This window comes from Limnoraphis robusta BA-68 BA1 (assembly GCF_034932365.1).
Classification (GTDB): Bacteria; Cyanobacteriota; Cyanobacteriia; order Cyanobacteriales; family Microcoleaceae; genus Capilliphycus; species Capilliphycus robustus.
Window position 1 is genome coordinate 115,343 of the sequence record NZ_JAYGHR010000005.1, and the last position, 47,985, is coordinate 163,327.

Consider the following 47,985-nt stretch of genomic DNA (forward strand, 5'->3'; position numbering starts at 1 on the left):
GGATGAGAAATACTGGTTTTAAACAAGGTTTTGGCTAAGGGGAAAAACTGCACAACATCTTGTAAAAAAGGTTTGAGAACCCCATCGCCTAATTGTTCCATTTCTTGAAATACTGCGGCTAATAGATTGTTAATGGTATCGGGGTTAATCGTTTGATGAACGCCCACACTCATCGAACGTTGAAACAGCCAAGTTACAGACAAACTCGGTTGATAAGGTTGCAACAAAGTTAACGCATTTTGATCGAGACATTCGGTTTTTAAAGCCTCTTCAATTCCCACTGTTAATCGTTTTAAATGACGCACCATTGAACCAAAGCCGCCAAAACTTAAAGGAGATTGACTCGCACTACTATCTCCAACCGGAAGTATTCTATCCCAAGGTGTTTTTAACGGACTATTTTTATAACAGGGGAAAAAGCCAAATAAAGCCCGTTTAAATGTGAGTTGATGGAGTTCGATGTGTTGATATTCGGGTAACAAGCGTAAATATTCTTCAAAAAAGAATTCTAAACTAAATCGTTCAGGATGAGCATCTATGTAGGTAAATAAATACGTTGTGCGTCCATCTTTGGCGGGAAAAGCTTCCCAAAAATATTGACATTGATTTTCTAAAGCCGTGAACGAGGCGAAAATATCCCCCGTTTCATTGTTAGAATATCCGGTTGCACAAGTTCCCACAACTAAACACACCGCATCGGGTTTTTCCCCTTGTCTTGCTTGTCGAACAATTGGCGAAAAATGCCCCATTGCATCTAATAATAATCGGGTGTTAATATTGAGTTTTGATTCATCTTGTTTAGCAGTAATTTTAACCCCATTCGGATGAACCGTTGCGGCTTCATAAACCGTATTTTCAAACAGTTTACCGCCTGCTTCTAGAAAACGAATTTTGAGGGTTTCCAGTAAATAAACGGGGTCAACTCCAATATTCAGAACATCTTTTACCCAAATATCTGGACTATTCGGAAAACTCAAACGAGCGGGATTATATTCGGTAGAAATAGCTTGATTTAATTCATCAGGTGAAAGTAGATTTAACTCTAAAAAAACATCTAATTCTTGACGAGAAATATTCCATTCTTGTTCTCGTCCTTTTAAGATTCCCCGTTCAATTAACGCCACTCGCCAACCCCGACTCGCCAACGAAGCGCCGATTAAAATGCCCAATGTTCCGCCACAAATTGCCAGATCATAATCGATAGTTCCGAGGGGTTCAGAATTGCGTTTAACCGTTTGGGGAATGGGAAGTTGATTGTTTTTCAGCGAGTTCCACAGATTGTCTGCATTTCGCAGTCCGTTGAGGGGATTTCCCGGAATTTGAGTGAGAATTTCTTCAGTTAGAGACATAGAAGTTGGAATAATACACTATTACTAGGATAGAAGATTTTGCAGTGATGGCGATCGCGAGTCACAAAAAAGTAGAATAGACAATACCTATCCTACTGAGAAGCAATTTATATTTATTAAAGCTGCTTGTCAGTTCAACCTCTCTGTCTAGGGAACTAGCGGGGGAAAATCGACTGTTCTGTTTCAGGATCAAACAAGTGAATTTGGTCAATCGTGATCGCGATCCAAATCTTCTCTCCCAGACTCACTTTCACCTCCCCCGGAACTCGCAATTGTAGGGGAGAAAAAGCAGTCTCTTCTCGGGAATCTAGACGAACCGATAACAGCGTTTCATGTCCTAAAATCTCAATTCGTTCGATCTGAACAGGTAGATTTTTCGGGGCAGCGCAACTGATTTTCAAATGTTCAGGTCGCACTCCCAAAATTAACGATTGACCCTCAAAAGCTTTAAGATTAAATCCCCAACGCTCCGGTAAAGTCAGACGAAACAAAGGATGCACAATCAACAACGGGGCTGAAAACTGAACCGTTAAAAAATTCATCGGCGGAGAACCAATAAATTCGGCAACAAATCGATTCGCCGGACGATGATATAACTCTAGAGGTTTTGCCACCTGTTGAATTTGTCCTCGGTTCATCACCGCAATTCGAGAACCCATCGTCATCGCTTCCGTTTGATCGTGAGTCACATAAATCGTCGTCGTCCCTAATTGACGCTGCAACTCGACAATTTGAGCGCGAGTTTCCGTCCGCAGTTTAGCATCCAAATTAGACAACGGTTCATCCATCAAAAAAACCTGGGGATTACGCGCCATCGCCCGTCCTAAAGCCACCCGTTGCTTTTGACCGCCCGAAAGTTGTTTCGGGTATCGCTCCAAAAGGGATTCAATCTGCAATAATCGAGCCACCGCCAACACTCGAGCCGCGATCGCCTTTTCACGCGCCGAAAGATAACGTAAACGGGGTTTAAGCGATCGCGTCATCGCCACTAATAAATCCTCACCCAGCGATCGCAAAATCACCGGAAAATCCTGGGTTAAATTAACAGGTTGTTTGTCTTCAACGAACTCGCCGCTCATCCGTCGCAGTCCAAAGGCTAAATTATCATAAACCTTCAAATGAGGATAAAGCGCGTAATTTTGGAAAACCATCGCAATATCTCGAGCTTTTGGCGGCAAATCATTCACCAAAGTTTCTTTGATCCAAATATTGCCACCCGTGAGAGATTCTAACCCCGCAATCAACCGTAATAACGTGCTTTTTCCACAACCAGACGGCCCCACCAACACCATAAACTCACCATCATGCACCGTCAAGTTAATCCGCCGCAAAACCGTCTGAGGAGACATTAAAACCTCACGGGGTTGAGGTTCTCGCTCGTCAACGTCGCTCCTGTGTTGCACCGAGACAGAAGGAGAAAACGTTTTATAAATATTTTCTAAGACAACCTGCGCCATCCGTTAAACACCCACAGCCTTTACAGTTTACAGTGACCAGTAATCAGTGACCAATTTTTTACAGTGATCAGTTATGCAGTAATCAGCGCGTTCCTTGCGACGGGCGCGGTTTCCGGCAGCAAAGTTCGGGTATAGAGCACAACGGACGTTCCCGTAGGCGCTTCGCCGTGCCGTTAGGCTAGGGTCACTGTAAACTGTAAACTGTAAAAGCTGGTCACTGCTCACTGTTCACTGTAAACTGTAAAAGCTGTTCACTGGTTACTGTTCACTGTAAAAACACTCCAGAACGAACCCCAATAATTTTTTCTCCCGAATTCAATTCAAATAAGCAATCGCCCATTGCATCTTGATCTTGAAGCCTGAGTTCATTGATCGCAAAACGCAAAACACGATTTTCATTGGTCAACAAATAAGCCTGTTGATTGGGATTTACTGATACCATCCCAGCTAACGCATCCCTTTGACCCTTAAACTGGAACATCTGAGTCCCAATAGAACCGCGAGTCGTTGGACGAACCCGTTCCATCGAGATCCGTTTAGCAAACCCCAGTTGAGAAACCAATAATAAACTCCCCTTCGCAGAAACAGTGACACAACTGACCAACTGTTCTTGTTTGCGTAAACGAGTAGCCTGGGAGCCTTGAGCGGTACGTCCCATCGTCGGTAACTGTTCATCATTAATCGGTAAACTCATTAATCGTCCTCCCGATGTCGCCAACACCACCCGTTCCCCTGGTCGAGTCAAATTGACATAACCCAGTTCATCTTGATCCTTCAACTTGATAATTGTAATACCCCGATTGGTGAAATCCAGGAACTCCGACAGAGATAATCGCTTAATTTTCCCCTGTTGTGTTAGCAAAATTAAATCCGTTTTGTCAGGATGTTCAGCCCAGATAAAAGGTGCCAAAATTAATTCTTGAAGACTGCGAAATCCATCTTTAGTCGCCGAGGTTGGGAGTAACGTAATTAATGGCGTTCCCCGTGAACGATTAGAAGTCGTGGGAATTTCACCAACATTGAGCGGATAAGCCTTCCCGGTGCGAGTCAGAATGGCTAAATTTTGACCTGTTGTGGTCAAATAGCTGCTGACAATAAAATCATCATTTTCCTCAACGGTGACATCAGACGTATCCGTTTTACTGCGGCTTTTAGAGTCTACGGTTTTCGCAGGTACACGTCGTACATAACCGCGATGGGTAAATTCCAGAACAGTTTCTTCCTCGGCCGGAGCAAGGGGTTGTAAAATTTCCGTAGAAGGACGAGTTTTAGATTTAGACGGTTGAGTACGAGTGCTGCTCTGGGGTTGTTCTTGTTGATCTTCAGCATCTTGAACAATAATGCGAGTTCGTCGGGGATCGTTGTATTTCCGCTTGAGCGATCGCAATTCTTTTTTCAACGATTTCAGGAGTTCAGGACGTTCATCGAGTAACCGTCGCAATTGTCGAATTTGTTCGCTGAGTTCATCAAACTCATCCTGTAACTTTTGTCGTTCCAAACCCGTTAAGCGTCGCATCGGCATCGCTAAAATCGCATCCGCTTGGGCTTCACTCATCTGTAAATCACGTTCGAGGTTGATTTTTGCGGTTCCACCATCGGGAGCATTTCGCAAAATATCAACCACTGCGTCTAAATTTCCCAAGGCATTCAGCAAACCCTCAACAATGTGACAACGGCGAACAGAGGCATCTAACTCGTGAGTATACTGACGAATCAGCGTGTGTTCGCGAAAATTGAGGAATTCTTGTAAAATTTCTTTGAGGCTCAACTGGCGGGGTTGTCCGTCTACCAACGCCAGAAAAATCGCCCCAAATTTTGACATCAATTCTGTTTGTTGGTAGAGGTGGTGTAAGACCACTTGGGGAGAGGCTTCCCGCTTCAGTTCAATCACGACTCGAATGCCATCGCGATCGCTCTCATCTCGGATATCAGAAATCCCTTCCAAGCGTCCGGCATTCACCAAGCTTGCCATTTTTTCAATCCAACTGGCTTTATTCACCTGAAAGGGTAATTCAGTCACCACAATCGCTGTTTTAGTGCGACGTCGTTGAGCGGTAGGCACCTGTTCAATTTTTGCCACCCCCCGGATCACAATACTGCCCCGTCCCTGGCTGTAGGCTTCTACAATGCCCTCTGTGCTAACAATTTCGCCGCCCGTCGGAAAGTCAGGAGCCGGAATAATCGACCTCAATTCTTGATCCGGAAGATCAGGATGATCAATTAAAGCCACCAAACCATCAACCACTTCACCCAAATTGTGGGGCGGAATATTCGTTGCCATTCCCACCGCAATTCCGGAACTGCCGTTGAGGAGTAAGAAAGGCAACTGAGCGGGTAAAACCGTCGGTTCTTGTTGAGAGTTGTCAAAATTACTAATAAAATCAACTGTCGCTTCCCCGACTTGGGTTAGTAAGCCTTCATTTCCAATGGGTGCGAGGCGAGTTTCCGTGTAACGCATCGCCGCAGGGGGATCATTATCCACAGATCCAAAATTGCCATGTCCAGCCAGTAGAGGATAACGACTGGAAAACTCTTGCACCAATCGGACTAAGGCATCGTACACCGATTGATCGCCGTGAGGATGGTATTTACCCAAAACATCTCCCACGACTCTGGCACATTTACGATAGGGGCGATCCGGTGTCAAACCCAACTCGTGCATGGCGTACAAAATTCGGCGGTGAACAGGTTTCAATCCATCGCGGACATCCGGCAACGCTCGCCCCACGATCACACTCATGGCGTATTCGAGATACGACTGTTGCATCTCAGTATGGAGGGGAGTGGGGATTACTTGCCCGGAGAGTAGGTTTAATTGTCTAGCCATGAGGAAGATCAAGTTGAGAGTTTAGCGTTGGTAGAGACTTGCTATAGAGCGCGTCTAGACACAAATTGAATTCAAAGAAGGGATTGAAGACTGAATGCTTACAGCACTCTGTTTCCCTATTATGGAGTCTGGACATCGAGATCTGAAAATTTCAGCTCACCAATCAAGTTAGCTTAGGGGTTCAGACTGATGATCAATTGGAGGTTAGAGAAGTTGAAAACGCCGATCACATTTTGAGATCAGATACCGTTGCTGAAAATCTAGACAGTCACTAGAAGTATTTTTCGTTAGACTGTTCAGGGTTAATCCTGTCAGTGATCTGAGTCCGGTTGTGCGATCTGACTAGCCCCCATTCGGGGTTAAGAACTGAGCGTTGAGACTGGATCAAGTTGGCTTGATTGTAGAAAACGACTGGGGACAATTCGTTTTGTCAGATCAAGTCGTTTACTCTAAGATCAAGCAAGACCTAAAGTGCTGTCAACTATCATGTCAAAAATTTGGAAGGGGTTCGCCCTGTCCTGTAGATCTAAAATAATCGCCTGATCACTCAACTAAGGCGGCTTAAAGGTCACAGTCAACCCAGATAAGAGCGCAATTCTCAATTGATTTTGAGGTTAAACTGTTCTTCTTTGTTCCAAAAGGACATAATATGATGGCACATCATTCATTTATCGGAGAGTTTGTCCACCGGGAGACTCAGATGAAGACCGTTCTGATTGTAGAAGACGATCCGGTTAATGCCCGTGTTTTTTCTAAAATCCTGACTAAACGGGGCGGGCTGGCTGTTAAGCATACAGAAAACGTTGACGAGGTAATAAAAATAGCTAAATCTGGAGAGGCTGACTTGATCTTGATGGATGTGTCTCTGGCCCGCAGTGTTTATGAAGGCAAGGCGGTGGATGGGATTAAAATTACTCAATTGCTCAAAGATGATCCGCAAACCGCCAAGCTGCCGATCATTCTGGTCACGGCTCATGCGATGGCCGGCGATCGCGAAGATTTCCTGGCTCAAAGCGGTGCTGATGATTATATCTCTAAGCCTGTGATTGATCACCAGAAATTCGTCGATAAAATTAAGTCACTCTTAATTGCCGATGAAGATTGAGTCATAAACAATTCACCTGCGGCCTGGTGTCTCCAGGGTTTTGCTCTCGAGCAATGCTGATATCTCTGTGAACAGCCATCAGGCTGTTTCACAAGAGGTTGAATTGGCTGACTCGCCGTTTGCTGGAATTTTCCGATGCCGATCGCCTTGCTATTGGGGAGACACAGATGTAGGTGAATCTTTGAGTTGGGCTATCGTTTCTTGCATCTGAGGAGTACCAAGAAACTTCTGAGTATCATTGAGTAAGCGATCACCCCAAAGATTTTCCTTGAGAAATTCTAGATCCGCATAGCGAGCATCTAGTTGCAGAGCGGTTTGTCCCATTGCTAAACCTTCCTGCTGTTTTCCTTGAGTATACATTGCCACTGCCATCGCCAGCAGGGGTTCTGCTGCTTTTTCATCGATGGAAATTGCTTGCTGCCATTTCTCAATTGCCCCTTTGATGTCTCCCATCTCGTAGCGGACTAGGCCAACATTATTAATTGCTGGCCAAAGATTTTTTTCCTGAGCAAATGCTTTTTCATACTGGGCGATCGCTTCTGGGTAGCGACCTAAGCGATAATAAGCATTGCCTAAATCAAATAAAGCTCCCGGAACATCAGAACGAACTTTTAAACCCGCTTCAATTTGATCAACTGCTTTTTGATAGTCCCCTTGACGAAAATAGGCTTCTCCCAAAACAAATCTAACGGGAGCATTTTCAGGATCGAGAGTTTGCGCTTGCTGGAGGGCTGCTATTCCTTCGTCAATGCGCTCGACTTGAATATAGAGGCTACCGAGCAATGCCCAAGTCTGATAGCTCTTGGGAGCAAGCTGGGTGGCTAATTCGGCTCTGGGGAGAGCCAATTGATACTGCTGAAATCGAGTCAGTTGGGCTGCTTCTTCAATTAAGCCTAAGCCTGTTTGTTCGAGTTGTTCAGGGTTGAGTTGTAGGGTGTACGGGATCAGAGCTTGACTGTTGGCTGGACTGGCGACACTCCACAAACTGAGACTCATCAGTACGGAAATTAGGGAAGTCCGATTTGGCACGGCTTTGAAACAGATTTTGAATGTTTTCTTCTTATTCTTATACCATCTTAGAGAAATCCGCAAAATTTTGATGCTGTTTTGACTCATTTATAGACATAAGGATTCGTCAGTTCTAGGATGACGTCAAATTGGAAATTTTCCACTAGATCTTTTAAAGCTTTGGCTAGGCTAGAATGCTCACTGGGGATTTTCTCAATCAACGATTGAAGTTGGCGATCGCTACATTGAGCCGCCGCGTAATAAAGTTCCTTGATCCAAGCTCCTGGCATCACGGCTAAACTTTGAGTACATAGGTTTTCTTGACCCTGATATTTTTTCGAGGTCAATTCTGGAGCTGTATTTTCTCTTTTGCGATCAACTTTTACATTAATATCAAAACTCAAAATAGAGCCATTACCGACTCCCGAGTGAGCTATTAATTCTCCCCCCATTACTCTAATGAATTCGTGACAAATAGACCAATTTAAGTCGATAACATCATTGAAGTTAGCATTTAAAGTTGATTGGAATGGGTTGAACAATAAACGAGAAATAAACTCATTCTTAATCTCTGAACCCGTATTTTCAACTTCAAAATGCAGGGTAATATTTTCTGAATTTTCATCCAAGACTAGAGTGGGAATTGCTCGTAATGTAATGATTCCTGTTTCGGTTAGTTTGATGGCATTACTAACAAGATGAAGCAAAATATGACGCAATTTAACGTCATCTGCATAAATATATTGCGGTAAGTTGGAACTCCACTCCAAAATTAATTGTAAATTCTTCGCTTGAGCTTTAACTTCCAAGATCTCTTTAATAAAGCCGAGTAACCGATGTAAATCAAATTGACGCTCATTCAACGTCATTAAACTAGCTTCTAGTCTAGATATGGCGAGAATATCATTAATCAGAGTCAGCAGTTGTTCTCCACTCCGATGAACAATCTTAATATTTTTTCGATGTTCTTCTTGTAGACTGGAATCGGCGGCTAAAAGTTGAGTAAAACCTAAAATGGAATTGAGTGGAGTTCTGAGTTCATGGCTCATAAAAGAGAAAAAATTACTTTTAGCTTGATTCGCCATTTCAGCAATTTTTTTGGCTTTTTCAAGTTCAGCCGTTCGCTCTATTACTTTTTGTTCTAAACAGCTATTTAACTGATGCAAAGCTTTATTTTGTTCAGCTAGTTTTTGCTGTTGATAATAGCTTCTCAGGGCTTCTCTAACAGTTAAAATCAAATCATTTTCTTCCCAAGGCTTACTAATATATCGGTAAAGATTTGCATAGTTAACCGCTTTTCCCACATCTTCTACGCTGGCTTTGCCGGTGAGAAGAATTTGTAGGGTTTGAGGAGATCTTTGATAAACTTGAATTAATAAATCAACTCCCTTCATATCCGGCATAATTTGATCCGATATAATTAAGGGAATATCTACTTTTTCTTCTTGTAATTCTGCAATAATTTCTAAGGCGATTTCAGCCGTTTCAGCAGCTTCGACTGCGTAACTTTTTCCAAATTTTCGCTTGAGTGTTTCTGCTAAACTTCTCAGTAAAAAAAGTTCATCATCTACACAAAGAATGGTCGGTGTTTGCATCTATTTGCTTCAATTTAGATTCGCAAAAGTTGATTGATTTTGAGAAGTAAATGTAAAAAAGCTCATTATTCTTTTTCCGGTATATTCCTAGTTCAAACAATTTGGCAACCCTGTTCAAACTAGGAACTCAACAGAGATTTCAATTCAGCTATTTTCTAGCTTTATTTTCGTCAAATCGGTGTTTCAGTCCGAAAACTCCCAAGGTCAACAAGCCCAATATTGAAGAGGGTTCAGGAATAGAACTAGCGGGAGTTGAATTGATATCAAATCCAACGATTTGAAAATCTAATCGAGAACGGGCTTGAGCTTGATTAGGATTGAGTTGATTCCAACTGATCCGAGCCGTTCCTGCTAAACTTGAAATCAAGGTATCACTTGTCCAAGCAAATCCATTCAAATCTGTTCCATTCTCAGGTGCCAAACTTTCGCTAAAAATCCCCTGAACATCGATTCCATTCACCTGATTAACGGCAAGTTTAATCTCAGTTCCCGCTTCAACAAAACCTGCTTCTGTCTTCGCAACCGTTAACAGAGAAAAGCCTTCAAAGACAGTCTGAGAATTGGGTAATACCGAATAGGAAACTGGGTTAAGATTTTCCACCCCAAACGATGCAGTTATCCCATCCCAATTCAGAAACCAATTGACCTCAACCCCATTTTCCCAGTCCCAATAGATTTGACCTGTATTATCAGCTTGCGCTCCATTTGGCCCAATCGCAAATTCATAGTCTGCTCCTCCAAATACTCCCGCTCGTCCTTCTACTTTCCATCCCAGCGAAGTCCAGTCCGATGGAACAGAGGTTACAGGTTCAAGCTGTAGAGCGCTAGCGCTTTGAGTCAACCCGACATTCGCCAGAGTTAAACCCAAAGTTGCGGAGAGCGCAATGAATTTATTTTCAGTGATCATAGCACTTGTTTGAAGTTAACGCCTCAAACTTAAGTTTAGCTAACTGAGACTCAGAAATTCGCGTCTCCTTCGTTAATTTTTGCACAATCTCAGAGGGTTTGAATATTTCACCTCCAAGAAATCAAATTTAATTGTTAGCCGAGGAGACTGGGTAGAGTTAGAGGAACGAAGGGAATTTTAGAGAGAGATGTTACAGGTTTTTAATAGCAATATCCGACAGTCAAGTATAAGTTCTTTTCCAGTCTAATCTACTTTTGTTTGATCACAACAACGGTCATATCATCAAAAACTTGTTGCTGACCAATATATTGCTGAACATCTGTCACAATGGCTTGTCGAATGTGTTCAGCAGAGTTTTGATGGTTTTTGAAAATCACTTCACATAACCGTTCTAAACCATATTGATCACTCTCAATATTTTCTGCTTCGGTAATTCCATCCGTATATAAAACAATCACATCTCCCGGATTTAAAGAAATTGTTTGTTGAGCAATAAATTCAGAAACATCTGCATCTAACCCAATGGGAAAACCTAAATCAACGGTATCAATTCGTTCAACTTCACCATTAACTCTCACTACAATAACTTCTTCATGTTGACCACTTAATTGAATCGAACGATTGGTATAATCAAGCAGTGCTAACGTCATATTTTTACTGGAACTCATACGCTGAATATTGCCATACAAAGTGCGATTGAGAATATCTAAAAATTTCACCGGATCAGTTTCCGAACTTTCCTGTAAGGTTCGCACGGCTGTTTGTGCCATGATCATCAATAAACCGCTTTCTAATCCATGTCCGGTTACATCTCCGATGCCAATTTTTACCTGATTATTGTATTGTAAAACGTCATAATAATCTCCGCCTATTACATCAGCAGGTTGAATAAAACTGGCAATTTCTAAGTCTTTGATTGAGGCTAATTCTAAAGACTTTGGTAAAACCATTTTTTGTAATTTTTGAATCACTTCTATTTCCGCCGATAAACGCAAATTTTCGGCTCTTAAACGACACATATTAATCTGATTGGCAATCCGCGCCAGAAGTTCATCTTTAGAAAAAGGTTTTGTCAGATAATCATTCGCCCCGACATTCAAACCGATAACAATATCTTGAACTTGGGTTTTTGCCGTGAGTAAAATAATCGGTACTTCAGTGGTCGGAAAACGTTCTCTAATTTTTTGAGTGACTTGATAACCTGTCATTTTAGGCATCATCACATCCAATAAAATAATATCAGGTTTATATCCTTCCTGAATCAAAGCTAAAGCTTCTTCACCATGACTCGCTTGAGTAATAGCATAATGATGTAGGGAAAGTATATTCACCAAAACTTGTAAATTAATCGGTTCATCATCTACAATTAAAACCGATATATTGGAATTTTTATTGTCAATATTAATTGATTTTGTTAATTCAATCTCAGGCTTCAAGGATTGATTTACTTTGTTTTCAGGTTCTAGCTTCATGCTAGATTTAGGTAATATTTCTGACTTGACTCCTGTCGAAATCGGTAACGTAAAAGAAAATATTGAACCTTCATTGACACGGGAAGAAACACTAATTTTCCCTCCATGTAATTCTACCAATTGCTTGGTAATCGCTAAACCTAATCCTGTCCCCCCATATTCCCGATCTGTTGTCCCTTCCGCTTGTTCAAACGACTCAAAAATCCGTTCAAACTTATCTTCTGAAATCCCAATCCCCGTATCCGAAACAATCACTTTTACAAACTTATTATCTCCTTCTAAATCAACCGCTTCAGCTAAGACTTCTACTTGACCCGCAGGTGTAAATTTTATCGCATTTCCAACTAAATTATGTAAAATCTGTTCGAGACGATTTTCATCCGCTTGTACAAGAGGAAGATCCGCAGAAACTGAATTCATCAATTGTAAATTCTTCTTCCCGACAATCGGTTTACTCAGAGTAATAACCAAGTCTGTAATTGCGCGTAAATCAACCGCTTTCAGTTGTAAATCTAGATTTTGGTGGCGAAGTTTAGAAAAATCTAACAGATCATTGACTAAACTCGACAAACGACGACCACTAGAAACAATCATCGTTAAATTAAAGTTTGTCTGTTGTGAAAGTTCACCCGTTGCACCCTCAATTAAAGACTCAGCAATCCCAATAATTCCATTCAGAGGTGTTCGCAATTCGTGAGAAGTATTTGCTAAAAATTCATCTTTGAGTTGATCAAGACGTTGGAGATTATTATTGGCTTGTTCGAGAGCTTCTTCCCGTTCTATTAACGTAATTGTTGCCAATTCAACCGCTTTTTTCAAACGAGTTGGCGCACTCACTAAAACAAACACTAACCCCCCCGCTAATATTGCGGTAACACTTCCACCGAACCCTAGCCAACCGGATAACGGAGAATCAGTTATCCATCCCTTCTTAGGAACGGCTGCTAACTCCCAAGAACCATTCGGTAAAGTAATAGAAGATAGAACGGGATTTTGTTGGAAAATTGCCCGATCTCCGAAAAAAACTTCTCCTTGTTCACCGAGTCCATCTTTCCCGCGAATCGCATATTTTATAGATGATTTTTTTTCTAAGAGTCCCGCTTCTTTAAAGAGCGTATCTTGATCAAGAATAATCCCTGTTAATCCCCAATAAGAGCCACTTTCTGGCGCTTGATTGGCTGGGGTGAGAAAAATCGGAGTTCGCGCAATAAACGCAACACCCCCTTCTACCAAACAAGACTGTTGATTATTCTCAGAATTGTTAGTAGGAATGCGGCGAGCATCTGGGGGACAAATATCAGAAATTTGGGTCATTCCGACGAGGTTGACGGGTCCTGCAACAATCGTTTGACGATTTTCGATAGCACGTTCAATGGCTTCTCGTTCTTCGGGGATAGACATCGGACTAAAGCCAACAGCAGCTTCATTTCCTTGGAGGGGATAAATGTGGCTAACGGTATTGTCTTTGTATAGTACAACACTGCGAATCCCTAGCTGTTCGGCAATAATCACTTGAGTTAAGCGTTCAAAGGTTTTTTGGTCAAGGTTGGGGTTAACGGTAGAAACATAGGCGACTAATCCCCGAGTCAGAAATAATCGCTGATTCAGGGCTTTTTCAAGGTTGGCTCTGACGGTACTAAGTTGCGCTAGGACTTTGGCTCGATTTTGTTGCTCAAACCGTTCTCGTTCAGTATGTTCTACCCATCCGACTGTCGCCAAAATAGCAATTCCGGTGAGGAAAGCAGCGAGGGTTGCTTTGGTATGATCGCGATGGAGGGGATGCTTGAACATAGGAAAGTGCTAATCAATCAGATGCCGTTGAAAACTGAAATCGATACAATCCACTTATGTTTAATTATCGTCAAACCGACCCGATCTGGAATATTTTTGATACACAATTGAGCAGAAGATTCATTCAATAGGTCACTCCCCTGCTAACCATCACTCCGCCTCTAAGGGTACTGCGACCGTAATCTTTGATTCGGTCGTAGAGGAATTAGAGGACGGGGTGTTTTGGGTTTCGCAGATATACTTCTTCACAGTTTCAAGATTTGCGCCACCAGTAGAAGATACAAAATAACCAATCTTCCAGAACACTTTCTTGTAAAAGTAACAGTCACAATGTTGTGAGAATTCTTTTCTAATTGCTCGACTGGTAATAGTTTTTAGGTTGTTAGCAAACGAACTGATCTTTACTTTGGGGTTGATATCAATAAGCAGATGGATGTGGTCAGGCTCTCCGTTAAATTCTCTGAGTTCACAATCCCACTTCTGGCATAAGTCTCGGCTGATTTCCTCAAGTCTTCTGAGAATTTCACTGTTGATGACTTTTTTCCGGTACTTGGTGACTAAAACTAAATGAATCGAGAGGTCATAAACTGTTCCTCCGCTTAACTTGCGTATTGGCATGACTGTATGCTATCATCTCAAACAGTCCTATCCTAGCAGGCTTCTTTGTTACAGGTCAATGCAGACAGCTTATCGGTTCAAGATACAGCCGCATAGAGAGCAAAAAGCAATGCTGTTAGATTGGCAGCACAAAATCGGCTCTCTATATAATCTGTGTCTGAGAGATCGAATTGATAGTTACTACCAGACAAAAATACTGGGTAATTACTGTGATTTAAAAACCCAAGCCTCAGCTTGTCCATTAACTTGTTCAGTTAATAAGTCAGCATCGTTAGGAAATCCCTGGAAAACTGAAAATCAGAGTTGTAGACGTTCAAACAAAAAGTTCAATCCTAGACGGACAGCTTACGAAATGTACTCTTCTCTGGCTACTGAGTGGAGACAGACAAAGCCCTGGTATTCTACTGTCAGTTCTGATGTTCTCCAACAGTCTTTGAGGCATTTAGACAAGGCTTTTATAGGCTTTTTTAAACACGGTAGAGGTTTTCCCCAGTTCAAACGTCACTATGATGTCGGGATAGAATTTAAACCAAAAACAGTCAGAATAACGGGTAACAGAATCACCTTTCCTGTTTTAGGACAAATGAAGTTTTTTCTGTCCCGTGAAATTCCCGAAACTTGGGAAGTAAGAACTGTCACTCTCAAAAAAGAGGTTGACGGTTGGTACGCCTCAATTCTTTTAAGAGATGAGACTGTACCTGATTTTCCGGTAAAGACTGAACAAGAAATCAAGACCTGTATTGGTGTTGATGTTGGAATCAAGAAACTGGCATCTCTAAGTAACGGTGAACTAATCGCTAACCCTCGTTTTGATAAGCAGTCCGAACGAAGATTGAGAATTAGGCAGAGACGTTTAAACCGTAAGAAAAAAGGCTCTAATAATAGAAAAAAGGCTGCTAACCGAGTAGCTAGAGTTCACCAGAGGAGCCGTAGACAAAGACAGGATTATCAGTGGAAAGTAGCCAAACAGATTGCTGAGTCTGCTGATTTGATTGTGTTTGAGGACTTAAATGTTAAGGGAATGAAAGCTAGATGCAAACCTAAGTGGAATGAGGAAAAACAACGATATCTCCGAAACAATCAATCAGCTAAATCTCAACTGAATCAAGGGATATCAGACGCTTCCTGGTATTCTCTTCAACTCAAAACCAAGTATCAAGCGAGATCCTTAGGCAACTGGATAACTGAGATTAACCCCAGAAAGACTTCTCAAGAATGTTCTCAATGCGGTTATGTCAGCCCCAAAAATCGTGATGGTGAAAAGTTTGTGTGTGAATCATGCGGTCATCACGAAGATGCAGATATTGATGCGGCAATTGTAATCGGAAATCGTGGAATTAAACTTTTAAAACTTGGTTCAACCAAGCTACTGGTGGTCAGCCAGAAAGTCACGCCCAAGTCTGAATCAACAGGCTCTCGCAAGGGGAATAAATCACTACTGTTGGGTGGTGAGTCTGGGAATCCGCGCACAAGTCAAATCGGTACAGTTATCGTTGTTTGATTTGTTGGAATGGAACAGTGGGTAACTACTGTCAGAATCTAAGACCGTAATTTAAAATTCGGTCTTAGAGGTTCAATCTTGAGAATATTGCTATTTTTCATCTAAAATGCACAAAAACAAGTATTTGTCAATCTATAAAATTAACAAATTGATTGACAGACTCAGATTCACAACCGGGAAAAGTAAGCTTCTTGCAGACCAGTGTTAATATCGATTTATCACTTGTATCCTTGAATCAACGGTGACACTATCGACTGATCCAATGACTTTGGCAACAACGCTTGCAAATCGGTGGCGTTCCCAACTCCAGAACGACTACCCAAACCACAGTAGCAGCACAAGCGAAAGTATTATACAGTGGTTGCTAGGGTCAAATTTGGCGGCGTTGGAAAGCTTTACACCCACTGAACAATCAGCCTTTGAACAAGGGGTAAACTTTCGCTATCGTGTCTTGCAACAACGCTATCTAGACGTTTCCCCTGAACAAGCCTATCGCAACTTGATGAAGCGATTGGGGAGTTTAGTCATTTTACGTCAGAAAATTCAGGCTTGGGTGGCGACCAGTCGAGATCGTCAGCGAAATGTGGTCGATGTCTTACAAGAAGTGATCCAAGAAATGCTGAATAGCGATCGCTACCTACAGCAGCAACTTCAATGGATCGCGGAATGTACAACGGATTCTCGCTTGCGAAATGCTCTGTTACTCGCGAGTTTGGAAGAATACTGTCTGCGACCGATTCGCAATCAACCTCTATTAGTTTATCGCTTTGTTAACTATTTGCGTCGTTCTCAACGGGGGGGATTAACCCAAGTTCCGACAGGTGAGTGGGTGCGACAAGTCTCAGAGGAGATGATTTCTGATGAAACCGAAGAAAGAATTAGTTTGCTTGATGAACAAGCTGTTGCTCAATACGAAGATAGCCAACAACTCGAAGAACAGCAAATTCAACGTTTAACGGTACAAGCCGAGTTTGAAACCTACCTCAGAGAAAAAGTAGATCCGATTGCCGCTCAATGGTTACAATTGTATTTGAAAGGAGAGTCTCAAGAAGCGATCGCCCAGGCGTTGAATCTGCCAATTAAGCAAGTCTATCGTTTACGAGAGAAAGTCAGCTATCATGCTGTTCGGAATTTTGCCTTAAAACACGCACCTGAGTTAGTTAACGGTTGGTTAGGAACGTCTTTGTCAGAAAACCGTCTAGGCTTAACCCCCAGTCAATGGGAAGAGTATTGGCATAGTCTGACTCCGATACAACGTCAACTGATAGAAGATTTGATAGCAGGTCAAACCATTGAAGCGATCGGCAAACGTCTCAACTTAAAAACGACTCAAGTTCTCAGTGAATGGACAAAGCTTTACTTGAATGCTCAAGCGATTCGCAATCGATAAATGCTGCGGTCAATGATAACAATGAATGTCTTTTGAACAGGAGATGAAGTTGAAAAATTCAGTTCTTCAAAGTGTTTCTATTAAAGCAATTGAGCCTAGAGTTAAAAGCCTGGGGAAGAAAGATCAAACTTGAGGAGTTGACAGATCCGATCAAATATCCTACTCTAAGCGTAGAACTTGAGTTGAGACTGTAGAACGGTAGAGTTTTGTTGATATAAATACTCAAAGTCAAGCCACATCTATTATCCAAGAAATCTGGAGGAAAAAAGCAAATCGATGAGTCGATCAATGTTAGCCTCTGTAAAGAATTGGAAATAAATATTGCGAAACCCCAAAATGATTTGACTGATTGCTGCTGATCTACTTAAAGAGCATATAAAATCTAAGTATACTGAACCATAACAAGATTCTTTGATAAGTACAAGTAAGGGTTTTTCGTCTACTTCTAAATTCTTAATAAGTTCAAATTTGAATTAATGGTCATCCTATAGCATATGTATTTACCTAGTAAAAGAGTATTGAGTTCGGCGATTACAGCACTGCGGTTTGAAGACCAGATGGAAACGATTCTCCACTGGGCAAGTCGCCATGAGAGTCGTATGGTGTGCGTGGCGAACGTTCACATGGTCATGGAAGCCTATTGGCAGCCTAAATTTGCTCAAATTCTACACAACGCCGATCTCGTCACACCCGATGGAATGCCCTTAGTGTGGATGTTAAAGAAAATGGGCGTTCCTCAAGATAGGGTGGCGGGAATGGATATTTTATTAAGATTATGTCAGTCAGCCCCTTCATACTATGTTAGCGTTTTTTTCTTGGGATCGGAAACTCAAATTTTACAGAATATTGAAAATAGACTGATTCAAGACTTTCCTAAGTTGCAAGTCGCTGGGTTACGTTCTTTACCCTTTAGACCCCTCAACCCGGCTGAAGATGAAGCTGTTATTCAAGAGATTAATGATAGTGGTGCTGGAATTGTCTTTGTGTCTCTCGGATGTCCTAAACAAGAGCGGTTCATGGCTCAACATCGGGGAAAAATTAAAGCCGTAATGATTGGAGTGGGAGCCGTTTTTCTGATCTATGCCGGACTGCTGACTCGCGCACCCATCTGGGTTCGAGAAGCCGGCTTAGAATGGTTCTACCGTTTGGTACAAGAACCGACTCGGCTTTGGGAGCGTTATACTCAGACTATCCCTCCTTTCGTTTGGTTAGCCGTCAAACAATTGCTGACAGAATCTCAACAGGATCAACTCTATTCCCGACTTCCCCTGTATCGACCCGTCGGCGAAATGTTATTAGAAGCAGGCCTACTTTCTAACGAACAAGTTTCTACTATCTTACAGGCTCAGGCAGAAGACCCGAAACGGCGCTTTGGAGAAATTCAAGCTCAACAAGGGTGGTTGAAACCGGAAACCGTAGACTTTTTTGCTGAAGAAATTCCTCGTTTAGCAATAGAAAAGCAAAAAAAACCCATCGGTTATTACTTAAAATCTGCCGCTCTCCTCAATGATGATCAAATTGACATCATCCTTAGAGAACAGCAGAATAATCGTTTACGATTTGGAGAAATAGCCGTTCAAGCCGGATGGATAAAACCAGCCACGATTAATCTCTTACTTGAATATATGGAGCCTCGATACCTCCCACAAGAGGATTATCATTATCACCTCACAGCCGAACCCGAGACTCCCCAAAAATCCCCTATTCACGGTGGCTAAAAGTAGCTCAAAATCTAGAGAGAGTTAGAGAAACCTGATTAAGTTGGGTTATCCTCTAACCCTCTTTTCACTTTGATTTTGAACGGTTATAAGTTACTTTGAATTAGCTCCCGATACAAACTCTTGGGTTGAACACCTTGTAGGTTTTTGACCAGTTCTTTGTGCTTAAATAACTGAATCGTCGGCGTTCCATTCACTCCCGCATTTTGAGCAATTTCAGGATCTTGCTCAATATCAATCTCAACAAAGTGCATCTTACCCTCAAACTCATCAACCACCTTATCTAATATCGGCTTCAGACGGTGACAAGGCCCGCAGTTGGGAGAAACATATTTCACCATAATCAGGCGATCGCTCTGGTGGTACAACTTCCGCAGCGCATAACCCCCCAGATGACGAGTGGCTTGGGGGTCAAAGCTTTCCTCAGTATCGGCTACACTTTCTGAAGGGGTTTTTTCTTTGGCGGGTTCTGGGGTTTCGGCTTGCTTAAATTCCTGCACTAAGCCATTTGCAGATAACCACCGTTCTGCTAACATTGCCCCCATACAACCACTTCCGGCGGCAGTAATTGCTTGACGGAACTCATGATCTTGAACATCTCCCACCGCATAAACCCCTTCTACAGAGGTTTCTACACTGCCATGTTGGGTGACAATATAACCCGTCTCGTCGAGTTCAATTTGTCCTTTGACAATTTGAGTATTAGGAGTGTGGCCGATCGCATAGAATAACCCACCCGCCGGGAGTTCGGTTTGTTCACCTGTTTGTCTATTAACTACCCGAACTCCTTCCATTTTGCCATTCCCGAACACATCGACGGCTTCTGTATTCCAGTGAACGGTGATTTTCGGATGTTCTAATACCCGTTGCTGCATAGCTTTACTGGCTCGGAGTTCATCTCGACGCACCAACAAATGAACGTGAGAGCCGTATTTCGTCAAATAAACCGCTTCTTCTGCTGCCGTGTCGCCGCCCCCAATCACTGCGAGTTCAACCCCTTTGAAAATCGGACTCGCTCCATCACAAATCGCACAAGCCGATATTCCGTGACTCCAGAATTTCTGTTCACTGGGTAAATTTAACCGTTTGGCGGTGGCTCCTGTTGCCAATATAATCGTATGGGTTTTGACTTCTCGTTCGTCTGAACGCACGGTAAACGGACGTTGACTCAGATCAACTTCGATCACGTCTTCGGTGTACAACTCGGCTCCCCAACGTTCCGCTTGAGCCTTCATTCTATCCATGAGTTGTGGCCCGGTGATCCCTTCTGGAAAGCCCGGAAAGTTCTCAACTTCGGTGGTGGTCATGAGTTGGCCGCCGGGAATTCCACCCATTTGATAACCTTCAAACAGCACAGGCTTGAGGTTGGCTCGTCCGGCATAGATGGCGGCTGTATAACCCGCAGGCCCCGAACCAATAATCACAACGTTTTCGACTGCTGGATTCGTCATTGCCCCTTATTTAAACTCATAACGACTTCGTTTAAGACTATTATAGCGAGTCTTTGGTAAGATTTCAAACGCTAAGACGTTGAGCCTCTGCCTAAGCGAAAGACAGTTCTAACGATTAGTCTACAATTAATATATCCCATCGCTTCAGTCGCTTTAAAATTGTTTTGGCACTCAGAAGTAAACGAACCGAATCAAAAAGTAACGAGAGCAAAACTTTATTCCTCGAAAAAATATTGACCGCCATGAAACAATCTGATAGTATTAATAGAATCAGCGACAGTCTCAATCTCAAAAGCCACTACACTCGAAAAAATTGCTAATCCCGTCAAAAGAATATCAGTTTTTGTTGTAAACTTTTACCGGAAACCACCAACCGACACAATGCAAAGAGTTTTAGAACCGGAAGTCATGGATACTTGGGAGGAAGCTGTTGAGTATGATTCAATGGACTTCACCGCAGTTAATACCGCCTTTGCGGAACAGAGTTTGACATTAGGGCCACAAAAAGCCCAAGTTCTCGATGCTGGAACCGGAACCGCTCGCATTCCCATTTTAATCGCTCAACACCGCCCTGACTGGGAGATTATCGCGATCGATTTGTCGGAAAATATGTTAAAAATTGGTCAGCAAAATGTAGATCTTGCGAAGGTACAAACTCAAATCCAATTAGAACGAGTAGATGCCAAAAAATTACCCTATTCAGACGCTCAGTTTGATTTAGTGATTTCCAATAGTATTATTCATCATTTAAGCAATCCCATTCCCTTTTTACAAGAATTAAAACGAGTCCTAAAACCCCAAGGTGGAATTTTTTTGCGGGATTTATTGCGACCCGTTGACGAAGCGACAAGAGATGAATTAGTCGAACAATATGCCGGAGATTGTAACGCTCATCAAAAACAACTGTTTCGAGACTCACTCAACGCCGCTTTTACCTTAGAAGAAATCAATCAAATGATAACAGAAGTCGGTTTAGAAGGAGTAAAAATCTATCAATCCAGCGATCGCCATTGGACAGTCGAACGAGCAAGTCTTTACAGTTTACAGTGACCCTAGCCTGACGGCACGGCGAAGCGCCTACGGGTTCGCTAGTTGCTGTTTCCTTCGACATCATCCTGGAGCGGAGTCTAACTCAGAGTAGGATCAGGGTAACATCCGATTAATTTTCATAACCAAATTTTAACAGCTAAACCGATGAGCATTCGCGGTATTGACGTTTCTGACTATCAACCCAACGTAGACTGGAAAGCCGTTGTCGATGCGGGGATTACCTTTGCATTCATTAAAGCAACAGAAGGTGAAAGCTTTGTCGCTGAACTGTTTAACACCTACTGGAAACAAAGCAAAGCCAACGGCCTGTTACGAGGAGCATACCACTTCTTTCGACCCAGTGCGAGTCCCCAAGGACAAGCTTATAACTTCCTGGCGACTGTCAAGCCAGAAGCCGGAGATTTACCCCCCGTTTTAGATATCGAAACCACTGATGGTTTAGACTCGCAAACGCTGTGCGATCGCGCTCAAGAGTGGATAGAGATCATCGAACGAGAAAGCGGATTTCGTCCCATTATTTACACCTATCCGGGATTTTGGCAAAGTTTAAATACTAAACGTTTTTCCGAGTATCCGTTGTGGATTGCTCATTATACCACAGCCGAACAACCGTTAATTCCAGGCGGTTGGAAAACCTGGCTATTTTGGCAATTTACAGATAAAGGCGAAGTCACAGGTGTCAATGGTGGAGTCGATGTTAACCTATTTGAAGTTTCCACAACAGGGGCGACTGGATCAAAAGTAGAAGATTTGCAAAGCCGATTAAAAAATCGTGGATTTGATCCAGGGTCAATTGACGGGATTTTTGGAAATGGTACCAAAACAGCAGTATCAAAGTTTCAGAAATCTATGGGATTAAGCGAAGATGGAATTGCTGATTTAAAAACCTGGACTGCGTTACTCGGTAAATTTGAATCTTCAGTGCTTCCGACACCTGAACCGACACCTGAACCGACACCGCAACCGAAGCAGGATTTAATCGCGATCTGCAAAGCCTATAAAGGAGAACCCCGTCAAAACGAAGCGTTAAAATGGTTGCAACAGCAGATTCTAAAGACAATGCTACTGGAATTTACTCGACGTTGGCGGAATCAATCTCAACTTCCGAGTCGTTCAGTTGATCTGATTGATGTTTGTAAATATTATCGGGAATTATCCACTCAAGACGTATCTCTGCGGTGGTTACAAAGACAAATTCCGATAGCAACTTGGGAGGAATTTGAACAAAAATGGAATCAACCTCAAGTTCCAGTCAGTCAGCCCGATATTCGCTTAGTTGACGTGTGTCAATATTATCAAGGATCTCCCACCCAGAAAGAAGCCCTCGAATGGCTACAAACTCAAATTCCTTCAGAGACACTCTCTGAATTTGCTCAACGTTGGCGAAAACCCAATTCTAAATCCAAAAATGATTAGGCTGTAATGGTAGCGAAATCTGTTCAAGCTTTGTCACCTATAGCACTACGCATTATGGTTAGGACATTAGTAAAAACTGAAAGCCTGCTTTCGTCTACTTCTGACTTCTGACTTCTGACTTCTGACTTCTGACTTGCGCGTAGCGCTATAGTAGGGGTGCAAGGCTTGCACCCAAAAAAACACTTGCACCCAAAAAACACCGCTTCAACCGGGTGCATTTCATCTGATGAAAAACTGATTCCAACTGCAAACTAGACTTTTTTCAAGATATTCGATCAACTTCAAATAGCAGGTGTTTACAGAAGTTGCCAACCAGAGCCAGTCAGTCTAGGGCGAATAATGGGTTATGATAACCGTCAATAGGGTTTTAACTCTATTAAACATCAAGTCACAAGGTGATCAGATGCGATCTGCGAACTCTAGAACAACTTCAGACCGATCCGAAGCGCAGAATACAGGGCATTTCAACCGTCGTGAGTAGCCGAACCCCATTACGCTTATGGAAACAACTTCCTTTGACATTACTCTGCTGATGGTGATCACAATCATTAGTGGAATAAGCGCTCAAGTTTTAGCAGACTACCTCAAAGTACCTGCGATCGTCTTCCTATTGCTATTTGGGATTATCGTCGGTAATGATGGTTTAGGGTTAGTCCATCCCAACCTACTGGGTGAAGGATTAGAGGTGATCGTATCACTCTCGGTTGCTCTGATTCTGTTTGAGGGCGGTTTAAGCCTAGAACTTAGGGATCTAGGACAAGTTTCTGGAAGCATCCGTAATTTAGTCACCTTTGGCACCCTAATCACCCTCACAGGCGGCGGAATGGCTGCCCACTGGTTAGGTGAATTTCCTTGGCCGATCGCCTTTCTTTACGCTTCATTGGTGGTTGTCACCGGGCCTACCGTAGTCGGGCCGTTACTCAAACAGGTTTCTGTTGATCGTCGAGTCGCCGCCTTACTCGAAGGAGAAGGGGTTTTAATCGATCCAGTCGGTGCCATTCTCGCCGTTTTAGTCCTCAACGTTGTCTTAAGCGGGAACGCCAACCCCCTAGAACTTTTTCAAGAACTGATGATTCGCCTGGGAATTGGGGCGGCGCTTGGGGTGGCTGGAGGTGGGTTGCTGGGTTGGAGTTTAAAAAAAAGCCAATCTCTCTCTGAAGAACTGAAAAACCTGATTGTTTTAGCCGCCCTTTGGGGTTTATACGATTTAGCGGAAGTCGTTTACAGCGAATCTGGACTGATGACGGCGGTTGTGTCGGGGATGATGGTGAGAACGGTCGGTGTACCCGAAATGCGACAACTGCGGCGATTTAAAGGTCAGTTAACTATGCTGTCTGTCTCCGTATTATTTATTTTACTGGCGGCTGATCTATCGTTAGAAAGTATTGTCGCTTTGGGTTGGGGAAGTGTTCTGACCGTTTTGGCTTTAATGTGGATCGTTCGCCCGATTAATGTTTGGCTTTGTACTCTCAATAGCAATCTCAACTGGCGACAAAAAGCATTTGTCTCTTGGGTTGGCCCTAGAGGAATTGTCTCGGCTTCTGTTTCCTCTCTGTTTGCCATTTTATTAACCCAACGGGGAATGAACGGCGGAGACTCTATTAAAGCTTTAGTCTTTTTAACGATTATTATGACGGTTGTGATTCAAGGGTTAACAGCTCGTTCGATGGCAAAGTTATTAAGGATTACCTCTAGTTCTGCAACCGGAGCTGTTATTGTTGGTTCTAACCCGATTAGTCGCTTAATTGGACGCTTATTTCAGGAGCGGGGCGAATCTGTGGTGATTATCGATACTAATTCTGAAGCTTGTGAACAGGCTAAACAAGAAGGTTTGCGAGTTTATCAAAGTAGTGCCTTAGATCCCAATGTGTTAGAAGAGGCTGGTCTCGAATCTATTGGTACTTTTTTAGCAATGACCAGTAACGGAGAAGTTAATCTGGTCTTATCGGAACGCGCCGCAGAAGAATTTAAACCGCCTCGTGTTTTGGCACTCTTTCCTCGTGATCCGCAATCAAAAGCCTCAGCTAATAAAGAAAAAGTACAACAAGCTTTTATCCCCGATTTCTCCTTAAAAAAGTGGAATAAGTTCATGGAAAGTCAAGAGGTGAAGTTGGGAGAAACGACTCTCAAACAACCCGGATTAGAGTTTCAACGATCGCATTTACAAGCCTTAATTCGTTCTAATGAATTGCTTCCTCTGTTAGTAGAACGACAAGGAAATTTACAAGTTTTACCGGCTTCGGAAACATGGCAAATTGATGATCGGATTATTTATTTACTCCATGATCCTAAGCCCAAGCTTCTCAGACGCCTATCCGGTTCACAACAATCAACTTTAACCTTAGAAACACATCCCGTTGTTGAAGAAGTTCCTATCCCTACTCCTGCACTGAAAGAAAAAGAAAGCGAAGCTTTAGAAGAAGTCCCTGTCGATTAACACTGATGTTCTCATAAAATAGAACAGGCGATTTTCCCCCGCTAGTTCCCTAGACAGAGAGGTTTGACAGATTAGTACCTTCAATCTGTGTCTTAGGACTTAAATCTGACAAAAAAGGCCTTGTTGAGCTTGCACTTTCTTTACAGTTTAGTTACATTTATTCACAGAGAACAACAAGTTTCCTGAAAGGAGATTGCCACATGGAAAACCAAAATCGCTTACCCCAAGAGCAAAATCACAACGAGTGGAACTGGGGCTTTACAGCCGGATCTGAAACCTGGAATGGTCGTCTTGCCATGATCGGCTTTATCTCGGCCGTGATCATCGAACTCGCTTCTGGACAAGGTGTATTACACTTCTGGGGTTTGATGTAAGCCTAATGTAATGGAAGATTTGTACACAATGGCAGTCTCCATTACACTAGCTCTTTATTAAAATGTAGGAAGATTATAACATGACTTGGGAGTTTTCGATGACTCTCAAGCTTTTTATTAGCAAAAAAAAGTAAGGGCAAAGCTGAAACAACGTCCTGACTTTGCCCATTCACGCCAAAGACCGCCTTAACGAATGTACTCTTTTAAGATGCTGTTGCGGTTGGGATGGCGCAACTTCCGCAGAGCTTTTGCTTCGATTTGACGAATCCGTTCACGAGTGACATTGAAGATTTGACCAATTTCTTCAAGCGTCTTCATCCGACCATCATCTAAGCCATAGCGTAACCGTAAAACGTCACGTTCACGGGGACTCAGAGTATCTAAAACACTTTCGAGGTCTTCCCGCAGCAGGTTTTTGGACACCTGATCTTCGGGGGTTTCTCCATCAGACTCAATAAAATCACCCAAGCGAGAATCTTCTTCTTTACCAATCGGTGTTTCCAAAGAGATGGGGAGTTGGGCTGATTTCGCAATAAACCGCAACTTCTCAATGGTCATTTCCATCCGAGTGGCAATTTCTTCCTCTGTGGGTTTACGACCCATTTCTTGGGAGAGTAATTTAGTCGTCTTTTTGATCCGAGAAATGGTTTCATACAGGTGAACCGGAAGCCTTATTGTCCGAGATTGATCAGCGATCGCTCGGGTGATGGCTTGACGAATCCACCAAGTCGCGTAGGTACTGAATTTGTAACCTTTTTCGTGATCAAACTTTTCAGCCGCCCGAATCAATCCCAGACTTCCTTCTTGAATTAAGTCTTGGAATGATAAGCCTCGATTCATATACTTTTTAGCGATCGAAACCACTAAACGGAGGTTAGACTGCACCATCTTATCTTTCGCCCGTCTTCCGTGGAAAAGACGGCGACGGAATTCAGGTAAGGCCATGTCAACGGCACTTGCCCATTCCCGGTCTTCGGGTTCTCGATGGTGATGTTCGATTAGCTTTTCCCGTATTCGCTCTAACTCAAGTAAGTCGGCGATTTTACGCGCTAATTCAATTTCTTCATCAGCTCGTAATAATCGAATTCGACCTATTTCTTGGAGATAGAGTCTAATCGAATCCTCAGTGTAGTGTTTTTTCTTCGCCTGAGTCCGACGCCGTGACTTAGCAACTCCTTCTGACTTGCTTTCGTCTTCTTCATCAGACTGAGATTCTAGATAATCTTCGTCTTGACTATCATCATCTTCAAGCAGAAAGTCTAATTCATGTTCCGGTCGGGCTCGGGTTGAACTTTGAAGCAATTCGATCGGTTCCATCTCCGGCTGAATGGGGGTTGCGAGTCCGGTGTTCGTCTGGATCATGCCGCGTTCCTCATGCTCCTCAATGCAAGAATCAATCACTATAAACAATTAGTAGTTTGTCTATTTCTAGACAGTTTAGCCAATTCTAACCGCAATCACAGTTTGATTGGGGTTTAGCCGACTTCTTGAGTAAACTCGACTTCACTCAAATTATCGACATTGGATTTAAACAACACCGATTGGTGTTTTCACCATTGCAGTTAGACCTTTCTGATTGTAGCCTCTCTCATACAAAATGCACGGCCTCGCTACAACTTCTAGGTGGGTACTGGGATTAAAAGTTGAAATTCCTCAGATTTTGCAATTGGGGTCTGGCTGCTACAAACCCTCGACATTTTTCTGCTAACCGCAGAATTACAGGGGTTTGGGAAGGAATTCCTCAACACCAACTAGCTTTGATCTCTAGTCATTAGAAGACAGCTTTTCAGAAGTTGACCCTTGCTGGAAAAACCTGTTGCCTCAATCAGCAGGTTAGTGGATATAACGATTTGGGGAAGTTTAATGATCTTCGCCTGTAGACTTTTTAGTCTCTAACATCATCTTAACCCAATTGAGACAACTGACTGAGTTGCTCCAGCCCATTAGCTTGCAAAAGCAAACCGGATGTTCACAACTTACAAGAGAAACTGTCTGAACTTAGTTCCTTTTTTGTACGTTAACTCAAATCTGAAAAATTGGTGCCTACTCTAATGTTAAATCAAGTTAAGCTTTTGACGCCATCTTTTTGTGAAATCTTGATCAACTTGTTCTATTGTTTTAAACTTCAACTGCTGAATATTTAAGATAAAGATCACAGTTAATATACATATCTTTACATTGATTGGATTAATCATTAAGTTCTTGTGAAGAGAGTCACACCCCATTGAGACCTACTAGCGTTGATTTCTCAGGCGAGGGTTTACCCAATCATTTAACCCTTCTCCCAACAGCGATAATCCCACCACCATAAACGTTAAGGCTAATCCCGGAAAAAAAGCAGTCCACCAAATCCCCGTCGGTAAAGCTTCCAGCGCTAAACGTAAATCATGTCCCCATTCTGGAGTCTCTTCCGGTAATCCTAATCCCAAAAATCCCAAACTTCCTAACGTTAAAATGGCATCAGCCGCATTCAGGGTAAACAAAACAGGCACACTCTGAATCACATTCATAAACAGATAACGGGATAACACTGTCCAGGTATCCGCCCCCAGGGCTTGCGCGGCTTCAATAAATAATTCTGTTTTAACACTTGTGGTATGATTACGAACCACCCGATAATATTGGGGAACATAAGCGATACTCAAGGCGATCGCTGCATTCAAAATTCCTCGCCCAACTACAAACGCTAGGGTAATCGACAGCAACAGTCCGGGTAAGGTATAGACTGCATCCATGACAAACAGCAACCCTCGGTCTAGTTTTCCCCCCAAATAACCACTGACGAGTCCCAACGGTACCCCAATGATCAAACTTAACCCGGTGGCTAATAGCAACACCTTCCAAGCCGCCTGGACACCAAAAAGGGTTCGGGAAAAAACATCATAGCCCTGACGATTGGTGCCAAACCAATGTTCTAACCCTGGGGCTTGGTGAATGGGGTTCGAGAGAAACTCTGTTGGACTTTGAATCCATCCCCAAGCCAAAAAGACTGGAGACAATACCGTTATCAGAATAAAAACCAGTGTTATCCCCAAACCCACCAACATCATCCGAGTTGAGAGATTGGGTTGTTTCCAGAGACTTAGAACTTCTAAGAAGCGAGATTTAGCAGCCGTCATTGACAATTGTACAGATGAGTTCGGGTTAATTGTCTCATAAACCCGAATCGAAGGACGAAGAAGTGAGCATTGAATAATCTAATCATCCCGTAGGAGCGATCATTTTCCATCCGGCTTTAACAAAAGTATAGAGTTCAGAACATTTCAGGAATAACTGTTGATCAGGCTGTAGTTTGATTCTGCTCAATACAAAAGCTCTGGTTTTTCAGGTTAAATGAACAGACCTCAACCTTTCTCTGTCTCTGCTGTCTCAACTCAAGCTTTCTGGAGATTCTTAATTTTTTCTCCCTTGCTATTAACCGGATGTCAACTCACTTTTTCCATTCCAGAACTTGAAGAAATTTCTCCCTTTGAAAGTAGCAATCAAGCTTCTTTTGTGATGAACACAATGACAGCCGGACAACAGGCTTATTATAATGCCAACGGTCATTTTGCTAGTTCCATTGAAAATCTTTCGGTTGATGTTAATCTTGAAACCAGAGAATATCGCTATAATGTCACGACAGTCGGAGACTTGGCTCAAACGGTTGTGATGACGGCCGCCGCTAAAGCAGAGGGACTGCCCAGTTATACGGGCGTGTTGACACACTCCCCCGTTTGAAAACGGGGGATTTTAGGGTCAAACAACAGTTGCAGGGAAACCCTGTCTTACACCGTCTAACCTAAGAGTCGATGCCCCGACTCTTTTAATATTTAGAGAGGCGTTTTCGTCACGTCCATTAACATTTGAACAGGACGGACAACGCCATTCTCTAACATTTAATTCCAACTTTTCTAGGACATGACCACAGTGGAAACAAGTCTTACTTGATGGATACCATTGATCGATAAATACAATTAATATACCTTTCTTAGTGGCAACCCATTCTAGTATTTCAATAAATTCACCAAAGGCTAGATCTCCTATTTTTCTACCCCAAAGCCTCTGCATTCCCTTGAGGTTTAAAGTCTCAAAACAGAGAACATCAAACTGTTCGGTGAGACGATGAGCAAGTTTCCAGAACCAGTCCCGGCGACGGTTAACAACCTTCTCGTGCTGTCTAACCAAACATTTCCTCGCTTTCTCCCAGTTGTTAGAACCTTTTCGCTTTTTGGATAAGCTTCGAGAAGCTTTCTTAACATCGTTAAGAGCTTGTTTTAGGAACTGCGGAGACTGTATTGAAAACCCTTCTGAACAGGTTAAAAACACCTTTAGCCCGAAATCAAATCCCGCGATTTTACCCGTCTCTGATTTAACTTCTGGTTTGTTGTTATTATCAACAACAACCACTAAAAACATCTCACCAAGAGGTGTTCTCTTGATCGTTACCGTTTTCACGCCTTCAATCGGTTGGGAATTCCAGAATTGATAGACTTTACTCCCAACCTTGATTCTGTTACCACCGAGGAATTTATATCCTGCTTGTTTCAAAGTGAATGATTTGTACTTTTTCACTTTCTTGAAATTAGGTGGTCGGACTCCTTTCTTGTTGTGTTTAAAGAACAATTGGTAGGCTTTCTCAATGCGTTGACAAATATCTTGCACCGCTTGAGAACCTACCAATTGCCAGAACTTGTTTCGCTTTCTTAATTTGGCAATATGTTTTTGAAGCTTGGCACAGTTTAGGTATCTGCCCCACATCCGGTAGTACCGTTTATGCAGGGCAACGCAGTGATTATAGATAACTCCTGCGGCGTTTATAGTGAGCTTGAGATATCTATTTCGCTTGTGTTGATAGAACTTAAACTTGAGCGTCTTCATGGTTTATGATTATCAAACAGAATTCAGGAGTCAGGAGCCAGAATTCCGAATTGAATTCTGTGCGAGTGGCAGATGAATAACTGGATTTAAGACCCCCGATAAATAGAAGATTTAGCGGTCTACAATCAGTGGCGGGTCCCAATCCCCCACTGATTGATTCTGACGGATGTATTCTGACGGATGTATTCTTCTTCAAAATATCATTGCTAATCTTTTTCACTGCCAAATAAATTGGGCTGCGCTCGCAGAGCAATCCCCCGATTAAAATGCGCTTGCTCTACGCTTCGCCACCGTAACAGTCGGACAAACAGAAGGGGGAGTGATGGCTTTCGCAAATGTTTGTCAAACAGATGAACCTTCTACCCAACCTCCCCCACTTTCAAGCACACCCATTCCCGGTGAAGGGTTAAAATGTCCTCCCGGTTCTAGTCCGGCACGCTCACGCTAAAACAAAATCAACTTCGTCTGCTCCCCCTGTCTCACCTTGGCCGGATGCTATTTTTTCGCCATTGACTTCTACCGCAAAAGGAGTATTATCTAAACCGGACATATTATAGTCGGTTTTATCACCTGTATATCCAACGCTGGCAATCATTTTCCGGCCAGCATCAGTATATTCAAAAGCCATCATTTGGTTTTTATCTTGCTTATTGTCCCGCGCCCAAATGACCATGTATTGTCCACCTTGGTAGTCAAATACTTTGGGTGAACGAGTGGGTACATAACGTCCGGGATCACCAAAGCTAGTATCTAAAAATGATTGTACAGAATCATCTTGGACAACAGCATAACTCACTTGGCCAGGTGGAGTTTCTGCTTCGTTAACATCTCCTTGACTTTCGTCTGGGGCTTCTTCTTTGTTGCGGTTTTTGAAGTAATCAACTGCCATTTTTGTTCCAATTGCACCAACGGTAGCAATACCTGCACCAGCAAGAATGTTGCGAAGTCTATTCATAGTCTTTTTTGACGATATACAATGGTTTTGTTGGCATCTATCACAACCAACGAAAGAATTGTATCAAACTTTGCAGAAAAAATCGCGATTTTTGACAAAAAGTATTTCGACTGGACAGATTTTTTCCTCTGATCGAATCGATTATAATTTTGGACTACCGGAGATTACATCTATCAACTTTTTTTATATGGCCCAATATCTATAAAGCTTAATCGCGGTATTTGACTGCTGTCCCACTTGCTGCTACCATCAGCATACTTCCACCGCCACTGGAGTTAATGGTTTCATAATCTAAATCTATCCCAATAATTGCATTCGCACCCAGGGTAAGGGCTGCTTGTTCCATTTCTTTTATAGCGGTTTCTTTAGCTTCGCGCAAGGATTTTTCATAGGCGGCTGACCTTCCCCCAACAACATCCCGAATACTGGCAAAAAAGTCTCTAAAAACATTTGCACCTAAAATCGCTTCTCCACTGACAATCCCACAATATTGAATAATCTGTTTGTTTTCAAGTGTGCCTGTTGTTGTTAAAATCATCTCTAATTTTTAACACCCATCAAATGTTCTCTCCTGATTGTATAATTAGGAAATGAGATTGTCAATCGATCAGCATTAGAGGTCAAAAAAGTTAACTTTACTCCTCAACTTAAACTAAGCCTAGCTCCTTTTTAATTTCTGTTAAGGGCTTTTCCCAATTTTCCTCAAACCGATAACTGAGCAAAAATTTTGCTTTTTTTCCTAACAATCGACCAACCCGAAGATTGGTAAAAATCTCTGGAATTTGTTGAGGAGCGAATAAAGGATAAAGGATGATAGCCATCGCCAATGAAACCTTTAAAGTCAGGCTATAGTTTTGTTCAGCCGCAAAGGCTAAAACTCCGATTTCTCCAGCGTAACTGGTATCAAACCCTAACAACACATGAAAAATATCGTGAGTGATTGAATATCGCAGAGAAAAAACATTTTTTTCGGCAATTTTACTCACTTCTGGGCTGATTTCAAAGGGTTTAAGATGATTCCGTTTCATGTGTTCAGCATATTGATAACCCAAAGTTTGGGGTGGAAGCTGACTTAATTTTTCTAAATCGATAGGCGGGTGATAACCGATAACCGACTGCATTTTTGATTCATGTTTCGGATTGAGTTTAACGCCAAAAGCTTCTGCTTTTAGAATGGCAACATCTCCTAAATAGTCAGTCGTTTTGGCGATTTTAATAGCTTGAAAGAACTGTTTGATATTAATCTCCATTTCAGTTTCCTCCGGGTTTAGACAATTCAAGTCCAATCTTTCTCTACTTATTTCGCTGTTCAGTTTGATTAACTGTTTGATCTAACCAGTTTAAAAGCCGTTTAGAGAGTTTGTATTGACCGTTGAAAATTTCGTCAGAGATCACAATCAGGCTTAATAAAATTGAGAATGAGATAAATTCCATCGTTTTGCATCTAAATTAACCTTCTATGATTAACTATGATGTTTGTATAGAGGTTTGACCAGGGAACATAGGAAAGTTAAGCTGGAAGTTACAGAATTTTATTGAAAAAAGAATGTTATAGCGCTACGCGCTAGGGAACAGGGAACAGGGAACAGGGAACAGCAGACTATGAAAGGGTTTCAGAATTTAGAAATGTCCTAACCAATTTGCGTAGCGCTATATATCATATTAAAAGAGACACAAGAGCGATCGCGTCAATTAATCAGTACAATCAATTCAGCGATCGCTCTTGTCACAATGATATCCCTCTTCTGTCAGTCTCCTATAAGTAAAATTAGAAAATAAACCACACGGGTAGCTAGAAGGGGGATAAGGTAATGGATGTAGAATTACAGATTATCAAACATTTGGCTAGAGATGCACAAGCAACAGTTTCAGTGATTGATGAATATTGCCAAGGTTATAAAGATTTATTCCCTGAAGTTAGAAGTTACGAATGTTTTAAATACTTACATCTAGGAATCATCTCACCAATTCCGAGAAAATCTTTACCCGAAATTGCTAAAATAGTAGGAATTAGTTCCCCGCAGTCACTTCATCACTTTTTAGCTAATTCGCCTTGGTCAGTGAAGGAACTAAAAGAAAGAAGATTAGCGCAAACTCTGAAAGCATTGAAAAGCCAGAAGATTATAGTAATAATTGATGAGACAGGAGACCGGAAAAAGGGTAAGAAAACCGACTATGTTGCCAGACAATACTTGGGGAGTGTGGGCAAAGTAGATCGGGGAATAGTATCAGTTAATGCTTATGGTGTTTATAAAAATATAACTTTTCCTTTGGTTTTTAGAGTGTTTAAACCCCAAAGAACACTGAAAGAAGGAAACATCTATAAAACCAAGATTGAAATTGCATCGGAAATCATAACAGAGTTAGTTGATTTTGGATTTCAGATTGAATTAGTTTTAGCGGATAGCCTCTATGGTGAAAGCAGTTTATTTATCAGTAAATTAGATGAATTTGAATTACCTTGGGTGTTGGCAATAAGAAGTAATCATGGAGTCTGGATGCTTGACCATGAGAAAGTTAGAGCCAATAAGTGGTGTAAATTTGAGAGGGTTTTTAGCAATCAAAAATCAGACACAAGATATATTAGAGAAATCATATTTGGTAAAAAGAGTACGAGAACCTATTGGGAAATCACCACAGATCCAGAAACAATACCAGAGACATTAACTTCCTTTGTGATGACAAACTTAACAGAAAAGAGGAGCCAGATTAAAAAGACATTAGGTAATCTATATGGGTTAAGAACATGGGTAGAATATGGATTTCGACAATGCAAACAAGAACTAGGTTGGACTGATTATCGATTAACGGATTTTCAAAACATAGAAAAGTGGTGGGAAATTATTTTCTGTGTGTATTTAATGATTAGTTTAAACTCGGAAGTTTTCCGCTCTTTAAATCAATGCAGTCAAAGAGAATCTGAGAGCCAAAAAACTACTATTGATTGATCGACTCACCAACGATGGAATCAGAAAGAGGGATGGAAAAATATTTTAAATAATTTACGTTTAATTATTCAACCTACGATTATATTATGGTTAATTGCTGCGTGGCTAGATGTTTTTCCTGACCGTTATTTATTGCTGGGTTTTCATAAATTAATTCAGAATATTAATCAATCTCAATCTTACTTTCCCAATGGGTAACTCTACTTTTTATTACTTGTTGATTTCGGAGACTGACAGAAGAGGGATATGTGGAATTTGTCGATTCATGGTTAGAGATACCCATGCAATCAAAACACATATATTTTGTTCACTTCAAGCTTTCGTGAAATTGGAGTTTATGCGCTCTGAAAACATAATTAGCAATTGGTATGAAGTACAGAGAAATCTGTTTACTTCTGTTATCCGTGAGCATATTTTTGCTAACATTGGCAAGAATATCATTGTCTAGACTACATGAATGATGTTTTTTGTCAATGCGTAAGTCCTATACTCATGTTTTAATTAGTGCTTTTGCCTAGTTTTTACATATTGCATCATCACCGAATTTAAAGTAAAAAAAGTTATTTTTTCTCGTTCTTGTGTCTCCAATAAAAATCGCATACACAGGGACTTTATTGCATTAATTAAGTCGGAATGGGATAATTGTGTTTTGTTTAATATTTCTGCTAGAGTGAGTGCCTCTGTTTCTTGGGAAAGCTGAGTAATTACCGTAATTTCTTCCTCTGTTAATCTTCCCAAAAGTTGCTCTAAACGCAATTGTAATGATTTATCTAAAAGGGGCATATCATATTGCAAAAAATCAGTGACTTTACCGCTAAATAATTCTCGAATCAGGGCGGCGGTTATATTTAACCAGAGAGGGTTGCCTTGATAGATATTAATTAGAGTTTCCCAGGTTTCTGCTTCTAATAATTGATATGAGCTTAAAATCTCTTTCGCGCCTAGACCTAAACCCCCTAAAACTAAAGAATGAATAGGGGAATTTGATTTTTCTAATTCGGCAATTTCCCTAGGTTTTTCCGAACTAATTAACAGGAAACAACTATTATGATTAACTTCGGTGATTTGTTTAAAAAATAACTGATAATCTTCATAGCCTGATTTATATTCTCCAGCAAGTTGACCGCTGCTAAAAAGTGCCTGCACGTCATCGAGAATAATTAGACATCGGTATTTTCGCAGATAATCGAGAGTTTGGGAAATTTTGGTTTCGATATTTTGGGGTATTTCTGATGATTCGGAGAAAATTTTTAGGATTTGGGAAAGATATTGTTCTAAGGTTGGGGAAAAGCGCAGACTCCGATAGATAATGTAATCAAATTGGGTTTTGATTGGGTCAATTAGGCAAAGGGCAAGGGTGGTTTTGCCAATACCACTGATTCCTAGAAGTGCAATTAAGCGTGTACGATCTTGTGTTATCCAGTTTTCGAGGGTGGAGAGTTGGGGAGTGCGATCGTAAAAGCTGAATATTTCGGGTGCGTCGCCTAAGTCTATGTGGAGTTGTTTGGGAGTTTGTTCGGGGTTTTGCGTTTCTGTTGGACTTCTCGCCCTTTCTTGACAAACATTGACGTGATTAACTGTTACATTATCGTTTCCGATAGTTTGCGAATAATTATAAAACTTTGCTCTTTCTAGTATTGCTCTAACATTAACTTTACTAACTTCTTCGCCGAAGACATCTGATAATATCTTCCATAATTCAGAAGCAGCAACCCTAACATAACCTTCACTACAATCACGATCCTGCGCTACTTTTGTTGCATATTTTCGACCTTGGATCGCTTCTTTTAAAATAGCTTCTTGCAGGTCATCTAAATGCTTCCCTGTTTTGGAAAAAACTTTTTCATCAGCAAATCTTAAGACTTCCTTAAGCTCCATAGATCGCGTTTGGGGTAATTTTTTGTCATTATAACTTATTTTTTATAACATTTTAGATAACAAAACATAACATTTTCTAACGCAATGAAGGAGGCGATGGGGAAATGGGGGCGTTGTATGATTTTTGGTGTTGAGGTTGGTTGCACTGAGAGCGATCGGGCTACATCCGGGCTTGTCGATATTTCTGGCATTTGCGGGTGTCTGAGGGTAATTCCCACCAGCCCTAACGACAAATACTTATATTTTGACAGATTCAGTAGAAAGAGGAGCAAAATGTCATGTCGGAGAATATGGATCATAAAATAACTAGCTTGAAAGAGCAGATTAACTACGAACTAGCAAAAGGTTCTTCCTCGTCAACCAGCACTAGGGATGCTCTGATCGCTCAAATAGCTGCTTATCTTGCTAATGCTGATTTAACATCAAGCCAGAAAAGCACTTTACAAGGTTTGTATGCACAATTAGACGCTTTGAAAAACTCATAAGTGTGTCTTAAATCAACAGCATCTGTCTAGGTTTAAATTTGAAAAAAGTTAGTAGAAAAAACAGGAATTAGCATGGCACCTTACATTGATACGAAAGCTGCTGATGATAATCTTGATAGGATTGAAAATTGGATAATGATCCGCTTTGATGAAGATTCTTGGGGAGACTCAATTAGCGCAAAAAGAATATCAGAAGATACAGTTCATATCCTAACTTTAACCGTAAGCCCAGACAATGAAAATCAAGGTCGTGGTACAGCACTTGTTCAGAAGGTTTTTGACGAATTACCTAGTGATGTCAAGCAAGTTGTTGTAAAAACAAATGACAATCCTGGGTGGTGGTCACATATTAAGCCTAGAATTCGCGGTCGTGCAAACCTTGTCTTATAGTTCCATTTAACAATGGAAGGATTGATTGAGAAAATTTGCGATCGCCAACATTTATAGGAAAGGTTAAAGGTTAGGCGATCGCTCTCTCGAATCTAAGTAAAAACCGTCAAAAAGCGACTTAAATACATAGTTTATTGATTTTTATATTATTTGATAAGAGTTAAACAAAGGAGAAAATACTATGTCTGATAATGAATTTGAAAATGACTATAAAATAGCAGAAGCTCGTTATAAGCAAATGGCAATCCAAGCTAGTGACTTGCGATACGAAGCATTAGATAACTTGAACAAGGAAAATTATCTAGCAGCTATATATAATTGTAAAGATTATTTAAAACTAATAGAATCACTCCCAAGAATAGCAGTTAACTTATATTGTGGTGTCTCTTGTGAAATGTACAGTGGAGATTTAGTAATTTACACGGCTTCTGTTTTCAAAATACTCCATTTAGCTTATTTTTGTTGTGATGAAAAGAGAGTATTAGAATCTTTAATTTGTTTTCAAAAACTCAATCAAATCATTAATAAATATAGATTAGTAGAGCCAAAAAAAGCTAAAAACTGGTTAGAATACAAAGCACTGCTAGAAGCGATAAGAAGGATGTACTTTGAACTACAGAGTGATATAAAAAAGTATACAATAGACTTGGTAAAGTGTAATTTTTTAGATGCTAGTCTGGAAATAAATGAAGATATTGTATTAGCAAAATTTCCAAATATTGACAGTGAAAACTTTAGCTATTTGAAAAATTACTATCCGTTATTATTCCAAAAAAAACTTGATGAAAATCCAGAGGATGGTAAGGGGTGTGTTGCCATAGTTGCTGCGATTTTGTTTCCCCCACTGGGCGTATTTTTAAAGGTTGGGTTTGGCTTTCATTTTTGGGCAAACCTGGCGCTCTTGTTATTTTTGCGTTCATTGAACGTAGCTTCTAATCCGATCGCTACTGTTGGTGCGTGTATTCTCCTCATTATTCATGCTATTTGGGTGATTGTCAAGCACGATTAAAGTTAAGCAGTAGGGAAATGCGATCGCCTTTATCTTCCCCAAAAATGCGATCGCGCTTAATTTTCTGAAGTGCGATCGCCTTTCTTTTCCCTTCTAAAAATACTCCCTCAAATTCTCAAATTCTCCAACACTAAAACCGTTAACTCCGGTAAAGAAGGCAACCGCGCATCATTTGTCAAAAAAAATGAAGCACCCTCACAAATAGCTGTAGCCATTTGAATAGCATCGGGCGATCGCTTCTTAAGCTCTTTTTTATACATAAAACATTTATCGATAAGGATGCGTAATAATGACATTAATTCTGATCGTGATTGTGATTGCTACTATTGCTTACTTTGTCTTAGTCAATAAAAAGGAAAATGAAACTCCTAGTCTTCCTAGTATTAGTGAAAATAAATACCCGACTATTGATGAAAGTCAACTAAATGACGATCTAAGTTCAGCAGTAGGAATAGATTATCGAAACCTAAGAAATTTTCTCGCAGTTAAGGATTTTAAATCCGCTAATAAAGAAACTGAATCTATTTTCAAGGAGTTTTTCTTTATAGATATTGGAAGGGTTAGTGTTGACCCTGAGAGACCAAAAAGTATTCCTTGTACAGATATATGCACTATAGATAGACTCTGGGTAAAATATAGTAAAGGATATTTTGGTATTAGCGTTCAAGATGACATTTGGTCTGATATTTTCTTGAGTATGTACCTTAAGGAAAAAGATTTTGCTAATCGAGAAAAACTTGAAAAGACCGACGAACAACTTCGCCAAGTTGCTTTGTTTGAAAGTTGGCGTAAATTCAATAACAAATTAGGGTGGAAATCAGACATAAAATATATTTATGATTTTTCAGCACCAAAAGGGCATTTACCAGTCCTATATCATCCTCATAGTAACAGTTGTTACTGTGCTATGACAGTCTTATTTGATCGACTTCGTAAATGTCTTGAGTAGAAAAAAAGATACCTAAGCCCCGCGAACAAGTCGCCCAACTTAATCAAATGAATTCTATATAGCAATTTCTGCTCAAGAGTGAGGAAAATGCGATCGCCCCTTCTTTTACCTTCCAAAAATACTCCCTCAAATTCTCAAATTCTCCAACACTAAAACCGTTAACTCCGGTAAACAAGGCAACCGGGCATCATTTGTCAAAAAAAATGAAGCACCCTCACAGATAGCTGTAGCCATTTGAATAGCATCGGGCGATCGCAAACTATAAATTGCCCTCAGTTGTGCTGATTTTTCAGCAATATCTGGAGTTAATTCAACCACAGTTAAACTTTCTTGATTAAGCAATATTTCACGATATTCTTGAGCCAAGATAGTGTTTTTTTGTTGCAGGGGATGAACTAGAACTTCTAGTAGTGTTACTGTTGATGTCACCAGCCTAAAATCACCGAGATCAAACAATTTAAAGAAAAGTCGCATCATGTCTATATACTTGGGATTTCGCTCCATAAAGTAAATCAAAGGCGCGGTGTCTAATCCCACAACTTTTCCCTGTAACTGAGCTATCCATTCCATGAATTTCGTTCGTGATTCACATATTCTTGAGCATCAATCCCATGCCAAATTTCCTCACCCAATCCTTCTAATTCTAAAATACTCCGTTTAGGTTTAGGCTGAAATCGGTGACGAACATATACTAATAATTCAGAGATGAGTCGCAGTTGCTCATCTGGTGAAAGTCTCAGAACCTGAGTCAATACCGCACTGTAAGTAGACATAGATTCTTGATTAAGATTTTTGTGCTGACTGTTATTATACCAATTTAGGAGCGAGGGAAAAGCGATCGCCCTTATCTTTCCTAAAGTGCGATTAAACTTGACCAGGCAAATCCAACGCAATTAATAAAGCTTGATTCATCAGAAGTATTGCTTCATCACTAAGTATTCCTCGTAAACTCAATAAACGAGATTTAGATAATACCCGTACTTGATCGGCCATAGCGATAGAATCGTTGGTTAATCCACCGTCGGGAGCTTTAATTAATACCTGAGTGTTTTTATCCCTCTTCTGTCAGTCTCCGAGGAGTAAAATTAGAAAATAAACCTCTTCTGTCACTTTCCGGGTTTTCTTATGATTAGTAATTTCCGAAGCCACCGTATAGTCAACGATCTGAGATGGGACAGTCGCATTTTGACCCAGATCGCACCTTCAGGAATTTCTACTGGAAAAAAATGGCGAGATCGTCTGTCCTATCTACGCTTTGGAATTCAGAAAATACAAGGCTTTTCGGAGACTGACAAAAGAGGAATAAGTTAGCCGACAAAAGCAATAAAACTACTTTCCGTCAAAGCCGTCACCTGTATATCATTGAGAATTGCCAACTGTTGAGTGTCAAGACTGACAATTGTCGAAGTTCCACTTTGGGATAGAGTTAAATCATCAAAGCTTAAACCCCCGCCCAAAGCAATGAAATCAGTACCCAGTTGGAAATCTTGAATGGTGTCCGTACCACTATCGGAGAACAGAATAAACCGATCACTACCACTTCCACCCGAAATCAGGTCATTACCTTCATCCCCAAACAACCAATCATCCCCAAGTTCTCCGGCTAAAGTATCTTCCCCTAAACCGCCATAGAGAGTATCACTCTCGGTTCCCCCACAGAGACGGTCATTATCTTCATTACCAAACAGCAGATCCGAACCACTACCGCCACAGATTGTATCCCGTCCGGGACTCTGAGTGAAGGTTTCGTTGTCGTTGATATCGCCATAAATCGTATCGTTACCCTCATTGCCACAGAGATGGTCATTGCCCAAATCTCCGTACATCAGGTCATCTCCGGCTTCACCATAAACGAGGTCATCTTCTTTCCCCCCGCGAACCGTATCATTACCAACACCCCCACTGAGGGTATCATTACTACGACCACCATTGATCAAGTCATCACCTGCACCACCCCAGATGAAATCGATCATGCCAGGTAAACCCCGTTCCGGTTCAACTTCATTTTCATCAGCAGTGTCGCCAACTAGGGTGTCATTGCCTTCATCACCGTAGAGGGTGTCATTACCCAAATCACCCCAAACCATATCATCATTTTTCCCGCCGTAGGAAAAGTCATCTTGCTTACCGCTATACATCATGTCAGCGCCGGGGCCACCTTGAATTAAATCATTGTTAGCGTGGCCATAGAGAAAATCATCGTTCTCAAAGTTAGCGGAGGCTGCCAAGTCTTGAGTGCCGTTACTGCCAATTAGCGTGTCATTACCGTCGCCTCCAAGCAGAGAATCATTGCCTTCATCGCCAAACTTAAGGTCATCACCCTCGCCCCCATAGACGATATCATTGCCCTCAAAGGCTTCAATGCGGTCATCTCCGGCAAAGGCAAAGACCAGATCACTACCGACTGAACCCGGTATGGTATCACTTTGGGGTGTTCCATCAATACTACCTAAGCCATTAAACGCACTTGGAGTTAAACCAGAAGGTTCAGGTAGAGGGACAGTACCAAACTCGGGTAAGGGAGGACAGTCACAACCGCCATCATCAATGACTTCACCCCGAGGAATGGAATCATCTTCTTCTACAATTAGGCGTACAGTCGCGATGTTAGAAACAGCACCATCATTATCAGTCGCAGTGAAAGTGAAGCTGACATCACCTGTAAAGTTAGAGTCAGGTTCAAAAGTCAGTTGTCCTGCTTGAGAGGGTGTTAGACGTTCAACTTGATCTAAGCTGGTGATTTCTTCGCCATTGAGGAACAAAGTACCATTGGCAGGTAATTCCGTAATCGTGTAGAAATTAACTGAACCATCGCGATCTATAGCCGTTAACGGAGGAATGACAGAGGGAGTCCCATCATTGGGAATATTCGCCGTTTCATTCTCAGCTTCAGGCGGTAAGTTCCCAGACGGTAGAGAGGGAACGCCACCCCCTCCGGGAACATTCGGAACAGAGAAGGCGATAACCGGAACAGTAATGTTGGCAATATTAGAATTAGCGCCATCATCGTCTGTCACCGTATAACTAAAAGAGGCATTACCCGCAAAGCCAATATTAGGCCGGAATGTGAGATTATCAAGTTGATTGGGAGTTAACCGTTGAACCTGAATGGGGTCACTCACCGCCACACCATCAAGCAACAGAGTCCCTTCTGCGGGATTAGGTAATGTCAAGTTAATCAATTCTACGATGCCATCAGGGTCACTGAAGTTCGCCGCAGACAAAGGTAGAGGAATCGCAGCGCTATTGTTGAGAATTGATGAACTCTGAACATCCTCGGCTGTGGGCGGTTGATTGGCGTCGGGGCTAACGGTGACTGAAATATTAGCAGGTTCGGAAGTCGCGCCTAAATTATCCTGGACTGTAAAGGGAATGGTTACACTACCGCTAAAACCGTCAACGGGTTCAAAGGTAACTTGACCTTGATTATTAACGGAAAATCTTCCTTGGGGTAAAGTGACCTGCTGATCAATTTCTGGAGTCGTTGGATCAAGGTCAATCGTGCTTAATTCAACGTTTCCATCTGGATCGCTAAGATTATCAGCCAGATTAAAGGTGACAGGAGTTTCAAACGGGGTGTTAAGGCTTTCGGGCGTTGCTGTCGGAGGAACATTCGCTGGGGGTTCAACCGTAACCGTAACCCTGGCGATATCAGTATTCGTACCGTCACTCACCTGATAGACAAAGGTATCGATTCCGCTAAAACCCCTAGCAGGTGTATAAATTAACGATTGACCATCCTCAGAAGCAGTAATCGTACCTCCGTTAGCGGAGATTCCATCAAAACTCTCGATATTTAATGGATCGCCATCAGGGTCAATGTCATTTGCGATTACATTGATACTGACATTGGTATCTTGGGGGGTGGTGGCGCTGTCATCAACCGCTTCCGGTCGTAGTCCTTGATCGCTGACGTTAATGGTGACAGTAGCAATATCTGTGCCGCCTCGACCATCATTAATGGTGTAAGTAAAGGTGTCAGTCCCAACAAATCGATTGGCGGGTGTATAAATTAAGGATTGACCATCCTCAGAAGCAGTAATCGTACCTCCGTTAGCAGAGATTTCATCAAAACTCTCGATATTTAACGGATCATTTTCGGGGTCAGTATCATTGGTGAGAACATTAATAGTAACTGCTGTATTGACATCTGTCCGGCGTTCGTCATCAATAGCTGCTGGCTTTGTGTTTGTCGGTGGGTTAACGGTAATGGTGACAGTCGCAGTATCGCTATTATTACCGTCCGTCACCTCGTAGGTAAAGCTATCTGTTCCTGAAAAACCCGCAGGCGGTGTATAAACTAATGCCTCACCATTTTCAGAACGAGTAATGGTTCCACCGTTATCTGAAGTAGCTTCAAAAGTGCTAATCTCTAACGGATCATTTTCCGGGTCAACGTCATTGGCGAGAACGTTGATAGTAACATTGGTATCTTGGTCGGTGGTGGCTGTGTCATTGGCGGCGATCAGGGTTTGATCGGTTTCGACGTTAATCGTGACGGTTGCCGTATCGGTACCGCCGTTACCATCACTGATGGTATAAGTAAAGCTATCTGTTCCTGAGAAACCCGCAGGCGGTGTATAAACTAATGCCTGAGCATTTTGAGAACGAGTAATGGTGGCACCATTAGTTGAAGTGGCTTCAAAACTGCTAATCTCTAACGGATCATTTTCCGGGTCGCTATCATTACCCAAAACGTTAATTGTAATTGCGGTGTCAGAACGGGTTGAGCGTTCGTCATTAACCGCATCAGGAGCGGTATTTGCAGGTTCTTCAACGGTAATGGTAACGGTAGCTGTATCAGTACCCCCCTGACCATCGCTAATGGTGTAGCTAAAGCTATCATTACCCGTGAAACCCGCAGGTGGTGTATAGATTAACTGACCATTTTCAATAACAACTTGACCGCCATTGTCAGTATCTTGTTGGATATCTGCGATGCTTAACGAATTACCTTCTGGGTCAGTATCGTTACCCAAAACGTTGAGGGTAATCGGTGTGTTAAACCCAGTTGTAGCACTGTCATCTACTGCATTCGGAGGTTGATTCCCAGGAGCATTAACTGTAATATTAATCGCTGCGGGAGCTGAGGGTGTACCGTTATTATCCTGTACGGTGTAGTTAATCGTTGAGTTTCCCGTAAACCCTGTTTCGGGAACAAAGGTAACAAGCCCTGTATTATCAACATTGTAGCTGCCAACTCCCGGAATGATTCGGCTTGTTTGTTGTCCGGGACTATCCGGGTCAAGGTCTACGGTTGTCGGGTTAATATTACCATCGCTGTCGGTGTCGTTGTTGGTAATATTGAAGCTGGTTGCCGTATTAGATGCTGTGGTTTGACTATCAGGATTAGCAACCGGCGGGGTATTAACAGGAGGATTAACTGTAATATTAATCGCTGCGGGAGCTGAGGGCGTACCGTTATTATCCTGTACGGTGTAGTTAATCGTTGAGTTTCCCGTAAACCCTGTTTCGGGAATAAAGGTAACAAGCCCTGTATTATCAACACTGTAGCTGCCAACTCCCGGAATGATTCGGCTTGTTTGTTGTTCGGGACTATCCGGGTCAAGGTCTACGGTTGTTGGGTTAATATTACCATCGCTGTCGGTGTCGTTGTTGGTAATATTGAAGCTGATTGGCGTATTAGATGCTGTGGTTTGACTATCAGGATTAGCAACCGGCGGGGTATTAACAGGAGCATTAACTCTAATATTAATCGCTGCGGGAGCTGAGGGCGTACCGTTATTATCCTGTACGGTGTAGTTAATCGTTGAGTTTCCCGTAAACCCTGTTTCGGGAACAAAGGTAACAAGCCCTGTATTATCAACGCTGTAGCTGCCAACTCCGGGAATGATTCGGCTTGTTTGTTGTCCGGGACTATCCGGGTCAAGGTCTACGGTTGTTGGGTCAATATTACCATCGCTGTCGGTGTCGTTGTTGGTAATATTGAAGCTGGTTGGCGTATTAGATGCTGTGGTTTGACTATCAGGATTAGCAACCGGCGGGGTATTAACAGGAGGATTAACTGTAACATTAATCGCTGCGGGAGCTGAGGGTGTACCGTTATTATCCTGTACGGTGTAGTTAATCGTTGAGTTTCCGGTAAACCCTGTTTCGGGAACAAAGGTAACAAGCCCTGTATTATCAACATTGTAGCTGCCAACTCCGGGAATGATTCGGCTTGTTTGTTGTCCGGGACTCTCTGGGTCAAGGTCTACGGTTGTCGGGTCAATATTACCATCGCTGTCGGTGTCGTTGTTGGTAATATTGAAGCTGGTTGGCGTATTAGATGCTGTGGTTTGACTATCAGGATTAGCAATCGGTGGGGTATTAACAGGAGGATTAACTGTAACGGTAACAGTCGCCGTGGTTGTATCCTGACCATCAGTAATGGTGTAAACAAAGGTATCTTCACCACTAAATCCCGGATTGGGTGTATAGATGATCAAATCATCTGTCGTGTCATTAGGTGTACCGTTATCGTTGAGAGTCGCAGCACCGTTGGCAGGAGTTGTAATCTCCTCACCAGGAGCAATGCTAATACTTATCGGCTGAGGGCTATTGTCGGGGTCATTATCGTTGTCTAAAACAGGGATAGGAACTGCTATCCCGGGATCTGTTGTCGCTGTATCATCTCCAGCCACAGGAGGAAAATTAACATCTTGGCGTCGATAAACAACACCCCCTCCAACTAAGTCTAAACCCCCTCGCTGATCCGCAGAGCCTCTATCATCAGAGGTTGTGGTCGGAAAATTGGTTAATCCAACTAAGTCGTTGTCCTGATCGATATCTGGGGGAAACAGAGCATAGCCGAAAAACTCATTACCCCCAGCATTTTCACCTAACAAGTCTTCGTAGCTGATAAAAATACCCGCAATATTTTGCTCTGAGATTGGTGGTGGGGACTCAATACTATCTTGACCTTCTTCTTGACGCAGAACTCTTGTGCTAAATCCAGTATCAGATTCACCCCAATCATCTGCCGCAAAAGAAAGTAAAGGGCCAAACGCAGTCGGCTCACCAGTATTTGAATCTAATCCGGTAATCGCAGCTATTTTGAAATAATCATTACCTCCCCTCTCCAGGATCAGAAAACCGATACCATCTAGATTGCTTTCAGGAATGGTTAAACCTCTTGTCGAGATGTAATCAACTCGTTCAATATTGTTGATGTTTCCATCTCCATTGTCTTGGTTAGCGAAAATATTATCTGTGCCTCGGTTGATAATTTCACTAAACAAAGCGATTTCCATCGCTTCCTGATCGGTAGTAGATTCAGCCTGATTAGGAGCTAGATTAATCGTTGTGCTGTTGCTATTACCTCCTTGTTCATACCAAATGATTTGTCGATCACCCTGAACTTGATTATTGGGTAGTCGCTTCAACTCAAACTCGTCAAGTCTACCTGCTGATAGAAATTGGATGCCGCTTTCATCTTCAAAGCTTGTGATTTGCAGGTTACTACCTACCCCAAAGTTATAAGTGACTGTGCCGCTAGTAATGGTGCTGTCTGGAGCCTCTAGAGGCTCCGTGTTGAGATTACTAATCGGAAGGGGTAAAGTGTAGTTATAGTTGGCGATCGCTTCTGAAGTTAGAGCTAACGTTACATCAAATTCATCGGTTTTGACTTCTAAATTCCAGTCTCCACCTAACGCGGCGTTACCTGTTTTGTTGGCTGAAGCGGCAATTTTCGCTCCGGTAATTTGATGGAGTTTTTCAAGAAATTCAATCCCGGCGTCTCCGGCTGCAACGTTACAACCATAGAGTAATAAGCTGTTTGCACACCAGGTTTGCAGTGAGTTTGCGTAGAGGTTGAGGGTATCAAGGCTGAGTTGAGTATTTCCGAGTTGTAAGCAACCCGGAGAACCATGAGAAATGATGTGAATTTCACAGAGATCCTTATATTCCCCGAGAGCTTGAGTGATCTGTTTCACCCCATTTTCAGTAGAGTCGAGGAGAATCACCTTTACTGTGGGTACAATGCCTTTCAGTAACTTCTCATAATCTTCTACTTGGGCATCAACAATAACAATAACCTCTGTTTTGCGGGCGGCAATTGAAATCGAAGAATATGTTTCTGGAGACTTTTTAAAAGATTCCGGATTCTTCCCTAGAAGTTGAGAAATTGTAGAGTAGGAAGCTTGAGTATTGCCTGATTCTGAAAACATCATTTCGATTAATTAATAAAAACTAGATTCAACAGAGACTCTCCTCTGAAAGATTTGCAGAGGATGATCTTAATGGTGTGGATTATTTTTACTTCAGCCGAGGCTGGGTGTTCTGTAGAACTCCCTGATTGCAGAAGTGTTAGCTTCTTTTGCTAATTGTTTGCCGGCAAGTCAGTCTTTTTTGAGGGTTTCAAGCTGAGATAAATTTCTGAAAAATTAAAAGTTTTTCAGATGTTTTTCAGGCGTTTAAATTGTCTGTTTCAAGCGGAAAATAGTAGGGTGAATTAATTCAGCTTTATTGATTTAATTTTACCGAACAAAACAACCCAATATTACTAATTTAGAGGTTTTTTTTAAGAATCACAATTTAGAGGTTTCGTGAAAATCTAAGCTCGAACCTCAAACCTCTTGGTTTACAGAGATTCTTGCGATCAGCTTCTACAGTTTTTGCTTCAAGTGAAGTGGAAAACTGCTGCGATCGCTCAACTTTAGCTTGCTCATCTGTACAACTCCCCCATCAGTGTAACCGAGCTGTGTATCTGATTCACTGATTTCTCAGTAATATCACTTACAGGTATAGCCGCTCTTGATCTTTATCCGTGTTTTCACGTATGGCAGTTCATAAACTGTCATAGTATATCTTGACAAAAGAAGAATTTTATGTATTAATAAATACTTACGTTTTGTTATATCTTGATGTATAAAAAGCTATATAATAGATGAAATAAAGTAATCATAGGCTTTGGGATTTTTAACTAAGCCGACGGGAAGTCCCCCACCATAGCTGTACTCAGCTTGGTGGTGGGATGAAAGTCGGGGAAAACGGAGGGACGTAGTTTTCCAAATCTTCCGATATCGTTACTGTTTTATGTATAAT

Annotated in this window: 34 protein-coding genes and 3 pseudogenes (1 of these 37 running past the window's edge); 16 read left to right on the plus strand and 21 right to left on the minus strand. The window is 41.8% G+C overall.

Translation table 11 applies throughout. The annotated features are described in order from the left end of the window. The 3 genes from VB836_RS04330 to gyrA form a co-directional block, all read right to left on the minus strand. On the minus strand, window positions 1-1,349 hold the 5' portion of the coding sequence (locus tag VB836_RS04330; protein WP_323218166.1) for an FAD-dependent oxidoreductase. It extends 211 nt beyond the left edge of the window; 1,349 of the gene's 1,560 nt are visible here — the first part of the coding sequence; the start codon lies at window positions 1,347-1,349; its stop codon lies beyond the left edge, outside the window. 155 nt (window positions 1,350-1,504) lie between these two features. Next, the gene (locus VB836_RS04335) at window positions 1,505-2,806 is read right to left on the minus strand and encodes an ABC transporter ATP-binding protein (protein WP_323218167.1); all 1,302 of its coding nucleotides are present in this window, start codon (window positions 2,804-2,806) and stop codon (window positions 1,505-1,507) included. Between the two features lie 265 nt (window positions 2,807-3,071). Continuing rightward, complete coding sequence (gene gyrA, locus VB836_RS04340; RefSeq protein ID WP_323218168.1) at window positions 3,072-5,633, minus strand: DNA topoisomerase (ATP-hydrolyzing) subunit A; 2,562 nt, start codon at window positions 5,631-5,633, stop codon at window positions 3,072-3,074. Window positions 5,634-6,333: 700 nt separating this feature from the next. On the opposite strand from gyrA, the gene VB836_RS04345 reads away from it, so the two are divergent. Beyond that, complete coding sequence (locus VB836_RS04345) at window positions 6,334-6,738, plus strand: response regulator (protein ID WP_046277003.1); 405 nt, start codon at window positions 6,334-6,336, stop codon at window positions 6,736-6,738. Between the two features lie 150 nt (window positions 6,739-6,888). On the opposite strand, the gene VB836_RS04350 is transcribed toward VB836_RS04345, so the two are convergent. The 5 genes from VB836_RS04350 to tnpA all read right to left on the minus strand — a co-directional run bounded on the left by VB836_RS04350 (window position 6,889) and on the right by tnpA (window position 14,129). Beyond that, window positions 6,889-7,767, minus strand: coding sequence for a tetratricopeptide repeat protein (locus VB836_RS04350; RefSeq protein ID WP_456085751.1), 879 nt, complete (start codon window positions 7,765-7,767; stop codon window positions 6,889-6,891). Between the two features lie 83 nt (window positions 7,768-7,850). Beyond that, window positions 7,851-9,341: a hybrid sensor histidine kinase/response regulator gene (locus VB836_RS04355; RefSeq protein ID WP_046276993.1), complete on the minus strand. Its 1,491-nt coding sequence runs from the start codon at window positions 9,339-9,341 to the stop codon at window positions 7,851-7,853. A gap of 148 nt (window positions 9,342-9,489) precedes the next feature. Beyond that, a complete protein-coding gene (locus tag VB836_RS04360) occupies window positions 9,490-10,248 on the minus strand; it encodes a choice-of-anchor W domain-containing protein (protein ID WP_323218170.1) in 759 nt (252 codons plus the stop codon). 248 nt (window positions 10,249-10,496) lie between these two features. Beyond that, window positions 10,497-13,511, minus strand: a complete 3,015-nt coding sequence (locus tag VB836_RS04365; protein WP_323218171.1) for a SpoIIE family protein phosphatase — start codon at window positions 13,509-13,511, stop codon at window positions 10,497-10,499. Window positions 13,512-13,661: 150 nt separating this feature from the next. Next, window positions 13,662-14,129: an IS200/IS605 family transposase gene (gene tnpA, locus VB836_RS04370; RefSeq protein WP_323218172.1), complete on the minus strand. Its 468-nt coding sequence runs from the start codon at window positions 14,127-14,129 to the stop codon at window positions 13,662-13,664. A 58-nt stretch (window positions 14,130-14,187) separates the two neighbouring features. On the opposite strand from tnpA, the gene VB836_RS04375 reads away from it, so the two are divergent. The 3 genes from VB836_RS04375 to VB836_RS04385 all read left to right on the plus strand — a co-directional run bounded on the left by VB836_RS04375 (window position 14,188) and on the right by VB836_RS04385 (window position 18,738). Beyond that, a complete protein-coding gene (locus tag VB836_RS04375; RefSeq protein ID WP_323218173.1) occupies window positions 14,188-15,630 on the plus strand; it encodes an RNA-guided endonuclease InsQ/TnpB family protein in 1,443 nt (480 codons plus the stop codon). A 262-nt stretch (window positions 15,631-15,892) separates the two neighbouring features. After that, the gene (locus VB836_RS04380; protein ID WP_323218174.1) at window positions 15,893-17,020 is read left to right on the plus strand and encodes a HetZ-related protein 2; all 1,128 of its coding nucleotides are present in this window, start codon (window positions 15,893-15,895) and stop codon (window positions 17,018-17,020) included. Window positions 17,021-17,514: 494 nt separating this feature from the next. After that, a complete protein-coding gene (locus tag VB836_RS04385; RefSeq protein ID WP_323218176.1) occupies window positions 17,515-18,738 on the plus strand; it encodes a WecB/TagA/CpsF family glycosyltransferase in 1,224 nt (407 codons plus the stop codon). 86 nt (window positions 18,739-18,824) lie between these two features. On the opposite strand, the gene trxB is transcribed toward VB836_RS04385, so the two are convergent. Beyond that, a complete protein-coding gene (gene trxB, locus VB836_RS04390; RefSeq protein WP_046276998.1) occupies window positions 18,825-20,189 on the minus strand; it encodes a thioredoxin-disulfide reductase in 1,365 nt (454 codons plus the stop codon). 381 nt (window positions 20,190-20,570) lie between these two features. Between trxB and VB836_RS04395 the strand changes: the two genes are divergently transcribed. The 4 genes from VB836_RS04395 (at window position 20,571) to VB836_RS04410 (ending at window position 25,466) form a co-directional block, all read left to right on the plus strand. Further along, on the plus strand, window positions 20,571-21,239 hold the full coding sequence (locus VB836_RS04395; protein ID WP_323218177.1) for a class I SAM-dependent methyltransferase: 669 nt from the start codon (window positions 20,571-20,573) through the stop codon (window positions 21,237-21,239). 144 nt (window positions 21,240-21,383) lie between these two features. Beyond that, window positions 21,384-22,655 carry a GH25 family lysozyme gene (locus VB836_RS04400; RefSeq protein WP_323218178.1) on the plus strand — a complete coding sequence of 424 codons (1,272 nt, stop codon included), beginning with the start codon at window positions 21,384-21,386 and terminating at the stop codon, window positions 22,653-22,655. Window positions 22,656-23,154: 499 nt separating this feature from the next. Then, complete coding sequence (locus tag VB836_RS04405; protein ID WP_323218179.1) at window positions 23,155-25,092, plus strand: cation:proton antiporter; 1,938 nt, start codon at window positions 23,155-23,157, stop codon at window positions 25,090-25,092. 200 nt (window positions 25,093-25,292) lie between these two features. After that, entirely contained in the window at window positions 25,293-25,466 is a 174-nt protein-coding gene (locus tag VB836_RS04410; protein ID WP_046277958.1) for a chlorophyll A-B-binding protein, read from the plus strand. A 186-nt stretch (window positions 25,467-25,652) separates the two neighbouring features. Here VB836_RS04410 and rpoD read toward each other — a convergent pair whose 3' ends face one another. Next, complete coding sequence (gene rpoD, locus VB836_RS04415; protein WP_046277959.1) at window positions 25,653-26,828, minus strand: RNA polymerase sigma factor RpoD; 1,176 nt, start codon at window positions 26,826-26,828, stop codon at window positions 25,653-25,655. Window positions 26,829-27,700: 872 nt separating this feature from the next. Then, entirely contained in the window at window positions 27,701-28,585 is an 885-nt protein-coding gene (locus VB836_RS04420; RefSeq protein ID WP_323218181.1) for an ABC transporter permease, read from the minus strand. A gap of 214 nt (window positions 28,586-28,799) precedes the next feature. Here VB836_RS04420 and VB836_RS04425 point away from each other — a divergent pair, with 214 nt between their 5' ends. After that, on the plus strand, window positions 28,800-29,186 hold the full coding sequence (locus VB836_RS04425) for a type IV pilin-like G/H family protein (protein ID WP_323218182.1): 387 nt from the start codon (window positions 28,800-28,802) through the stop codon (window positions 29,184-29,186). 18 nt (window positions 29,187-29,204) lie between these two features. Here the strand turns inward: VB836_RS04425 and VB836_RS04430 are convergent, their stop codons facing one another. Next, window positions 29,205-30,326, minus strand: a complete 1,122-nt coding sequence (locus VB836_RS04430) for an RNA-guided endonuclease InsQ/TnpB family protein (RefSeq protein ID WP_323218183.1) — start codon at window positions 30,324-30,326, stop codon at window positions 29,205-29,207. 322 nt (window positions 30,327-30,648) lie between these two features. On the opposite strand from VB836_RS04430, the gene VB836_RS04435 reads away from it, so the two are divergent. After that, entirely contained in the window at window positions 30,649-30,774 is a 126-nt protein-coding gene (locus tag VB836_RS04435; protein ID WP_323218184.1) for a hypothetical protein, read from the plus strand. Here VB836_RS04435 and VB836_RS04440 read toward each other — a convergent pair. The 3 genes from VB836_RS04440 to VB836_RS04450 all read right to left on the minus strand — a co-directional run bounded on the left by VB836_RS04440 (window position 30,766) and on the right by VB836_RS04450 (window position 32,531). Next, a complete protein-coding gene (locus tag VB836_RS04440) occupies window positions 30,766-31,281 on the minus strand; it encodes a hypothetical protein (RefSeq protein ID WP_323218185.1) in 516 nt (171 codons plus the stop codon). The genes VB836_RS04435 and VB836_RS04440 overlap by 9 nt on opposite strands. 208 nt (window positions 31,282-31,489) lie before the next feature. After that, window positions 31,490-31,819, minus strand: coding sequence for a heavy metal-binding domain-containing protein (locus VB836_RS04445; protein ID WP_323218186.1), 330 nt, complete (start codon window positions 31,817-31,819; stop codon window positions 31,490-31,492). A 109-nt stretch (window positions 31,820-31,928) separates the two neighbouring features. Continuing rightward, on the minus strand, window positions 31,929-32,531 hold the full coding sequence (locus VB836_RS04450) for a Coq4 family protein (RefSeq protein ID WP_323218187.1): 603 nt from the start codon (window positions 32,529-32,531) through the stop codon (window positions 31,929-31,931). Between the two features lie 561 nt (window positions 32,532-33,092). Between VB836_RS04450 and VB836_RS04455 the strand changes: the two are divergent. Beyond that, window positions 33,093-34,427: pseudogene (locus tag VB836_RS04455) on the plus strand (IS701 family transposase). Window positions 34,428-34,473: 46 nt separating this feature from the next. Next, window positions 34,474-34,677 (plus strand): annotated as a pseudogene (locus tag VB836_RS04460) (hypothetical protein); the annotation flags it as partial. Between the two features lie 53 nt (window positions 34,678-34,730). Here VB836_RS04460 and VB836_RS04465 read toward each other — a convergent pair. Continuing rightward, complete coding sequence (locus VB836_RS04465) at window positions 34,731-36,107, minus strand: ATP-binding protein (protein ID WP_323218188.1); 1,377 nt, start codon at window positions 36,105-36,107, stop codon at window positions 34,731-34,733. A 278-nt stretch (window positions 36,108-36,385) separates the two neighbouring features. Here VB836_RS04465 and VB836_RS04470 point away from each other — a divergent pair, with 278 nt between their 5' ends. The 3 genes from VB836_RS04470 to VB836_RS04480 all read left to right on the plus strand — a co-directional run bounded on the left by VB836_RS04470 (window position 36,386) and on the right by VB836_RS04480 (window position 37,991). Next, the gene (locus VB836_RS04470) at window positions 36,386-36,592 is read left to right on the plus strand and encodes a hypothetical protein (protein WP_323218189.1); all 207 of its coding nucleotides are present in this window, start codon (window positions 36,386-36,388) and stop codon (window positions 36,590-36,592) included. A 72-nt stretch (window positions 36,593-36,664) separates the two neighbouring features. Beyond that, on the plus strand, window positions 36,665-36,982 hold the full coding sequence (locus tag VB836_RS04475) for a hypothetical protein (RefSeq protein ID WP_323218190.1): 318 nt from the start codon (window positions 36,665-36,667) through the stop codon (window positions 36,980-36,982). A gap of 181 nt (window positions 36,983-37,163) precedes the next feature. Then, window positions 37,164-37,991: a YqaE/Pmp3 family membrane protein gene (locus VB836_RS04480; RefSeq protein WP_323218191.1), complete on the plus strand. Its 828-nt coding sequence runs from the start codon at window positions 37,164-37,166 to the stop codon at window positions 37,989-37,991. 107 nt (window positions 37,992-38,098) lie between these two features. Here VB836_RS04480 and VB836_RS04485 read toward each other — a convergent pair whose 3' ends face one another. After that, complete coding sequence (locus VB836_RS04485; protein WP_323218192.1) at window positions 38,099-38,251, minus strand: PIN domain nuclease; 153 nt, start codon at window positions 38,249-38,251, stop codon at window positions 38,099-38,101. Window positions 38,252-38,280: 29 nt separating this feature from the next. On the opposite strand from VB836_RS04485, the gene VB836_RS04490 reads away from it, so the two are divergent. Beyond that, on the plus strand, window positions 38,281-38,940 hold the full coding sequence (locus tag VB836_RS04490; protein WP_323218193.1) for a GUN4 domain-containing protein: 660 nt from the start codon (window positions 38,281-38,283) through the stop codon (window positions 38,938-38,940). A 126-nt stretch (window positions 38,941-39,066) separates the two neighbouring features. Here the strand turns inward: VB836_RS04490 and VB836_RS04495 are convergent, their stop codons facing one another. The 4 genes and pseudogenes from VB836_RS04495 to VB836_RS04510 all read right to left on the minus strand — a co-directional run bounded on the left by VB836_RS04495 (window position 39,067) and on the right by VB836_RS04510 (window position 47,111). Then, window positions 39,067-39,510: a type II toxin-antitoxin system VapC family toxin gene (locus tag VB836_RS04495; RefSeq protein ID WP_323218194.1), complete on the minus strand. Its 444-nt coding sequence runs from the start codon at window positions 39,508-39,510 to the stop codon at window positions 39,067-39,069. Further along, window positions 39,498-39,713, minus strand: coding sequence for a hypothetical protein (locus VB836_RS04500; RefSeq protein ID WP_026788659.1), 216 nt, complete (start codon window positions 39,711-39,713; stop codon window positions 39,498-39,500). The genes VB836_RS04495 and VB836_RS04500 overlap by 13 nt, the downstream gene beginning before the upstream one ends. A gap of 91 nt (window positions 39,714-39,804) precedes the next feature. Further along, window positions 39,805-39,987, minus strand: a pseudogene (locus tag VB836_RS04505) (type II toxin-antitoxin system PemK/MazF family toxin); the annotation flags it as partial. A gap of 260 nt (window positions 39,988-40,247) precedes the next feature. Continuing rightward, window positions 40,248-47,111, minus strand: a complete 6,864-nt coding sequence (locus VB836_RS04510) for an Ig-like domain-containing protein (RefSeq protein ID WP_323218196.1) — start codon at window positions 47,109-47,111, stop codon at window positions 40,248-40,250. Window positions 47,112-47,985 lie beyond the last annotated feature (874 nt).

Coding starts and splice junctions, on each gene's coding strand:
- VB836_RS04335 (WP_323218167.1), bottom strand. CDS start 2,806: ATGGCGCAGGTTGTCTTAGAAAATATTTATAAAACGTTTTCTCCTTCT.
- gyrA (WP_323218168.1), bottom strand. CDS start 5,633: ATGGCTAGACAATTAAACCTACTCTCCGGGCAAGTAATCCCCACTCCC.
- VB836_RS04345 (WP_046277003.1), top strand. CDS start 6,334: ATGAAGACCGTTCTGATTGTAGAAGACGATCCGGTTAATGCCCGTGTT.
- VB836_RS04355 (WP_046276993.1), bottom strand. CDS start 9,341: ATGCAAACACCGACCATTCTTTGTGTAGATGATGAACTTTTTTTACTG.
- VB836_RS04360 (WP_323218170.1), bottom strand. CDS start 10,248: ATGATCACTGAAAATAAATTCATTGCGCTCTCCGCAACTTTGGGTTTA.
- VB836_RS04365 (WP_323218171.1), bottom strand. CDS start 13,511: ATGTTCAAGCATCCCCTCCATCGCGATCATACCAAAGCAACCCTCGCT.
- tnpA (WP_323218172.1), bottom strand. CDS start 14,129: ATGCCAATACGCAAGTTAAGCGGAGGAACAGTTTATGACCTCTCGATT.
- VB836_RS04375 (WP_323218173.1), top strand. CDS start 14,188: ATGCAGACAGCTTATCGGTTCAAGATACAGCCGCATAGAGAGCAAAAA.
- VB836_RS04380 (WP_323218174.1), top strand. CDS start 15,893: ATGACTTTGGCAACAACGCTTGCAAATCGGTGGCGTTCCCAACTCCAG.
- VB836_RS04385 (WP_323218176.1), top strand. CDS start 17,515: ATGTATTTACCTAGTAAAAGAGTATTGAGTTCGGCGATTACAGCACTG.
- trxB (WP_046276998.1), bottom strand. CDS start 20,189: ATGACGAATCCAGCAGTCGAAAACGTTGTGATTATTGGTTCGGGGCCT.
- VB836_RS04395 (WP_323218177.1), top strand. CDS start 20,571: ATGCAAAGAGTTTTAGAACCGGAAGTCATGGATACTTGGGAGGAAGCT.
- VB836_RS04400 (WP_323218178.1), top strand. CDS start 21,384: ATGAGCATTCGCGGTATTGACGTTTCTGACTATCAACCCAACGTAGAC.
- VB836_RS04405 (WP_323218179.1), top strand. CDS start 23,155: ATGGAAACAACTTCCTTTGACATTACTCTGCTGATGGTGATCACAATC.
- VB836_RS04410 (WP_046277958.1), top strand. CDS start 25,293: ATGGAAAACCAAAATCGCTTACCCCAAGAGCAAAATCACAACGAGTGG.
- rpoD (WP_046277959.1), bottom strand. CDS start 26,828: ATGATCCAGACGAACACCGGACTCGCAACCCCCATTCAGCCGGAGATG.
- VB836_RS04420 (WP_323218181.1), bottom strand. CDS start 28,585: ATGACGGCTGCTAAATCTCGCTTCTTAGAAGTTCTAAGTCTCTGGAAA.
- VB836_RS04425 (WP_323218182.1), top strand. CDS start 28,800: ATGAACAGACCTCAACCTTTCTCTGTCTCTGCTGTCTCAACTCAAGCT.
- VB836_RS04430 (WP_323218183.1), bottom strand. CDS start 30,326: ATGAAGACGCTCAAGTTTAAGTTCTATCAACACAAGCGAAATAGATAT.
- VB836_RS04435 (WP_323218184.1), top strand. CDS start 30,649: ATGGCTTTCGCAAATGTTTGTCAAACAGATGAACCTTCTACCCAACCT.
- VB836_RS04440 (WP_323218185.1), bottom strand. CDS start 31,281: ATGAATAGACTTCGCAACATTCTTGCTGGTGCAGGTATTGCTACCGTT.
- VB836_RS04445 (WP_323218186.1), bottom strand. CDS start 31,819: ATGATTTTAACAACAACAGGCACACTTGAAAACAAACAGATTATTCAA.
- VB836_RS04450 (WP_323218187.1), bottom strand. CDS start 32,531: ATGGAGATTAATATCAAACAGTTCTTTCAAGCTATTAAAATCGCCAAA.
- VB836_RS04465 (WP_323218188.1), bottom strand. CDS start 36,107: ATGGAGCTTAAGGAAGTCTTAAGATTTGCTGATGAAAAAGTTTTTTCC.
- VB836_RS04470 (WP_323218189.1), top strand. CDS start 36,386: ATGTCGGAGAATATGGATCATAAAATAACTAGCTTGAAAGAGCAGATT.
- VB836_RS04475 (WP_323218190.1), top strand. CDS start 36,665: ATGGCACCTTACATTGATACGAAAGCTGCTGATGATAATCTTGATAGG.
- VB836_RS04480 (WP_323218191.1), top strand. CDS start 37,164: ATGTCTGATAATGAATTTGAAAATGACTATAAAATAGCAGAAGCTCGT.
- VB836_RS04485 (WP_323218192.1), bottom strand. CDS start 38,251: ATGTATAAAAAAGAGCTTAAGAAGCGATCGCCCGATGCTATTCAAATG.
- VB836_RS04490 (WP_323218193.1), top strand. CDS start 38,281: ATGACATTAATTCTGATCGTGATTGTGATTGCTACTATTGCTTACTTT.
- VB836_RS04495 (WP_323218194.1), bottom strand. CDS start 39,510: ATGGAATGGATAGCTCAGTTACAGGGAAAAGTTGTGGGATTAGACACC.
- VB836_RS04500 (WP_026788659.1), bottom strand. CDS start 39,713: ATGTCTACTTACAGTGCGGTATTGACTCAGGTTCTGAGACTTTCACCA.
- VB836_RS04510 (WP_323218196.1), bottom strand. CDS start 47,111: ATGATGTTTTCAGAATCAGGCAATACTCAAGCTTCCTACTCTACAATT.